Origin of the sequence: Klebsiella sp. JN_Kp126, from assembly GCF_033843325.1 — a bacterium.
Taxonomy (GTDB): domain Bacteria; phylum Pseudomonadota; class Gammaproteobacteria; order Enterobacterales; family Enterobacteriaceae; genus Klebsiella; species Klebsiella michiganensis.
Window position 1 is genome coordinate 230,687 of record NZ_JAWXQV010000056.1, and the last position, 44,274, is coordinate 274,960.

Here is a 44,274-nt window from a genome sequence, read left to right on the forward strand (position 1 = left end):
AACGCGACCACTGACCGTTAAACGTCAGGCGCACCGTCCCGATAGGGCCGTTACGCTGTTTACCAATAATAATTTCAGCGATGCCTTTTAAATCACTGTTTTCGTGATAAACCTCATCACGGTAGATAAACATGATTAAGTCGGCGTCCTGCTCGATGGAGCCGGACTCACGCAGGTCGGAGTTGACCGGGCGCTTATCCGCACGCTGTTCCAGCGAGCGGTTAAGCTGCGACAGCGCCACCACCGGCACCTGTAGCTCCTTCGCCAGCGCCTTGAGCGAGCGGGAAATTTCGGCGATTTCCAGCGTACGGTTATCGGAGAGCGACGGCACGCGCATCAGCTGCAGGTAGTCGATCATAATAAGACCGATGCCGCCGTGCTCGCGGGCGATGCGCCGCGCGCGGGAGCGCACTTCGGTTGGCGTCAGGCCGGAGGAGTCATCAATATAGATGTTACGTTTTTCCAGCAGAATTCCCATGGTGCCGGAAATGCGCGCCCAATCTTCATCATCCAGCTGGCCGGTACGAATGCGGGTCTGGTCAACGCGCGACAGCGATGCCAGAGAACGCATCATAATCTGCTCCGAGGGCATCTCGAGACTGAAGATGAGTACCGGCTTATCCTGCAGCATCGCCGCGTTTTCCACGAGGTTCATCGCAAAAGTCGTCTTACCCATTGACGGACGCGCGGCGACGATAATCAGGTCCGACGGCTGAAGACCGGCGGTTTTTTTATTGAGATCGTCATAGCCGGTATTCACCCCGGTGACGCCGTCATGCGGCTGTTGGAACAGCTGTTCAATACGCGCCACGGTAGCGTCGAGCACGTCGGCGATATTCTTCGGCCCCTCGTCTTTATTCGCGCGGCTTTCGGCAATTTTAAACACCCGGGATTCGGCGAGGTCGAGCAGATCTTCGCTGGTGCGGCCCTGGGGATCGAAACCGGCCTCGGCGATTTCATTCGCCACGGAGATCATTTCGCGTACTACCGCACGTTCGCGGACGATATCGGCATAAGCGCTGATGTTCGCCGCACTTGGCGTATTTTTCGATAATTCCGCCAGGTAGGCGAAGCCGCCGACGCTGTCCAGCTGCCCCTGACGCTCCAGCGATTCGGCGAGCGTAATCAGGTCAATCGGGCTGCCCGATTCCTGCAGGCGCGCCATTTCGGTGAAAATATGGCGATGCGGACGGGTATAAAAATCTTCCGAAACAACCCGCTCGGCAACGTCGTCCCAGCGTTCGTTATCCAGCATTAAACCGCCCAACACCGACTGTTCCGCTTCAATCGAGTGCGGCGGGACCTTCAACCCATCGAGCTGATAATCACGCTCGCGGGGTTCAGTCTGTGGTTTGTTGAAGGGTTTATTTCCTGCCATAGTGAATGGAGTTACCGAGATAGTGAATGGGTCGAAAGATTACCACATTTCTGGAGGAAGCATGGCAACACGAATTGAATTTCACCAGCACGGAGGGCCTGATGTTCTGCAAGCGCTGGAGTTCACGCCGAAAGATCCCGCAGAGCACGAAATTCAGGTAGAGAATAAGGCCATCGGCATCAACTACATTGATACCTATATCCGCAGCGGCCTCTACCCGCCCCCGTCATTGCCGAGCGGTCTGGGTACCGAAGCCGCTGGCGTAGTAAGCAAAGTCGGCAGCGGCGTGAAACATATCAAAGCCGGCGATCGGGTGGTCTACGCGCAATCGGCGCTGGGAGCCTATAGCACCGTCCACAACGTGCCCGCGGATAAGGCCGCCATTTTACCGGACGCGATCTCTTTCGAGCAGGCGGCGGCCTCATTCCTGAAAGGGCTCACGGTCTATTACCTGCTGCGGAAAACCTACGAGATCAAAGCGGGCGAGCCGTTCTTGTTTCATGCGGCGGCCGGCGGCGTCGGGCTCATCGCCTGTCAGTGGGCCAAAGCGCTGGGCGCGAAGCTGATCGGTACCGTCGGCAGCGCGCAAAAAGCTGAACGCGCCAAACAGGCCGGCGCCTGGCAGATCATTAACTATCGCGAAGAGAATATCGTCGAGCGCCTGAAAGAGATCACCGACGGTAAGAAAGTCCACGTGGTTTATGATTCCGTCGGGAAAGATACCTGGGAAGCCTCCCTTGACTGCCTGCAGCGTCGGGGGCTGATGGTGAGCTTCGGCAACTCCTCCGGCCCGGTGACCGGCGTCAATCTCGGGATCCTCAATCAAAAAGGTTCGCTGTACGTCACCCGCCCTTCTCTGCAGGGCTATATCACCACGCGTGAAGAGCTGACGGAAGCCAGCAACGAGCTGTTTTCGCTGATCGCCAGCGGCGTGATAAAAGTGGATGTCGCGGAGAGCCAAAAATATGCGTTAACCGACGCCAGACGCGCACATGAGGTGCTGGAAAGCCGGGCGACGCAGGGTTCAAGTTTGCTCTTGCCGTAATGGCCGGAGCACTAAAGTTTAGGGCTTCCACATGGGAAGCCCTTACTTTTTTTGTTCGGCTGTATGTAGGGTACAGCACGATGAATTCGTTAACCCGCTAATAGTGACAGATTTAATAAGCAAAGCCTACGCTGTTTTATGCAAAAATCTTCAGGTTGTGACATACCGCTCAATACCTTAGTAGCGCCAGCGGTTATTAGCGCGATAACGGTTGTCGGTTGGTGATTTTATCGCCCGAATCACCCAAACCACAACAACGGCCAGCAGCAGCCACGGCAGCAGTTTAATCATTAACGCAAACAGACCGCCGACAAACATCAGCGCGGTCGCGACCACAATCGCGGCAATAATACCCAGCAGTGAAATGCCGGTGACCAATAACATGACAAAAAAGCCAATAACGAATAAGAGTTCCAGCATCGTCTTTCCCCTAAAGAAATGTAATCTACCTTACCGGATATTACAAAAATCGTGCCAAATATAACCCATTGAATAATAACAAAAACGCCCGGCACGATACGTGCAGGGCGTGGTGAATTTGACCAGTTTTTAGTGAAAAACTAACGCTTGTCGGCAACCAGTTTCAGCGCCTGTTCCAGCACGTTGATGTCCGCCCCGGCTTTATGCGCATTTTCGCTCAGATAGCGACGCCACTGGCGCGCCCCGGGGATCCCCTGAAACAGCCCGAGCATATGGCGCGTTACGTGCCCCAGATAAGTACCGTTGCTAAGCTCGCGTTCGATATAGGGATACATCGCCCGGACCACGGAAACCGGGTCAGCATCGACGCCTTCCACGCCGAAAATTTCCCGATCCACCGACGCCAGAATGCCTGGATTCTGATAGGCCTCACGGCCCACCATCACGCCGTCCATATGCGCAAGATGTTGTTTTGCTTCTTCCAGCGACTTAATGCCGCCGTTAATCGCCATCGTCAGATGCGGAAAATCACGCTTCAGCTGGTAAACGCGCGGATAGTCAAGCGGCGGGATCTCGCGGTTTTCTTTGGGGCTCAGCCCCGAAAGCCACGCTTTGCGCGCATGGATGATAAACATCTCGCACTCGCCTTTCCCGGATACCGTTTCGATAAAATCACACAGAAACCCGTAGCTGTCCTGGTCATCAATGCCGATACGGGTTTTCACCGTGACCGGGATCGACACGACGTCGCGCATGGCTTTAATACAGTCTGCCACCAGCTGCGCGTTCCCCATCAGGCAGGCGCCGAACATACCGTTCTGCACGCGATCGGACGGGCAGCCAACGTTCAGGTTAATTTCATCGTAGCCGCGCGCCTGCGCCAGCTTCGCGCAGTGTGCCAGCGCAGCCGGATCGCTGCCGCCGAGCTGCAGGGCGACCGGATGCTCTTCTTCGCTGTAGGCCAGATAGTCGCCCTTGCCGTGAATAATCGCACCGGTGGTCACCATTTCGGTGTACAGCAGCGTGTGGCGCGACAGCTGACGCAGAAAATAACGGCAGTGTCTGTCGGTCCAGTCGAGCATCGGCGCGATGGAAAAACGGTGAGCGGCGAAAGCAGTAGGCGTTGAATCTGACATCATGGCGAATAAATAAGCATCCGGGTAAAAAGGGGCGCTACTATAGCACAAAGATAAACCACTGACGCATAGCGTCAGTGCTCACCTTTTTTATCCCGCAATAAACGCTATATTTTCCGTGGCTTCCCGTCGTGAGGGCCAAAAAACTGCGGCGGATGGTCAACCCAGCGATCCTGTCGCGTGGCGGCATAGCCGGGGTTAAGCGGGTAGTAGATGCGATTAAATTTCTTATTTGCCTCGCCAACGACTAACAGGCGAACCTCCTGCTCGGTGTTATTGAGGAAGGTGTGGCAAATGCCGGTTCCGGCAGGAAAGCCGACGCTATCCCCCGGCTCCAGCTTCCAGAGATAGCCGTTAATCCACACTTCCGGATAGCCTTCCAGCACGTAGATAAACTCTTCTTCGTCGCTCTCCGCATGCGGATAAGAGGTTCGGCGTCCGGGCGGTAGACGCTCATGGTGGATCCCCAGGCGATTCAGCCGCAGGCCCCGCGCCAGCGGCGCGCCGATGGAGAAAAGCTCAGTACTGTCGGGATAGGTGGAATCATCCACGCCTTCCAGTTCACGCCAGTGTCGAATGCAGTCAGGTCGTTTCATCGTTTTCTCCCGAAAATGAGATGCATCAGGTATAGCATAAGGTGGCAAGGTTGAGCGACCCCAGGAGCGCGGCTGGGACGAACTGGCGCAGCCAGCGCGCAGGTAACGTGAAGTGTGACGGGTATAGCCCGCCGGGTCTCGGCGTTTTACCGGTATCGTGATAAAGTAACAGTTTCAGATTCACGCAACCAGAGGACGCTCATGGATAAGACCACTTCGCAACAAATGTTAGCGCATGCTGAAAAGCTGTGCGCGCAGCGTGGCGTGCGCCTGACCCCGCAGCGCCTTGAAGTATTGCGTTTGATGAGCCTGCAGCAAGGGGCAATCAGCGCCTACGACCTGCTCGATCTCCTTCGAGAAAAAGAGCCTCAGGCGAAACCGCCGACGGTGTACCGGGCGCTGGAGTTTTTACTCGAGCAAGGGTTCGTGCATAAGGTGGAATCCACCAATAGCTATGTGCTGTGTCACCTTTTCGATCAGCCGACCCACAGCTCGGCGATGTTTATCTGCGACCGCTGCGGCGGCGTCAAAGAAGAGTGTGCGGAAGGCGTCGAAGATATTATGCATACGCTGGCGGCAAGAATGGGATTCGCCCTGCGCCACAACGTCATTGAGGCTCACGGCCTGTGCGCCGCCTGCGTCGAGGTTGAATCCTGCAGTACGCCGGGCCACTGCCACCACGACCATACCATCCAGATCAAAAAGAAAGCCCGCTGAGGCGTTAGCCGCAGCGGGAATCAAGGGTGTATACCCGTCATACTTCAAGTTGCATGTGCGTTGGCTTTGTTACTCGGCTCATCCATGAGCCTCGCCCTTCGGGCCGCCGGGATACGACGTTCAAATCTGTTCCAGACAGATTTGTCGCTCACCCCAGTCACTTACTGGAGTAAGTTCCTGGGGATTCTCTGCGTTGCCGCGTTACTCGGCCTGCGGCCTCGCCCCTCCGGGGCCAGCGCAAGCGCTGTTCAAAGCACGAGTGCCTTGTCCTGCAACTCGAATTATTTAGGGTATAAATCGTTAGAGCAGGCAATAGTAAGGGGTTAAAACACGGCGTTTTCGCTACCAGCGATAGTCGTTTTTGGTTTCCCAATCGGTCACTTCTTTCTCTGCCTGGTCTTTGGCGTAACCGTAACGTTCCTGAATTCTGCCCACCAGCTGGTCGCGTTTGCCTTCAATGACGGTCATGTCATCGTCGGTCAGCTTGCCCCATTTTTCTTTCGCTTTACCTTTGAACTGTTTCCAGTTACCGCCGATTTCGTCTTTATTCATCATGCATTCCTCATCGTTCGGTTATCGTTCGGTGAATGAACAGCCCGCTGTGTGCCGGACATGACTTAACTATAGATGAGTATTCTGAGTAAGATTTATTATTCGGAATCTTTAACCATCAGATGCACCAAATGCATTACGAAAACCAGGTTCCGCGCTGCCAGTGGCGCCGCCAGATAACCGCCAGAGAAACGCCGCGCAGAGCGAGAAAGACCGTCAGCGCCAGCCACAGTCCGTGGTTGCCGAGCGGCGGTACCGTCAGCAGCGTCAGGGCAAACCCCGCCGCCGCTACCGCCATGCTGTTGCGCATCTCCGCCCCCCGCGTCGCGCCGATAAACATGCCGTCCAGCAGGTAGCACCAGACGCCAATGACCGGCAGGATCATCTGCCAGACCAGATAGCGGTAGGCCAGCTGCTGCAGCGAAGGCAGCGAGGTCAGCAAAGCGATAATCTGCTCACCGGCAAGGCCGTAAATCAGCGCAAACGCCAGCGCTACCATCCCTGACTGGCGGCAGGCCGCGTGCCAGACGGCAAGCAGTTGGCTGTCGTCGCGCGCGCCGTAGGCCTGCCCGGAGTGCGCCTCAACGGCGTAGGCAAAACCGTCCAGCGCATAGGCGGTAAAGGTCAGCATCGTCATGAGGACCGCATTGACCGCGACGATATCAGCGCCAAGGCGGGCGCCAAATACCGTCACCGCCCCGAAGCAGAGCTGTAGAAGCAGCGAGCGCAGCATGATGTCGCGATTCAGCGCCAGCAGGCGGCGTATATCGCCGCGCCAGGCGTTTTTCAGCATCGACAGGGAAACGCCGCGCAGCGCCAGCACGCGTCTCGCCATCAGCAGGCCAATAAAGAAAGTGACGTATTCTGCGGTGACCGTCGCCAGCGCCGCCCCCTGCACGTTCATATGCAGGCCCATCACCAGCCATAAATCGAGCACGATGTTGAGGACGTTGCCGACCACCAGCAGGATCACCGGCGCTCTGGCGTACTGCACGCCCAGCAGCCAGCCCAGCAGGACCAGATTCGCCAGCGATGCCGGCGCGCTTAGCCAGCGGAGCTCCAGGAAGCGTCTGGCCTGTTCGAGCACGGCTTCGCTACCGCCGACGATATGCAGCGCCAGGTCGATTAACGGCATCCGTAAGAGCACAATCGCCGCCCCGGCGGCCAGCGCCAGAACCAGCGGCTGCACCAGCGCACGCGCCAGCCGCTGCGGATCTTTTGCGCCAAACGCCTGCGCCGTCAGTCCGGTGGTACTCATTCGCAGGAACAACAGCAGCATAAAGAGGAAGCTGGTCGCCGTTGCGCCAACTGCTACGCCCCCCAGATAAACCGGGCTGTCGAGGTGGCCAATAACGGCGGTATCCACCAGCCCCAGCAGCGGAACGGTGATATTGGAGAAGATCATGGGCAGCGCTAAGCGCCACAGGGCTTTGTCGGCGGCGTTAAAAAGCATGGAGAAAGAGCCCAAATGAGGAAAAACGGCGCAGCATCATGCATCAGGTGATGATGCCGCGAGGTGAAGAGATTACTGCCAGTTGCCGTTGCGGATAACGCCAACGGCCAGGCCTTCAATAGTGAAGCTTTGCTCGCGAAGGTCCACCACGATCGGCGAGAATTCGCTGTTTTCCGGCAGCAGTTCAACGACGTTACCCTGCTTTTTCAGTCGCTTCACGGTAACTTCTTCGTCGATGCGCGCCACAACCACCTGGCCATTGCGCACATCCTGCGTTTTATGGACGGCCAGCAGGTCGCCATCAAGAATACCGATGTCTTTCATCGACATACCGCTAACGCGCAGTAGAAAATCCGCATTCGGCTTAAACATAGCCGGATCGACCTGATAGTGACCTTCAATGTGCTGCTGGGCCAGCAGCGGCTCACCCGCCGCGACGCGGCCAATAAGCGGCAGACCCGTTTCTTCTTCCGTCAGCAGACGAATACCGCGGGAGGCGCCGGAAACGATCTCGATTGCGCCTTTACGCGCCAGCGCTTTCAGGTGTTCTTCCGCCGCGTTTGGGGAACGGAACCCCAAGCGCTGAGCAATCTCCGCACGCGTCGGCGGCATGCCCGTCTGGCTGATATGATCCCGAATGAGATCAAACACCTCTTGCTGCCTGGTCGTTAACGCTTTCATTCCGCCCCCTGGGTGTATATACAGTTATGCTGTGAGTATATACAGCTAACGGTGATTTTGGAACCACATTTCACACAAAAATCAGGAGTTTCTTTCCGTTTTGCGAGCCGCTACGCCAGGCGTTAGCGGTAGTTTGCCCATAAAAGCGTTCCCCACGCGATCAGCGCGATGATAATCGCCAGCAATACCGCCGCCGATCCCATGTCTTTCGCTCGCCCCGACAGCTCGTGATGTTCAGGGCCAATACGGTCAACAACCGCCTCAATCGCGCTATTGATAATTTCAACTATCATCACTAGCAGGACCGAGCTAATCAACAGCACCCGGGTGATGGCATCGACGTCTAACCAGCAGGCGATCGCCACGGCAACAACGGCCGCGATGCCTTCCTGACGAAAGGCGGCCTCGTTGACCCACGCCGCCCGGAATCCTTTCCAGGAATACCCTGCCGCTTTAATAATTCGGGTTAACCCAGTGGTATTATTGGCCATCAAACAAACCTTTTTATGTAAATGACGTCAATGAGTGTACGCGTTTGCCGCGTTACAACGGAAATTTTGCGCACTTTCTGTTATTCTTGCGGCGCATTTGCATGATTAACCAGAGGCTTCACATCGTCTATGTCTGGCTGGCAACGAATTTACTATAAATTACTGAATTTACCATTAAGGGCGCTGGTAAAAAGCAAGTCGATTCCGGCACAACCTGCTCAGGAATTAGGCCTGGATACCTCGCGTCCCATTATGTATGTCCTGCCCTACAATTCGAAGGCGGACCTGCTGACGCTGCGCGCGCAATGTCTGGAACATGAGTTACCGGACCCGCTGGAGCCGCTCGAGATCGACGGCGGCCTGCTTCCGCGCTACGTATTTATCCACGGCGGACCGCGCGTGTTTACCTATTACACGCCGAAAGAAGAGTCTATCAAGCTCTTTCACGACTATCTGGATTTGCACCGCAACCATCCCGATCTTGACGTGCAGATGGTGCCGGTTTCGGTGATGTTCGGTCGCGCGCCGGGGCGTGAAAAAGGCGAGGTGAACCCGCCGCTGCGCATGCTCAACGGCATTCAGAAATTCTTCGCCGTTCTGTGGCTGGGCCGCGACAGCTTTGTCCGTTTCTCGCCTTCGGTCTCGCTGCGTAAGATGGCGGACGAACACGGTACCGATAAAACCATCGCCCAGAAGCTGGCCCGCGTGGCGCGCATGCACTTCGCCCGTCAGCGTCTGGCGGCGGTCGGCCCGCGCCTGCCCGCGCGCCAGGATCTGTTTAATAAACTGCTGGCGTCGAAAGCCATTGCCCGTGCGGTAGAAGACGAAGCCCGCAGCAAGAAAATTTCTCATGAAAAGGCGCAGCAAAACGCTATCGCCCTGATGGAAGAGATCGCCGCAAACTTCTCCTATGAGATGATTCGCCTGACCGACCGCGTGCTGGGCTTTACCTGGAACCGGCTGTATCAGGGCATTAACGTGCATAACGCCGAGCGCGTGCGCCAGCTGGCGCATGAAGGCCACGAGATCGTTTATGTCCCGTGCCACCGCAGCCATATGGACTATCTGCTGCTCTCTTACGTCATTTATCATCAGGGCCTGGTGCCGCCGCATATCGCCGCCGGTATCAACCTGAACTTCTGGCCCGCCGGTCCGATCTTCCGTCGCGGCGGCGCGTTCTTTATTCGCCGTACGTTCAAGGGCAATAAGCTCTACTCAACCGTATTCCGCGAATATCTCGGCGAGCTGTTCAGCCGCGGCTATTCGGTGGAGTATTTCGTTGAAGGCGGGCGTTCGCGTACCGGACGCCTGCTGGATCCGAAAACCGGCACCCTGTCGATGACCATTCAGGCGATGCTGCGCGGCGGTAATCGCCCCATCACCCTGGTGCCGATTTACATCGGCTACGAGCACGTGATGGAGGTCGGTACCTACGCCAAAGAGCTACGCGGTGCGACGAAAGAGAAAGAGAGCCTGCCGCAGATGCTGCGCGGCTTGAGCAAGCTGCGAAATCTCGGCCAGGGCTACGTTAACTTCGGCGAACCCCTGCCGCTGATGGCCTATCTGAACCAGCATGTGCCGGACTGGCGCGAGTCTATCGACCCTATCGAAGCGGTTCGCCCTTCCTGGCTGACCCCGACGGTGAATAATATCGCCTCGGATCTGATGGTGCGCATCAATAATGCCGGCGCGGCTAACGCCATGAACCTGTGCTGTACCGCGCTTCTGGCATCGCGTCAGCGTTCACTGACCCGCGAGCAGCTCACCGAGCAGCTTGAGTGCTATCTCGCCCTGCTGCGCAACGTGCCATATTCAGCGGATGCGACCACGCCTGCGGCTTCGGCCAGCGAGCTGATTGACCACGCGCTGCAGATGAACAAGTTCGAAGTCGAGAAAGATACCATTGGCGATATCATCATTCTGCCGCGCGAGCAGGCCGTCCTGATGACCTACTACCGCAACAACATCGCCCATATGCTGGTGATGCCGTCGCTGTTAGCCGCCATCGTCACTCAGCATCGTCGTATTACCCGTGCCGAAATCCTGCGTCACGTCGAGATGTTCTATCCGTTCCTGAAGGCCGAGCTGTTCCTGCGCTGGGAAAAAGCGGAGCTGGCGGGCGTCGTCGATGCGCTGATCGCTGAGATGCAGCGTCAGGGCCTCATCGCCCTGAACGACGATGAGGTGAGCGTCAATCCGTCTCATGCCCGTTCTCTGCAGCTGTTGGCCGCAGGCGCGCGCGAAACGCTGCAGCGCTACGCCATTACCTTCTGGCTGCTGAGTGCCAACCCGTCAATCAACCGCAGTTCGCTGGAGAAAGAGAGCCGCACCGTGGCGCAGCGCCTGTCCGTTCTGCACGGCATCAACGCGCCGGAGTTCTTCGATAAGGCGGTGTTCAGCACGCTGGTGTTGACCCTGCGTGACGAAGGCTATATCAGCGATACCGGGGACGCCGAGCCGGAAGAGACGTTGAAGATCTACCGCATGCTGGCGGATCTGATTACTTCGGATGTGCGATTAACGATTGAAAGCGTTACCCAGGATGAAGCGTAACGTTTAAAGAGATGTCCCGGCCTGCGCCGGGCTACCGGACCCTGCAGTTTTGTAGCCCGGCTAAGGCGTTTACGCCGCAAGCCGGGAAACCCACAGCGCTACTGCATATATCCCATCGCCAGGCCGAGAAACAGCACCAGCCCCACGTAGTTATTGTTCATAAACGCCTTAAAGCAGGCATCGCGTTCGCGTTTAAATATCAGCTTCTGCTGCCAGGCAAACAGCGCCGCGGCGATAAACAACGACCAGTAATACTCCCAGCCCAGCCCGCTCAGCCAGCCTACCGCGGCCATCAGGCCCAGTACCGCCACCTGTAAAATACCGATGATTAAGCGATCGTTGTCGCCAAAGAGAATCGCCGTCGATTTGATACCGATTTTGACGTCATCATCACGATCGACCATCGCATACTGGGTATCGTAGGCCACCGCCCACAGGATATTGGCGAGGAACATCAGCCAGCAGCTCAGCGGCAGCGATTCGCTGACCGCCGAAAAGGCCATCGGGATCGACCAGCCGAACGCCGCGCCCAGCACGACCTGAGGCAGGTGGGTATAGCGCTTCATAAACGGATATACCCATGCCAGCGCCAGCGCCGCTACCGACAGCAGAATGGTCATGGTGTTCAGGGTCAACACCAGCAGAAACGAAAGCAGCACCAGCACGACAAACAGCGTCCGCGCCTCCTTTTCGCTAACGTCGCCGCTCGGCAACGGGCGGTGGGCCGTCCGTTTGACGTGGCCGTCAAACTTGCGATCGGCATAGTCGTTGACCACGCAGCCTGCGGCGCGCATCAGCCAGACGCCGGCGACAAAAACGGCGAGGATCCATAGCGGCGGTATCCCCGGCGTCGCCACCCACAGCGCCCATAGCGTCGGCCACAGCAGCAGCAGCGCGCCAATCGGTTTGTCAGTACGCATCAGGCGGTGAAACGCCAGCAGCTTGTTCTGCGTCAGACTCCACTCCATTTCATTTTCCTCTTAATACAACGGCGATGCAGGCAAAAACAGTTCCGTCAGCAGCAGCGGTTTGCCGCTCAACCGGAGGCGGGAACGACGCCCCCACAGCTCTGCATGACGACCAATTTCAATAAAATCACGGGTTAGCGTCGATGACGTGAAGAGATAGCGGCCCAACGGCGTTTGCCCCAGCTGTTGCAGCGCCAGTTCGGGGCCGCTCAGCGTTGATTCGGGCACTATCGTGCGCCCGGCCAGCCAGGGTTCACCGTTGGCGCAAAGAATGATTTCCCGCAGCCAGTAGCGGGGTTCGCTCGGTAACAGGGGCGCCTCACCGGCCAGCGCGTCGCGTCCAACAAAACTTTCGTTAACCATGATGACGCTGACTTTCTTCCCCTGCTGCTCAAAGCGTTTGGTCATTGAGTCTTCCAGCAATAGCCAGTCGCGCAGATGCGCATCCAGCGGGGGCATAGCGGCAAAATAATGCAGCGCACGCAGTTGCGTAAGCGCAGGATGTGGCATGCCTGAATCTCCGGTACATAACGTAAAGGTATTGTATCGCAGAATGGGGCATCGGGGGCGGGCAAACGTCAATATACGATCATCCGCGCAACAGCCGTGCAACAGAGGCTGCGGCGCGCTAAAAAAAAGTGCGCCCTGACGGACGCACCTAAAGGCTGTGCCTAAACATCAGCATTGCGGGGAGACGGTCACCCCTTGCCTTTTACACTGCTGATAAAGGTGGAACGAGCAGATTTCGAGCCAAGACGTTCAGCTTCGTTCATCAATTTCAGGGCTTTATCGATATCGCCTTTCGCAACCGCCTGCTTAATGCCGTTGTTGAAATAGGTTTCGGTGTCATCAAGCATCGGTTCGCTTTTCGCCGCCGGAGCCGGGGCCGGCGCGACAACCGGCGCTGCGGTATTGCCAACGGTCACCGGGCCATTGCCGGAAGAGCCAAACAGCGGACCAACCAGCACGCTGGAGCCGCTATTGGTTTTGACTTTTAGCTTCAGCACGCCATCGGTGGTGTGGCGGGCAATCGGGTCTGGAATATCCGGCACGGCATTGCCCGCGCCTTTAGCGTAAGCTTTCGCCGGATCCAGCAAAGTCGTGGTTTGTTGTAAATCTTTTTCCGTCGTAAAGACCAGCACGTAAAGCTTCTGCTGCCCCAGCGCCGGGGTCAGGCGCATGACGCCTTCAAGCCGATCCGCGGTCATTACGCCGGGCTGCTGATAGGTAAAATAGCTGCTGGGGAAGAACGCGGATGGCGTCATATTCTGATCGAGAATCAGCACGTTCGGCGCAAAAATCTGTTTTTGCTTATTCACTTCGCTCGTGAGCGTCAGGGTCAGTTCGCCAATATTCGCCGGAACGCTCCAGGCCGCAACCGGGCCGGAGATGCCGGCAACATCCAGGCGCTGGCCGCCCGTGAGTAAATCAACGGTCTGCGTTTTAGATTGATCGACTGGCGTCCAGACGAGCTGCTGCAGGGCAGCGCCGGGGATGGCGGGCGCTGCGCTGGTGTTTTGCGGGACAAAGTTGACGTCGGCAAGGCTCATTCCCGGCGCGCATGCCAACATTCCTGCGGATAAACACAGGGCGACGAGAGTTTTCTTCATTTTCATTGTTCTCACCTCGGATAGCGTAGGTTTAGCGGTGGCCAGGCAATAGCGCGCTAATCCTGAAGAATCAGGAGGGGCAGAGCCCCTCCGTGTCACTACATGATTACGGCGGTGTTACCACCAAACTTCCATCTGCGCACCGAAGGTCACTTCGCTATCGTTACCGCGGCTGGAGGTGTAAACCCCGTTACCGCTGCCGTCTTTAGTCTGCAGACCGGAGGTGTTGCTGTAGCCCCAGTTCTCATCCCATTTTGCGTAGGTCGCGAAAATACGGATTGCCGGGCGAGACCAGACGCTGTTACCCGCCTGCCATTGCTGGGCCAGGGTAATTTTGTACTGGTTGTTGTTTTCGCTGGTGCGCTGGGATTTCACGTTGTCGTAACCGACTTCCAGCTGGGTGCTCATGATCGGCGTCCATTTGTACATCGGACGAACACCGACGGTGTACCAGGTAGAACCGTTGTTGCTGTCCAGGTCCACGTCCTGGTACATCGCAACGTACATCAGGCCCCAGTCATCGTTGAAGTCCATCGCGCCGTGATCCAGAACGCGGATCATGCTGCCGTTGTTATCGATGCTGGTTCCCTGGGAGTGACCGCTGTTCCAGGAGGTCATCGAGTCGGTCGCATACTGAACAACAAACTTGTTGAAGCCGCCCCAGATAGACTGAGTATGTTCACCGGTGAACATCCAGCCGTCTTTTGATGCGCCATCAACCAGACGGTAATCGTCCTGCGGGTTAGCGCGTCCATAATCCACGCCTAACTCCAGTACGCCGCCCGGGTTGATTTCCATACCGGCCAGACGCACGTCAAAGACGTCGTTTGCGGTTTTAGCAGCAAATTTCTTGGTGTCATCGCTGGAGAAAGTGTAAGAACCGCCGCTTTCTGAGTTACGCGTGGCCGCCAGAGAGAGTTTACCGAAGCCGAGGTCAACGTTTTCCAGACCCGCACCCGGGCCGGAGATATCCCAGTAGTAGAAGTCGATCATGTGAACGTCATGACGCTGGTAGAAGCGCTTACCGGCCCACAGGGTAGAACCCGGCAACCAGTCAATCAGGTTTTTACCCTGGATGTTAGCTTCACGAAACGCCGGAGAGGTACTTTCCCAGTCATCTTCCTGATTTACGGAATAAGCGACGTTAGTATCGAAATAAAAACTCTTATCACCTTCTTTCCACAACTCCTGGCCCAGCTTCAGTTCCGCATAGGTTTCACATTCGTTGCCAAGACGGTATTTGCTTTGAGCACCCGTGGCTTTGAAGCACTGTTGCTCACCGCCGCTGCCGGTCCAGCCGATACCAGAACGAGCGTAGCCGTGGAAATCAACGGCCAGCGCCTGAGCAGACATAACGCCTGCCGCAACGGCGACCGCCAGTGGAAGTTTGCGCAGAGTAATCATCATTCTATCTCCTGAGATCATTGCTTTTCTTTGAACGCTTCGCCTGTTGTTGCGCCTGTTTATCGACGCTGCAGGGTGCACGTTTTTTTAATGGGAAGCCTTACACGCCCGGCTCTTTATGCAGCCGACGACAAGCGGTGCCATCCTCACGGAATAAATGGCAGCGCTCCGGCGGCAAACCGATGGCGAATGTGGCTCCCTCTTCTACCAGCACCACGTCGTTCTGGCGGTAAACCAGGTTTTGACGGATGGATGGGATCTGGATATGAATTTGCGTTTCGTGGCCGAGCTGTTCGACCACCTGAACTTCACCTTCAAGGGTGACGTCGGCGATATCGCTGGGCAGCAGATGTTCCGGGCGAATCCCTAAGGACATGTTGGCGCCGACCTGAACGCGGGCGCTGTCCACCGGCAGCCAGACCTGCTGACGGTTCGGCAGCTCCACCTGCACCTGCTCAATGGCGGTAGCGGTGACTTTCACCGGCAGGAAGTTCATCTTCGGCGAGCCAATAAAGCCCGCGACGAAACGATCCGCCGGGTAGTGATAGAGTTCGAGAGGCTTCCCGACCTGCGCGACGCGACCGGCGTCCAGCACCACAATCTTGTCGGCCAGGGTCATCGCTTCGACCTGGTCGTGGGTCACGTAAATCATCGTGCGGCCAAGACGCTTATGCAGACGGGAAATCTCAATGCGCATCTGCACGCGCAGCGCGGCATCGAGGTTAGAGAGTGGTTCATCCAGCAGGAACACGCGCGGTTCAGCCACCAGAGTACGGCCAATCGCCACGCGCTGACGCTGACCGCCGGAAAGCGCTTTCGGTTTGCGCTCCAGCAGATGGGCCAGCTGAAGAACCTCCGCCACCTGAGTCACGCGCTGGTTAATCAGCTCTTTTTTGGCGCCGGCCAGCTTCAGGCCAAAAGACATGTTTTCCGCGACGGAAAGGTGGGGGTAAAGCGCATAAGACTGAAACACCATCCCGATACCGCGCTCGGCGGGCGGGACATCATTCATTCGGGTATCGCCAATCAGCAGATCGCCGCTGGTCACCGTTTCCAGCCCGGCAATCATACGCAGCAGGGTGGATTTGCCGCAGCCTGATGGCCCAACAAACACGACGAACTCCCCATCCTGGATCTCGAGATTGATATCTTTCGATACCACTACGTCACCCCAGGCTTTCGTTACATTTCGCAGCTGTACGCTCGCCATGCCCTTCTCCCTTCGTTACAACCTGTCACTTAACGACACATTCAAGATGGGCTGACTATGCGGCATTCATAAATAGGGTAAATCCTCCACCCCCCGGCTTTTTTATGGGGGAGGAGGCGGGAGGATGAGAGATTGCGTCTCGCCGCCGGGGGGGACGGACGGACGTCGATTTCGTGATGTAGCCTGCAAAATTGGCCGCCTTTTTATGTGCTCCAGGACTCATAACCGGCATTTCTGCAATGGAGATCACACTATCGGGGGATGGGGCGTAGACATGGGGAGGATGGAAAGAGGTTGTTAAAAAAGGAAACTCATCACCGTTAAGCCACTCAAGTGTATCCACGAGCACATCACCAAATAGGACGGGTATATGAAAATCAAAACTGGCGCTCGCATCCTCGCGCTGTCTGCATTGACCACGATGATGTTTTCCGCCTCTGCCCTCGCAAAAATCGAAGAAGGTAAGCTGGTTATCTGGATTAACGGCGACAAAGGCTACAACGGCCTCGCTGAAGTGGGTAAAAAGTTTGAAAAAGACACCGGCATTAAAGTATCCGTAGAGCATCCGGATAAGCTGGAAGAGAAATTCCCGCAGGTTGCCGCGACCGGCGACGGCCCTGACATCATCTTCTGGGCTCACGACCGTTTTGGCGGCTACGCGCAGTCCGGCCTGCTGGCGGAAATCACCCCGGATAAAGCGTTCCAGGACAAACTCTATCCGTTCACCTGGGATGCGGTTCGCTATAACGGCAAGCTGATTGCCTACCCGGTTGCCGTTGAAGCGCTGTCGCTGATCTATAACAAAGACCTGGTGCCAAACCCGCCGAAAACCTGGGAAGAGATCCCGGCGCTGGATAAAGAACTGAAAGCGAAAGGTAAGAGCGCGCTGATGTTCAACCTGCAAGAACCGTACTTCACCTGGCCGCTGATCGCCGCCGACGGCGGTTATGCGTTCAAGTTTGAAAACGGCAAGTACGACGTGAAAGACGTAGGCGTGGATAGCGCTGGCGCGAAAGCGGGCCTGACCTTCCTGGTCGACCTTATCAAGAACAAGCATATGAACGCCGACACCGACTACTCCATCGCGGAAGCGGCATTCAACAAAGGCGAAACCGCGATGACCATCAACGGTCCGTGGGCGTGGTCTAACATCGATAAGAGCAAGGTTAACTACGGCGTTACCCTGCTGCCGACCTTCAAAGGCAACCCTTCTAAACCGTTCGTTGGCGTACTGAGCGCCGGTATTAACGCCGCCAGCCCGAACAAAGAACTGGCGAAAGAGTTCCTCGAAAACTACCTGATGACCGATCAGGGTCTGGATGAAGTGAACAAGGACAAACCGCTGGGCGCGGTCGCGCTGAAATCCTTCCAGGAAAAACTGGAAAAAGATCCGCGTATCGCCGCCACCATGGCTAACGCCCAGAAAGGTGAAATCATGCCGAATATTCCGCAGATGTCCGCCTTCTGGTATGCCGTTCGTACCGCAGTGATCAACGCCGCTAGCGGTCGCCAGACCGTCGATGCGGCGCTGAAAGACGCACAGGCTCGTATCACCAAGTAATACGGTTTCCCTTATTTCTTAGGGAATAAGGTTTGTTGAATACGTTGTTACGCGAAATCATTCGCGCTACATCGAGGCGGCAAGGATGCAAATCCCCAGGAGCTTACATCAGTAAGTGACTGGGGTACGCATCCGCAGCCAACAAAGAGGTAGCGCGAAGGATAAAGTGTAAAGAGGATGATCCCCATGGATGTCGTGAAAAAGAAGCACTGGTGGCAAAGCCCGCAGCTCACATGGTCTGTGATCGGCTTGCTGTGCCTGCTGGTGGGTTACCTTGTTGTTTTGATGTACGCCCAGGGGGAGTACCTGTTTGCCATCATGACGCTGATTTTGAGCTCGGTTGGCCTGTATATTTTTTCCAATCGCAAGGCCTACGCCTGGCGCTATGTTTATCCGGGTCTCGCCGGGATGGGGCTGTTCGTCCTGTTCCCGCTGATCTGCACTATCGCTATCGCTTTCACCAACTACAGCAGCACTAACCAGCTGACCTTCGAACGCGCCCAACAGGTGCTGATGGACCGCTCCTTCCAGGCAGGGAAATCCTACACCTTCGCGCTTTATCCGGCGGGAGATGAGTGGAAGCTGGCGCTGACCGACGGCGAAAGCGGCAAAAACTATCTTTCCGACGCCTTTAAATTCGGCGGCGAACAGAAGCTGGCCTTAAAAGAGGCAGACGCCCTGCCGGAAGGCGAGCGCGCCACGCTGCGCGTGATTACGCAAAACCGTACCGCCCTGAACCAGCTGACCGCCGTGTTGCCGGATGAAAGCAAAGTCATTATGAGCTCCCTGCGTCAGTTCTCCGGTACTCAGCCGCTGTACGCGCTGGCCAGTGACGGCACGCTGACCAACAACCAGAGCGGCGTGAAATACCGTCCGAACGCCGAGGTCGGTTTCTATCAGGCGATCAACGCCGACGGTAGCTGGGGCAGCGAAAAGCTCAGCCCGGGCTACACCGTGACCATCGGCTGGGATAACTTCACTCGCGTGTTCCAGGATGAAGGCATTCAGAAACCGTTCTTCGCGATTTTCGTCTGGACGGTGGTGTTCTCCGTTCTGACCGTGATTCTCACCGTTGCGGTCGGCATGGTGCTCGCCTGTCTCGTCCAGTGGGAAGCCCTGAAAGGTAAAGCGATTTACCGCGTACTGCTGATTCTGCCTTACGCCGTACCGTCGTTTATCTCGATTCTGATTTTCAAAGGGTTGTTCAACCAGAGCTTTGGTGAGATCAACATGATGCTCAGCGCGCTGTTCGGCATCAAGCCGGCCTGGTTTAGCGACCCGACCACCGCGCGTACCATGATTATCATCGTCAACACCTGGCTGGGCTATCCGTACATGATGATCCTGTGCATGGGCCTGCTGAAAGCGATTCCTGACGATTTATATGAAGCCTCGGCAATGGATGGCGCTACGCCGTTCCAGAACTTCTTCAAAATTACGCTGCCGCTGCTGATCAAGCCGCTGACGCCGCTGATGATCGCCAGCTTCGCCTTTAACTTTAACAACTTCGTGCTGATTCAGCTGTTGACCAACGGCGGGCCGGACCGGCTCGGCACCACCACGCCGGCGGGCTACACCGACCTGCTGGTGAGCTATACCTACCGTATCGCCTTTGAAGGCGGCGGCGGTCAGGACTTCGGCCTTGCGGCGGCTATCGCCACGCTGATCTTCCTGCTGGTAGGCGCCCTGGCGATTGTTAACCTGAAAGCCACACGTATGAAGTTTGATTAAGGGAGATAACGATTATGGCTATGGTTCAACCCAAATCTCAGAAGCTGCGCCTGTTCACGACGCACCTCCTGCTGCTGATTTTTATCGCGGCGATTATGTTCCCGCTGCTGATGGTCATCGCTATCTCTCTGCGCGAAGGGAACTTCGCCACCGGTAGCCTGATCCCCGAAAGTATCTCCTGGGAGCACTGGCGGCTGGCGCTCGGCTTCAGCGTCGAACACGCTGATGGTCGCGTCACGCCGCCCCCCTTCCCGGTGCTGCTGTGGCTGTGGAACTCCATCAAGGTGGCAGGCATTACCGCCATTGGCATCGTCGCGCTTTCTACCACCTGCGCTTACGCTTTTGCCCGCATGCGCTTCCCGGGTAAAGCAACGCTGCTGAAAGGGATGCTGATTTTCCAGATGTTCCCCGCGGTGCTGTCGCTGGTCGCGCTGTACGCCCTGTTTGACCGTCTCGGCCAGTACGTGCCGTTCGTCGGCCTGAATACCCACGGCGGCGTCATCTTCGCCTACATGGGCGGTATCGCGCTGCACGTCTGGACAATCAAAGGTTACTTCGAAACCATCGACGGCTCGCTGGAAGAAGCGGCGGCGCTGGACGGTGCGACCCCATGGCAGGCTTTCCGCCTCGTGCTGCTCCCGCTGTCGGTACCGATTCTGGCGGTGGTGTTTATTCTGTCGTTCATCGCGGCGATTACCGAAGTGCCGGTGGCCTCCCTGCTGCTGCGCGATGTGAACAGCTATACCCTTGCGGTCGGAATGCAACAGTATCTCAACCCGCAGAACTATCTGTGGGGCGACTTTGCCGCCGCGGCGGTGCTTTCCGCCATTCCGATTACCGTGGTGTTCCTGCTGGCCCAGCGCTGGTTGGTTAACGGCCTGACGGCTGGCGGAGTGAAAGGTTAATTTTTTTGTAACACCCGCCCCAAATTTCAGATGAGGGCCGACGGTTTAGCGGTAATGCGCGACCCCAACCGGGTATTACCGCCGTCGCCCTCAGCTGAAAAAGTAAGGCAAATGCCACTGCTATCCTCAACTGGACCCTACATAAATTCTATTTGTGACTGTTGGTCAGCGGCCCTGGAGGCCGCTTTTTTTATTCGCGCTTCAGTCGGTTGGAGTTACACAGCCAGAGCGTTATCACCAGAATCAGGATCGCCGCGGAGTAAATCAGCACCGCCATAGGCGACTCATGATCGATAATGATCAGGCGGACGATTGCGGTGATGCCGATATAGACAAAGTAGCGCAGCGGGAAGTGAAATCCCGACTCAAAGTACTTCACTATCAGCGCGATAAACTCGAAATAGAGGAAGTAGACCACCAGCCCTTCCACCAGCTTGTACTTGCTGACAGGCTCCGGGGTGAACAGGACGTGCGCCAGATGCAGCGTCTCCTTTCCCAGAAATACGATCAGAATGACCCCCAGGCACAGCAGGCCAAGATTCAAAACGGTTTGCATTGCGGTTGCAATAAAACTCACCAACGGACGATAAACCGGCGGCATAGGTACACCTCATCATCATGATTTCCTGTGACCTGTATAACGCAAAAATGTGATCCAGATCTACATTTGTGAGTCCCTTCTTTCCACTGCTTGCCTTTCTCATCTCCGACGAAATACGTAAAAAGAGAAATTTTTACTTTCGGCAACGCTGTGAGGTAGTTAACTAAATCCCTTTTTATGTTCAAAAAACAGAATATAAATACCCGTCAAATCAGTTAATTAACCATAATAAGATCACAATTTTACAATATTGTAATAAGCGAATATTTTTCTCTTTCAGGCATAAATTACGCCCGCATTAGAGTAAGTTTTTCCTTAGAAATTGACTTAGCATACTCGCAGATTAATAAACCCTCGTTAGCGGAACGATATAAAATATGACTACTGAACACTCATCCCTGTTTATAAACTGGCTAAAAAAAGAAGTGGCTCCGGCATTAGGCTGTACGGAACCCGTTGCTATTTCTTTTACCGCCGCTTACGCTGCGAAACATTTAGATACGGCTTGTCAAAATATTAGCGGTTTTATTTCTGCGAACCTGTACAAGAATGCGATGGGCGTAACTATTCCGGGCACTTCCGTCAGCGGGGTGGCGCTCGCAGCCGCCATCGGCGCATTTGGCGGCGATGCGGATAAAGGTTTAAAAACGCTGGAGGGAATTACCGAACGGCATGTTGAATTAGCCCAGATGTTAATTGCCGATGGCCAGGTCAATATTAGCGTGAAAGATACTCCTGACTTTATTCATCTGGATCTGACGCTAACGGGTGGCGAAAAGAGCTGCCGCGTGGTGGTCAAGGGCACGCATACCAATATCGTTGAGCTGTATATTAATGGCGAAGCGCAGGTGCTGGCGGACAAACAGAGTACGGTAACGCAGCAGGAAACATTAGCAACCTTCTCGCTTGCGGAAGCCTTTAATTTTATTAACGAGGTCGAATTCGCCGACATCGCATTTATTCTCGAAGCCGCCCGGCTCAATTCGGCGCTGGCGGAGGAAGGTAAAAGCAAAAAATACGGCTTGAACATCAACGGCACCTTCTCTGATGCGGTAAAAAATGGCCTGCTCAGCAACGATCTGCTGAGTAAAGTCATCATCAATACCGTCGCCGCATCCGACGCGCGAATGGGCGGAGCCCCCGTCGTCGCGATGTCTAACTTTGGTTCCGGTAACCAGGGTATCGCCGCCACCATGCCGGTAGTGACGGTCGCGGAGCATCTTAACGCCGATGAAGAGACCCTCGCGCGGGCGCTGGCGCTCTCCCACCTGACCGCCATATCGATCCACTCCCGCTATACGCGTCTGTCCGCGCTATGCGCGGCGTCCACGGCAGCGATGGGCGCCGCGGCAGGCATGGCGTGGTTATTTACCCGTGACCTGAAAACAATTAATACCGCTATTATTAATATGATCAGCGATATTACCGGCATGATTTGTGATGGCGCCTCTAATAGCTGCGCAATGAAAGTGTCATCCGTGGTTTCCAGCGCCTTTAAGGCCGTACTGATGGCCATGCAAAATAGCTGCGCTGGCTCTAATGACGGCATTGTTTGCGCTGACGTTGAGCAGACTATTAATAATCTCTGCCGTCTGGTAATTAAGCCTATGGCCTATACCGATAAAGAAATCATCAACATTATGGTAGCAAAGTAATCATTAATTAGCGTTTTAATGTACCTTACACAAATAATTAATCTCCTGAATACAACAGGTATTGCTTATGAACAAAAAAGTTATTCTACGGGGTATGAGCGCCATACTTCCCCTGTGCATCGGCGACTTTCCGTTTTCATTTATTGTCGGCGCGCTAAGCGTTAGCGCCGGGATGAGTATCTGGCAAAGTACGGCATGGTCGACGATTGTCATTGCCGGTTCGGCACAAATGCTGGCGTTAAATATGCTAAAAACCGGAGCGAGCCTTGGGGTGATTATATTCACCACGCTGATAATTAATCTTCGCCATGTGCTTTATAGCGCCTCTATTTCCAGTACGGTACGCGAAGCCTCCTTCTTTAAAAAATGCTTTATGGCGTATGCCCTGACCGATGAAGTGTACGCCACGACGGTGAAAGAGATGGAGGAGAATAAAAAAGATAAATATCTTTTCTATTTTTCAGCAATGCTGACGTTTTGGTTCGCCTGGGTGCTGGCCGATTTCCTTGGCGCTCTGGTTGGCGCCTCTTTTCCGCACATTGAAAAATATGGTCTGGACTTCGCGATGGTCGCCGCATTTATCGCCATCGTGGTCCCACAAATCAAAAGCCAGGCCTGCACCGTCGCCGCCGTTGTTGCTGCCGTATCCGGGGTACTTTTGGTCGTACTGCCCTACTCGTTAGGTATCGTCGTCGCGTCCGTACTGGGCGTAATGGCGGGCCTGAGCGTCGATCTCGCCGAAGAGCGTAAACAGGCGCAGGCCGCTGACAAACTCTCTCTCGAAGGAGCGCTGGAAAATGAGTAATAGCTTTTTTATCGCCCTGACGCTGGGCATGGCCGCCGTGACCTTTCTTATTCGCTTCTCGTTCATTGGCCTCGCCGGGAAGATTCAGATGTCGAGCCGGGTCAGCAAAACGCTGCGTTTTGTGCCGGTGACCGTGCTGCCGGCCATCATCACGATTCAGATCCTGAGCGTGAACTCCAGCATGGAGTTCGATTTGAAAAACCCGAAGGTGATCGCCGCGATTATCTGCACGCTCGCCAGCTTCCGCCTGGGCCTGGTCTGGGTCGTCGTCAGCGGCGTCGGTTCACTGGTTTTGCTCAACTATTTCATGTAATCACCTATCAGAAGGAATCAACAGAATGATAATTACCACCGCCGCTGCGCCTGCCGCCATTGGCCCGTATGTTCAGGGAGTAAATCTGGGTACCATGACGATGACCTCAGGGCAGCTCCCGGTCAATCCGCAGGACGGCACCATGTCTGACGACATCGCTCAGCAGACGCGACAGTCGCTGGACAACGTTAAGGCTATCGTTGAAGCGGCGGGTTTGCAGGTGAAAAACATCGTTAAGACGATGGTCTTCGTCAAGGATCTGAATGACTTCGCCACCATCAACGCGGTGTATGAAGCGTTCTTCACCGAACACAACGCGGCCTTTCCGGCCCGTTCCTGCGTCGAAGTCGCCAGACTGCCTAAAGATGCGGGCATTGAGATCGAAGCCATCGCCGTCGCCTGATCCCCGGCCGGAGGCCATCCTCCGGCCACTTCTTATCCCCCCCACTTTTGAGGTTTACCCGCAGCGAACTTTACGGGCAAAATATCGCCACTTCTTTGCGAGGAACGCAGAATGCTAAAGATTCGTCTTGCACGTCCGGAAGATGCGGCTTTACTCAACGAAATGGCCAATGCCAGCTATCGCCACCACTTTGCCCACCTCTGGCACAACGCCGATGAAATGGAGCACTACCTGCAGCAAGAGTATTCCATGGCCGCGCTGGCGCACAGCCTGGCCGATCCGCAGTGCTGCTGGTTGATTGCTGAGGCAGAGGAGCCAATTGGCTTTGCTAAATATGCCTGCCGCCAGGACATCAACCCCGAAGGCCCTACGGGTACGCTATTGCATAAACTCTATCTATTACCTGACGCTACCGGGCATCGCTACGGCGAGCAGATATTTCGCGCCGTCGAGAAGCGAGCGAAAGAGACCGGTGAAAGCTGGCTATGGCTGGAAGTGCTCGCCGCGAATACCGGTGCCCGCCGTTTTTATGAACGTCAGGGGATGCAGCACGTGAAGGATGTGGCATTTCATTCTGCAACCCAGGAAAGCACACTCCATATTCTGGCTAAACCAATCTGAGAGGCAGCATGCATACCCTTCGTGAAACCGCCATTCGCAACGTCGCCAGCGGCGAAAACGTGGTGATTTACCAGCCCGCCAACCTTTACGACTGCACGCTTGGCGATAACGTCTTCGTCGGGCCGTTTGTAGAGATTCAGGGCCATACCCGTATCGGCAACGACAGCAAAATTCAGTCCCACACCTTTATCTGCGAGTACGTGACCATCGGCGAGCGCTGTTTTATCGGCCACGGCGTGATGTTCGCCAACGATATGTTCCGCGAGGGAAAGCCCAACGCCGACCGCGCAAGCTGGGGAAGAATTGTGATTGGCAACGATGTGTCTATCGGCAGCGGCGCAACCATTCTGGCGGTCAGCATCTGCGATGGGGTCGTGATTGGCGCGGGCAGCGTGGTGACCAAATCCATTACGGAGAAAGGCGTGTGGGCCGGGAACCCGGCAAAGCTGCTGCGGCGGCTATAACAAAAATGCCGGCCACATGGGCCGGCATTGCGAACGTTTTAGCGATTATGCGCGCCAGGATTTATAGCGGTTAATCAGGCCGTTAGTGGAGCTGTCGTGGCTGCTCACTTCGGAACCATCTTTCAGCTCCGGCAGGATGCGGTTAGCCAGCTGTTTGCCCAGCTCAACGCCCCACTGGTCGAAGGTGAAGATGTTCATAATCACGCCCTGGGTGAAGATTTTGTGCTCATACAGGGCAATCAGCGCGCCCAGGCTGAACGGCGTAATTTCACGCAGCAGGATGGAGTTGGTGGGGCGGTTGCCTTCAAACACTTTGAACGGCACCACGTGTTCCAGGGTCGCCGGATCTTTACCCTGATCGCGATATTCCTGCTCAACCACTTCGCGGGATTTACCAAACGCCAGCGCTTCGGTCTGCGCAAAGAAGTTGGACAGCAGCTTCGGATGGTGATCGGACAGCGGGTTATGCGTAATCGCCGGCGCGATAAAGTCGCAAGGCACCATTTTGGTCCCCTGGTGAATCAGCTGGTAGAACGCGTGCTGACCGTTGGTACCCGGCTCGCCCCAGATGATTGGGCCAGTCTGGTAATCCACGGCGTTGCCGTTACGGTCAACGTATTTACCGTTGGATTCCATGTTGCCCTGCTGGAAGTAGGCGGCAAAACGGTGCATATACTGGTCGTACGGCAGAATCGCTTCGGTTTCAGCGCCGAAGAAGTTGTTGTACCAGATGCCGATCAGCGCCAGCAGCACCGGCAGGTTTTTCTCAGCCGGCGTGGTGGAGAAGTGTTTGTCCATCGCGTGCGCGCCGGAGAGCAGCTCAACAAAGTTGTCGAAGCCCACGGACAGGATGATGGACAAGCCGATGGCTGACCACAGAGAGTAACGGCCGCCAACCCAGTCCCAGAACTCAAACATATTGGCGGTATCAATACCGAACTCGCCAACCGCTTTACCGTTGGTCGAAAGCGCGGCGAAGTGTTTCGCGACGTGCTTCTCATCGCCGGCGGTCGCCAGGAACCAGTCGCGCGCGCTGTGGGCGTTGGTCATGGTTTCCTGAGTAGTAAAGGTTTTCGACGCGACCAGGAACAGGGTGGTTTCGGGGTTCACCGTTTTCAGCACTTCGGCGATGTGGGTACCATCGACGTTAGAAACAAAATGCATATTCAGGTGATTTTTGTACGGGCGCAGCGCTTCGGTCACCATGAACGGGCCGAGGTCGGAGCCGCCGATACCGATGTTGACGACGTCGGTAATCGCTTTACCGGTGTAGCCTTTCCAGCTGCCGGAGATAATGGCTTCGGAGAAGGTTTTCATCTTCTCAAGCACGGCGTTCACTTCCGGCATCACGTCTTTGCCATCAACCAGAATCGGAGTATTGCTGCGGTTACGCAGCGCAACGTGCAGCACCGCGCGGTCTTCCGTGCGGTTAATCTTCTCGCCGGAGAACATGGATTTAATGGCGTCTGCCAGGAAGGTCTCTTTGGCCAGGTCCTGCAGTTTTGCCAGCGTCTCTTCGGTGATGCGGTTTTTGGAAAAATCCACCAGCATCAGATCGTCGAACGTGGCGGAGAATTTAGAGAAACGATCGCTATCCTTCGCGAACAGATCCGCGATGGTAACGTCTTTCATTTCATCAAAGTGTTTCTGTAATGCCTGCCAGGCAGAGGTCTGCGTTGGGTTGATGTTTTTCATTAGCAATACTCTTCTGATTTGAGAATTGTGACTGCGGTCGATTGTAGCGCCGGTGACGAAAAATTGTGATGATTTTTGTGTTATGCCGATGATACGCGTCAGGATTAGAGCCAATTTGGCGCAAATCGCCCCTCATAGTATAGACATCATAAGGTTTTTTTCTGTCAGCGACTCGCGCATGAAAAATCCGCATAACCCTGACGTTGACATACTTCGCCTGAAGCCTTTATATAACGGCAGTACCTACATATACGTAGGTAGGTATGGATCGCGCATTTCACGCTACAGCGAAAGGGTATTGCAGGGGGGTATAATGTCCCGCGTCCCCCTGGCAAAGTGAAAGACGTCGGTAATTGCCAGAAGAGGTGCGTTGCCCAGGTAACCGTATTGGAGGAGCCAGTCCGGGGAAAATACGTGAGGGGGAGCAACGCCGAGGTGAATAAGCGTCTGGTTACGCTCATCACCGGCCACAGGGGCTGAATCCCCTGGGTTGTCACCAGAAACGTTCGCAGTCGGGCGTTTCATACTCGCCGTCTGATGCACAGCATCGGCAAGCGGGTCTACAAGGTGGAGCACTTCTGGGTGACATCGTAGTTTGTTTATCGCTCTGCGCCCACCCTGTTTTTCGCTCTTCCCTTGTGCCATGGCTGAATAATTTGGCCTGGCTTATTAAGACATTTTATTGCAATCCGGTTGCGTCCAGCCCCGCCAGGATTGGTTTTCTGGAATCGTTTTAATAAGTCAGGCCCCCTGACACGAGGTTGTTATGACAGACTTAGTTGTAGCCAAGTTCGGCGGCACCAGCGTTGCCGATTTTGATGCCATGAACCGCAGCGTGGACGTCGCGCTGCTGGACGCCAATACCCGCGTGGTGGTGCTTTCCGCCTCAGCGGGGGTGACCAACCTGCTGGTCGCCTTAGCAGAAGGGCTGGAACCCGGCGAACGTTTCGCGAAGCTCGATGCCATGCGTCAAATCCAGTTCAATATTCTGGAGCGTTTGCGCTATCCCAACGTTATTCGCGATGAAATTGAGCGCCTGCTGGAAAACATCACCACCCTGGCGGAAGCCGCCTCCCTGGCCAGTTCAACCGCGTTAACCGACGAACTGGTCAGCCACGGCGAACTGATGTCTACTCTGCTGTTTGTCGAGATCCTGCGCGAGCGCGGTATCGCCGCCCAGTGGTTCGACGTGCGCAAAATTATGCGCACCAACGACCGCTTTGGCCGCGCGGAACCGGATATTGCCGCCTTATCCGAATTAACCCAGCAGCTGCTGGCCCCGCGTCTTGCGGAAGGCGTGGTGATCACCCAGGGCTTTATTGGCAGCGAAGCCAAAGGCCGCACCACCACGCTTGGCCGCGGCGGCAGCGACTATACCGCCGCGCTACTCGGCGAAGCGCTAAACGCCACCCGCGTCGACATCTGGACCGATGTTCCGGGTATCTATACCACCGACCCGCGCGTCGCCCCGGCGGCCAAACGCATTGACGTTATCGCTTTTGAAGAAGCGGCGGAAATGGCGACCTTTGGCGCGAAGGTCCTGCATCCGGCTACCCTGCTCCCCGCCGTGCGCAGCGATATTCCGGTATTCGTCGGCTCCAGCAAAGAGCCGAAAGCCGGCGGCACGCTGGTGTGCAAAAACACCGAAAACCCGCCGCTGTTCCGCGCGCTGGCGCTGCGCCGCAAGCAGACGCTGCTAACCCTGCACAGCCTGAATATGCTGCACTCACGCGGTTTTCTGGCCGAGGTATTCAGTATTCTGGCCCGCCACAGTATCTCCGTCGATCTGATCACCACGTCGGAAGTGAGCGTGGCGCTGACCATGGATACCACCGGTTCGACGTCGGCTGGCGATACCCTGCTCACCCAGGGACTGTTGACCGAACTTTCCTCTCTGTGCCGCGTTGAGGTCGAGCAGGATCTGGCGCTGGTCGCCATCATTGGTAATGAACTGTCGAAGGCGTGCGGCGTCGGTAAAGAGGTGTTTGGCGTACTGGACCCGTTTAATATTCGTATGATTTGCTACGGCGCATCCAGCCATAACCTGTGCTTCCTGGTCCCGGGTGCGGATGCCGAAAAAGTGGTGCAGAAGCTGCATCATAATCTGTTCGAGTAATAGCGAATAAAATGGCCCGCCATTTCTGCCGGGCCATTTTTAGTTTCCCATCACCGTGGTCATCAGCAATCTGTCCAACTCCCTGACATCACCGCTCCGGCTCTCAGGCAGCGCTGGCGGGATTGCGCCTCTGAGCAGCTCGGACTGAATAAACGCATGCAGCAGCGGTCGACGCGGGCCGTTTTCCGCCTCTCCTGCGCGCTGTTTACGTTCCAGCAGCTCGTCTATTTCCGCACGTAGACCCGCTGCCAGCTCGCTTCCTGCCAGCAGTTCATCAAAGCGCATCGGCGGCACGCCTTTTCCCGCTTCAACCCAGCGGACGGCCAGCAGCGGGCGCAGTACGTAAAAGTACTTTTTCAGCCGCACCCGTTCGCCTTGCAGATAGCCGCGAAAATTTTTACGGGCCATCGAATAGTAATGCCAGCGGGCGCGAACCGGAGAAAACCAATGCGGTATCACTTTCTTCAGCGCCTGAACCGTCGCGTCATCCTGCTGATACACCACCGGTGAATCCAGCCATTCGATCAGCGTCGGGTTCGCCCCTTTCAGCAGACCCAGCGCCTTGCGCCACTCCCAGCCGCAGACGTCCAGCTCATCGTCGATGGGCAGCTCAATAACATCGCGCGGGGGATCCACCCGCAGGTACCACTCCAGCGGGTGAACGTAGAGAAACCGCACATCATAATCGCTGTCCGGCGAGGCAAAGCCCCAGCCCCGGCTGCCGGATTCGCAGGCGTAGAGCACTCTGACGCCGTAGCGCTGCTCCACGTCTTTTAACTGCCGCCGCACCTTATGGCGCATGGCGGCGCTTACAGCGTGATACGTCATTTTCATTATCCTTTTAGATTCACCAGGCCATGCAGCACCTGGTCCAGGCCGCCAAAGACCGAGATTTTATCGATGCGCTCCGCCACTCTTTCCAGCGTTTCCAGCTCTTTTAAGCGCAGCGCGACCGGGTTATTCTCCATCACCTTCGCGGTGTTGAGCAGCGAGCGCGTCGCCGCGGTCTCTTCACGCCGGCGGATCACGTTCGCCTGCGCCGATTTCTCCGCCTCCACCAGCTGCGACAAAATGGCTTTCATGTCGCCGGGCAGCACAATATCCTTCACGCCCAGCGACGCGACGTCGATACCAAATGCCGCCATGCGCTCGGTGACCTGCGCGCTCACGACCTCATCAATGATTTTCTTATCTTCCAGCAGCTCATCCAGCGTTCGCGTTCCGACGGCTTCACGCAGCGCAAACTGCAGCTCGCGATACAGATGGTCCAGCGGCTTCGTCAGCTGTCCAAACGCCTGCAGTACATCGCTGTAGCGCCAGTTCGCCGCCAGATTTAAACGCAGGTTCACTTTATCTTTGGTCAGAATCTCCTGGCCGCCAACCTCCAGCACCTGCAGGCGGGTATCGACCACTTCCGCTTCCACCAGATGATTGACCTTCCAGTACGCGCTCAGGCCAGGCTGCAGCAGCGATTGTGTCTCGCCGTCGATTTTCAGCACCCCGACGTGCCACGCCGGCACCGATACGGTGAGGATCGCTTCGCGACCTTTTACCGCCCCGTGACGTCGCGGCTGCAGCACCGCATTCATAATGTCAGCCGGAACCGCAACCTGCCGGGTATCGATACGTAGCAGCTGAATTTCATCACCGGCGGACCAGTACAGTCGGCGCGTCGAAGGCGGTAAAATTTCCTGCAGCACACCGTTGGCATACAGCGCCCCGGCCTCGACATCCGTCAAATCCGCCGCCAGGCAGTAGCGTTCAATCCATTCCGGCTGAAAGCGTCGTAAATACTCCGCCAGCGCCTCCGGCACTTCGCTGCCGTCCCGGTTAACGATCAGCACTTCGGGGACGTTGAACCACGGCAGGCGATGCTCGCCCGCTTCCAGAACCTGATAGTAGTCACCCTGACGGGATAAAAGGCCAAGCTGACCTTTACGTATCGTGATTTTCTTCGTCATTTTTTGTTCCTTAGCAAAATCAGGCGCGGGTGCAGGGGCGAAGCCGCAGGGGAACTCCCTTTTGCCTGCGGCACGGCGCCTTTACCGGCGGCCTGCTGTGGGGCGTGCTGACTGCGCATCACCCCGCGTTATTTCTATGATTAACGACCAGTTTTCATTGGAGATGAAATCGGGAATCGAACCCATTGGTGGTCATCGGCTGACGGAACGCGCCCGAAAAACGGCCTGTACCGTTCCTAGCGTGCCGGCGGGGTTTAACCCCCTGCGTTTTCAGCGTCGTGACGGAAGGGATATTGCCAGTTGCGTGCCAACAATAAAAAATGCGAAAGTTATTTTTCAATAAATTGATTAATAACGTTTTTATTTTTAATTGAAACGGTAACGCTTGCCGCCGGCAGCAGGTTTTTTTATCTTTAAATATCGAAACTTATCTTTTGGGATAAAAATGAAAAAGCGGCGAGTGGTCATTGGCGTCCTCGGAACGGTGCTGGACAAACGCGGCAAGCGGGCGAATCGCTTTAAAAAATGGCGGCCTACCGTTGGGCTATGCCAGCAGGCCGATTTTCCTGTCGACAGGCTGGAGCTTCTCCACCAGCCGCGTGATGAAAATATGGCGCAAAAGCTGATTGACGATGTCGCCCAGCTTTCACCGCATACCGAAGTGCGCCCGCATACGATTGAGATAAACGATCCGTGGGATTTTGAAGAGGTCTACGCGGCGTTTCTCGACTTCGCCAACCGCTATCGCTTTGATACCGAAAACGAAGAGTATCTGGTGCATATCACCACCGGGACCCACGTGGCGCAGATCTGCTGGTTCCTGCTGACCGAAGCGCGCTATCTCCCCGCCAGCCTGCTGCAGACCAGCCCTGCGCCGAAAGGCGCAGCGGATGACGCCGTCGCCGCCGGTATTTACTCGGTGATCGATCTGGACTTAAGCCGCTACGCCGCGCTCACCAGCCGCTTTCAGCGCGAGCAGCAGCAGTCCGTCTCCTTCCTGAAGGCGGGTATCGAGACGCGTAATGCGACGTTCAACGCGCTTATCGATCGTATTGAGCGCGTGGCGATCCGAACGACCGATCCGATCCTGCTGACCGGCCCAACGGGCGCCGGGAAGTCCGTCCTCGCCAAACGTATTTTTCAGCTTCGTCAGTCGCGCCATCGGGTGGCGGGAAAATTCATGGCGGTAAACTGCGCCACGCTGCGCGGTGATAACGCCATGTCCACGCTGTTTGGACATGTCAAAGGTGCGTTTACCGGCGCGGTTACGCCTCGCGCCGGGCTATTACGCGAAGCCGACGGCGGCGTGCTGTTTCTCGATGAAATCGCCGAGCTGGGGCTGGATGAGCAGGCTATGCTGCTGAAGGCCATCGAAGAAAAAACCTTTTTCCCGTTTGGCTCGGATAAAGAGGTGCACAGCGACTTCCAGCTAATCGCCGGCACGCATCGCGATATGCAGCAGTGGGTGGCGGAGGGGCGCTTTCGCGAAGATCTTTATGCGCGCATCAATATGTGGCGCTTTGCCCTCCCCGGCCTGGCGCAGCGGCGGGAAGATATTGCGCCGAACGTGGAGTATGAATTACGGCGACTGGCCAACGAGCGGCAGACGCAGATCCGCTTCGATAAAGACGCCCGCGAACGCTATCTGGCCTTTGCCTGCTCGCCGCAGGCGCAATGGCGCGGCAATTTCCGCGAGCTAGGCTCCTCCGTGGCGCGTATGGCGACCCTGGCCGAGCAGGGGCGCATTACGCTGGCCGTTGCGGAAGAGGAGATAATGCTGCTGAAAGAGAGCTGGCAGCTCACGACATCTTCTCCTGATATTGCAATGGAAATCGATCTGTTCGTTCGCCGCCAGCTGGAAACGGTGCTGGAGGTCTGCCAGCGCAGCGCTTCGCTCTCCGAAGCCGGACGCGAGCTGTTCGCCGTCTCCCGGCAGAAAAAGGCCAATCCTAACGATGCTGACCGCCTGCGCAAATATTTAGCGCGCTTCGGACTCAGCTGGGAGCTTATCCGCAGCGGAACATGAACATAATTTGTTTGAATAATATGTCTTAGCACGATAAACAATAGCGATGGCCGGGCTCGATCCCGGCCGGACAATAACAAGCAAACACAACTTACGTGCAAGGAAAACAACATGCTCGCCACGCTTACGCGGCTGTTCCCATTATGGGCGCTGCTGCTCTCGGTTATCGCCTATTACACGCCATCCACTTTTACCCCCGTTGGCCCGTGGGTCCCGACGCTGCTGATGCTGATTATGTTCGGCATGGGCGTGCATCTGAAAGTCGACGATTTTAAGCGCGTGCTTTCCCGCCCCGCGCCGGTCGCCGCAGGCATTTTTCTCCATTACCTGGTGATGCCGCTCGCCGCCTGGCTGCTGGCGCTGATTTTTCACATGCCGCCCGAGCTCTCCGCCGGGATGGTGCTGGTCGGCAGCGTCGCCAGCGGTACGGCATCCAACGTGATGATCTTTCTGGCAAAAGGCGACGTCGCGCTCTCAGTCACCATCTCATCGGTTTCCACGCTGGTCGGCGTGGTCGCCACCCCGCTGCTGACGCGTCTGTACGTGGATGCGCATATTCAGGTGGACGTGATGGGGATGCTGCTCAGCATTCTGCAAATCGTGGTGATCCCGATTGCGCTGGGGCTGGTGGTGCATCATCTGCTGCCAAAAGTGGTCAAGGCGGTGGAACCGTTCCTGCCGGCCTTTTCGATGGTCTGCATTCTGGCGATTATCTGCGCCGTGGTGGCCGGTTCCGCATCGCATATTGCTTCCGTAGGCTTTGTGGTGATTATCGCCGTCATCCTGCATAACACCATCGGCCTGCTCGGCGGCTACTGGGGCGGACGGCTGTTTGGCTTTGACGAATCCACCTGCCGTACGCTGGCGATCGAGGTGGGAATGCAGAACTCCGGCCTTGCCGCCGCGCTGGGGAAAATCTACTTTGGCCCGCTGGCCGCGCTGCCCGGCGCGCTGTTCTCGGTCTGGCACAACCTGTCCGGCTCGCTGCTGGCCGGCTACTGGTCAGGGAAGCCGATTGCGGATGAATCGCGTAAAACGGAAAAAGAGAGCTAACAATCCGTAATTTTCCCGGCTTGCGCTGCGCTTAGCCGGGCTACGGTCCGTGCAGCTTGCGGGTTTTGTAGCCGGACTGGTGCGCAGCGCCGCCTCCGGGATTTTCTGCGAGGCACAACAATTTACCGTGAGACGTCAGCCCCAATACCGTACACTGAAACCACAGGCTAATTGAGGGCACCACTATGGCACTCCCCCGCATCACGCAAAAAGAGATGACCGAGCGCGAACAGCGCGAACTGAAAACCCTGCTCGACCGCGCGCGCATCGCCCATGGCCGTCCGCTGACCAACGCGGAAACCAATAGCGTGAAAAAAGAGTACATCGATAAACTGATGGCCCTGCGCGAGGCCGAGGCTAAGAAAGCCCGCCAGCTGAAGAAAAAGCAGGCTTATAAACCGGACGCAGAGGCCTCGTTTTCCTGGTCGGCAAATACCCCGACGCGCGGCAGACGTTAACGCCCTTTCTTCTTGCGCCCCGGCGCGGTAAAGCGTTTGCCGTTCGACGCCGGGCGGGAGGACTTGTCGCTGGTTTTTTCAATCGCCACGACGGGACGCTTGATGCCGGCCGTTTTCGGCTTCGCTTTTGCCTTCGGTTTCGCTTCTGAAGACGAGTTTTCAATCAGTTTGAAAAGATCGATCAGCTCATCGTCGGTCAGATCGCGCCACTCTCCCAGCGGGATCCCCGTCAGGCTGACGTTCATGATCCGCGTCCGCTCAAGCTTCGTCACTTCATAGCCAAAGTGTTCGCACATCCGGCGGATCTGGCGATTCAGCCCCTGCACCAGGGTAATGCGGAACACAAACGGCGCTTCTTTTTTCACTTTGCACTTCTTCGTCACCGTGCCGAGAATCGGTACGCCCGCCCCCATGCCGCGGATAAACTCATCGGTCACCGGCTTATCAACGGTGACCAGATACTCTTTTTCGTGATCGTTACCGGCGCGCAGGATTTTATTCACCAGATCGCCATGGTTGGTCAGAAAGATCAGCCCCTGGGAGTCTTTATCCAGGCGACCGATGGGGAAAACGCGTTTACTGTGGTTAACGAAATCCACAATATTGTCGCGCTCGCCGTCTTCGGTGGTGCTGACGATGCCAACCGGTTTATTCAGCGCAATCAGGACCAGATCGTCCGCTTCGCGCGGCTCAATCAACCGGCCATTGACCTTTACCACGTCGCCCGCTTTAACCTGGTCGCCGATGGTAGCGCGCTTGCCGTTGATAAAAACGTTGCCTTGTTCGATAAAGCGATCGGCTTCACGACGCGAGCAAATTCCGCTTTCGCTGATGTATTTATTGAGTCGGGTTGATGAGTCGGGCAGCATAAAATCTCCTGTAAAAGCGAAATATACCCTACCTTGCGGGCGATAAAAAAGAATCGCGCTCTCGTCGCCTGCCGCTAAATGTGATCTGCCACGCCTTTCAACACAAAAGTGTGCCCATGAAAGCCCGGCAACTTTGTCCGGCGAAACAAAGCAGAATCAGGCTCTTATCACGTCCGGCACAAAGGTGCCATAAACCACCGGTAAGCAACGCAAATGTGCAACAGAAACGGTCGGAACATCATCATGAAATAGAGGAAAATTTCTTTGAAGCGGGTCGCTGATGGGGTTATATCAGATCATGACAGCAACTCTCCCATTTGCACAAATGTGCAGGAGCCGACAGTGACGATGGAAAACAGCGACGATATTCGTCTGATCGTGAAAATCGCCCAGCTCTACTATGAGCAGGATATGACCCAGGCGCAGATTGCCCGCGAGCTGGGGATATACCGCACCACTATCAGCCGTCTGCTGAAGCGCGGCCGCGAGCAGGGCATCGTCACTATCGCCATCAACTACGACTACAACGAAAATCTGTGGCTTGAGCAGCAGCTAAAACAAAAATTCGGTCTCAAAGAGGCGGTGGTGGCGGCCTGCGACTCACTGCTGGAGGAGGATCAGCTCAATCTTATCGGCCTGCATGGCGCGCAATTGGTCGACAGGCTGCTGGAGCCGGGCGATATCGTCGGCTTCTCCTGGGGTCGGGCGGTGCGCGCGCTGGTGGAGAATCTGCCGCAGGCCAGCCAGTCCCGTCAGGTTATCTGCGTGCCGATTATCGGCGGCCCCTCCGGAAAACTGGAAAGTCGCTACCACGTGAATACGCTGACCTACGGCGCAGCGGCGAAGCTGAAAGCGGAATCTCATCTCGCTGATTTCCCGGCACTGCTGGATAACACATTAATTCGCAACGGTATTATGCAGTCCCGGCATTTTAAAACGATTGCCTCCTACTGGGATAACCTGGACGTCGCGCTGGTGGGCATTGGTTCTCCGGCGATCCGCGACGGCGCCAACTGGCATGCATTTTACGGCAGTGAAGAGAGCGACGATCTCAACGCTCGCCAGGTCGCCGGCGATATCTGTTCGCGTTTTTACAACATTGATGGCGCGCTGGTCGAAACCGCCATGAGCGAAAAAACGCTCTCTATCGAGATGGCGAAACTCAAGCAGGCGCGCTACTCGGTGGGTATCGCCATGGGCGAGGAGAAATACGCCGGGATTCTTGGTGCCTTAAACGGTCATTACATTAATTGTCTGGTGACGAATCGAGAAACCGCTGAGTCATTACTGAAGTAAATGTCAAGAATATGATTTCACGCAGCGCTGCTGCGGGGGATCCCTTTATCTAAAGAAACAGGAGTCGATAATGAATACATGGTTAAATTTAAAAGACAAAATAATTATCGTGACCGGCGGCGCATCAGGAATCGGCCTGGCGATTGTCGATGAATTATTATCCCAGGGCGCAAAGGTTCAGATGAGCGATATTCACGGCGGCGACAAACATCAGGATCGCGATAATTATAATTTCTGGCCAACCGATATTTCCAGCGCCAGCGAAGTGAATAAAACCGTCGACAGTATTATTCAGCGATTTGGCCGCATTGATGGTTTAGTCAATAACGCCGGCGTCAACTTCCCGCGTTTATTAGTCGATGAGAAAGCGCCGTCCGGTCGCTATGAATTAAATGAAGCGGCATTCGAAAAAATGGTCAATATCAACCAGAAAGGCGTGTTCCTGATGTCGCAGGCGGTGGCGCGCCAGATGGTTAAACAGCGCAGCGGCGTGATTGTTAACGTCTCGTCAGAAAGCGGTCTCGAAGGCTCTGAAGGCCAGAGCTGCTACGCCGCGACCAAAGCCGCGCTGAACAGCTTTACCCGCTCCTGGTCGAAAGAGCTGGGCAAGCACGGTATTCGCGTCGTAGGCGTTGCGCCGGGCATTCTGGAAAAAACCGGGCTGCGTACGCCGGAATATGAAGAAGCGCTGGCCTGGACCCGCAATATCACCGTCGAACAGCTGCGCGAAGGCTATAGCAAAAATGCGATTCCTGTTGGTCGCTCCGGCCGTCTCAGCGAAGTTGCTGATTTTGTTTGCTATCTGCTCTCAGAGCGCGCCAGCTACATTACCGGAGTAACCACTAACATTGCGGGCGGCAAAACGCGCGGCTAAGGGGGAAACATGGTTAACGTCATCTTCTGCGCTCACGGTCAGCTGGCCTGCGCCATGCTCGACTCGGTGCGCATGGTTTACGGCGATGTCCACGTCAGCGCCGTGGCGTTTGTACCGGGGGAAAACGCGGGCGATATCGCCGATAAGCTTGAAAAGTTGGTAAGTACTCACAAAGAGGAGGAGTGGCTCATCGCCGTCGATCTACAGTGCGGCAGCCCGTGGAACGCCGCCGCCGGCCTGGCGATGCGCAACCCGCAGCTTCGGGTCATCAGCGGCCTGTCGCTACCGCTGGCTCTGGAGCTGGTCGATAACCAGCAAACGATGAATGCAGAAGCACTGTGCCAACATCTTGAGACCATCGCCAGCCAGTGCTGCGTCACCTGGCGGCAGCCGGAAACCGTTGAGGAGGATTTCTGATGAACATTACGCTCGCACGCATTGATGACCGCCTGATTCACGGCCAGGTCACCACCGTTTGGTCAAAAGTGGCCAACGCCCAGCGCATCATTATCTGTAATGACGACGTGTATAACGACGACGTTCGCCGCACGCTGCTTCGCCAGGCCGCGCCGCCGGGCATGAAGGTCAATGTGGTGAATATTGAGAAAGCCGTCGCCGTTTATCACAACCCGCAATATCAGGACGAAACGGTTTTTTATTTATTCACTAATCCGCAGGACGTATTAACCATGGTGCAGCAGGGCGTCAAAATAGCCACGCTGAATATTGGCGGCATGGCCTGGCGACCGGGTAAAAAACAGTTAACCAAAGCGGTGTCATTAGACGCAGCGGATATTAATGCCTTTCAGCAGTTAGATAAGCTGGGCGTTAAGCTTGATTTACGCGTCGTGGCTTCGGATCCGTCGGTTAATATTCTCGATAAAATAGCAGAGCAGTCCGTTACAGAATAATAAAACGCGCCTTTTATTACACACTGTCATTCTGGATGCATCGCGGCGGCAAATGAGCGAGTCACCAGCAGCATAGCTAACTATGCGACTGGGGCGAGAGAATGCAGTCAACAAAGAGGCAGCCTGAAGAACATCGTGTAAATGCCGTAAAAGGCAGGGATTTCTATACCCTCAAGGTGAAAAATTATGGAAATAAGTACCCTACAAATAATCGCCATATTTATTTTTTCCTGTATTGCCGGGATGGGCAGCGTGCTGGATGAATTCCAGACGCACCGCCCATTAATCGCCTGTACCGTGATTGGCTTAATTCTCGGCGATCTAAAAACCGGGATTATGCTCGGCGGGACGCTGGAGCTGATCGCGCTCGGCTGGATGAACGTCGGCGCGGCGCAGTCTCCGGATTCGGCGTTAGCCAGCATTATCTCCGCCATCCTGGTGATCGTGGGCCAGCAAAGCATCGCTACCGGAATAGCGATTGCGCTGCCGGTCGCTGCCGCAGGTCAGGTGCTCACCGTGTTCGCCCGCACCATTACCGTGGTGTTCCAGCACGCGGCGGATAAGGCCGCGGAAGAGGCGCGCTTCAGAACAATCGATCTGCTGCACGTGTCTGCGCTGGGCGTTCAGGCGCTGCGCGTCGCCATTCCCGCACTCATCGTTTCACTGTTTGTCAGCGCGGATATGGTCAGCAATATGCTCAACGCCATTCCGGAATTCGTCACCCGCGGTCTGCAAATCGCCGGCGGTTTTATCGTGGTGGTCGGCTACGCCATGGTGCTGCGCATGATGGGCGTGAAGTATCTGATGCCCTTCTTCTTCCTCGGCTTCCTCGCGGGCGGCTATCTCGACTTTAGCCTGCTGGCCTTCGGCGGCGTCGGGGTCATCATCGCGCTGATTTATATCCAGCTTAATCCGCAGTGGCGTAAACCCGAACCGCAGGCCGCCGCCACCTCTTCCACTGCCCTTGACCAGCTTGACGACTGATGGAGCCCAACATGGAACAGAGAAAAATTACCCAAGGCGACCTGGTGAGCATGTTTCTGCGCTCCAACCTGCAGCAGGCGTCATTCAACTTCGAACGTATTCACGGGCTTGGCTTCTGCTACGACATGATCCCGGCCATCAAGCGCCTCTACCCGCTGAAAGAGGATCAGGTCGCCGCGCTGAAGCGCCATCTGGTGTTCTTCAACACCACTCCGGCAGTCTGCGGGCCGGTGATTGGCGTCACCGCCGCGATGGAGGAAGCGCGGGCCAACGGCGCCGCTATCGACGATGGCGCCATCAACGGGATCAAAGTTGGCCTGATGGGGCCGCTGGCAGGCGTGGGCGACCCGCTGGTATGGGGCACGCTGCGGCCGATTACCGCCGCCCTCGGCGCCTCGCTGGCGCTCTCCGGCAATATTCTTGGACCGCTGCTGTTCTTCTTTATTTTCAACGCGGTACGTCTGGCGATGAAGTGGTACGGGCTGCAGCTTGGCTTCCGTAAAGGGGTCAATATCGTCAGCGATATGGGCGGCAACCTGCTGCAAAAACTGACCGAAGGCGCCTCCATTCTTGGCCTGTTTGTGATGGGCGTGCTGGTGACCAAGTGGACCACCATCAACGTCCCGCTGGTGGTCTCGCAAACCCCGGGCGCCGACGGCTCGACCGTCACCATGACCGTACAGGACATCCTCGATCAGCTCTGCCCCGGCCTGCTGGCTCTGGGCCTGACGCTGCTGATGGTGCGCCTGCTCAATAAGAAAGTGAACCCGGTATGGCTGATTTTCGCCCTCTTCGGTTTGGGGATTATCGGTAACGCGCTGGGCTTCCTGTCCTGATTCTGTCCTGATTATTCCGCCCCGGCGATGCCGGGGCTACTTCAACAAGTTAGACCCAAAAGCTTTCGCAGCCGTCATGCGAAAGATGAAGGGGATGAGGTGGTAAACATGCAAACAACAACAGCCCTGCGGCTCTACGGCAAACGCGATCTGCGCCTGGAAACCTTTGAACTTCCGGCGATGCAGGATGATGAAATTCTCGCCCGGGTGGTCACCGACAGCCTGTGCCTCTCCTCGTGGAAAGAGGCGAACCAGGGCGAGGACCACAAAAAGGTGCCGGACGATGTGGCGACCAACCCAATCATTATCGGCCATGAGTTCTGCGGGGAGATTATCGCCGTCGGCAAAAAGTGGCAGCACAAGTTTCACGCCGGCCAGCGCTATGTGATTCAGGCCAACCTGCAGCTGCCGGATCGCCCGGACTGCCCCGGTTATTCTTTTCCATGGATCGGCGGCGAGGCCACCCACGTGGTGATCCCCAACGAGGTGATGGAACAGGATTGTTTGCTTTCCTGGGAAGGCGATACCTGGTTTGAAGGCTCGCTGGTGGAGCCGCTTTCCTGCGTGATTGGCGCCTTCAACGCCAACTATCATCTGCAGGAAGGCAGCTATAACCATGTGATGGGCATTCGCCCGCAGGGCCGCACGCTGATCCTCGGCGGCACCGGCCCGATGGGTCTGCTGGCCATCGACTACGCGCTGCATGGCCCGATCAACCCGGCGCTGCTGGTGGTCACCGATACCAATAAGCCAAAGCTCAGCTATGCGCGCCAGCACTATCCCTCCGAGCCGCAAACGCTGATCCACTATCTGGATGGGCGCGACGCCAGCCGCGAAACGCTGATGGCGCTCTCCGGCGGCCACGGCTTTGACGATATCTTCGTCTTCGTCCCTAACGAACAGCTCATCACCCTGGCATCCTCGCTGCTGGCCCCGGACGGCTGCCTGAACTTTTTTGCCGGCCCGCAGGATAAGCAGTTCAGCGCACCGATCAATTTTTACGATGTGCATTACGCCTTCACCCACTACGTGGGCACCTCCGGCGGCAATACCGACGATATGCGCGCCGCCGTAGCGCTGATGCAGGAGAAAAAGGTGCAGACCGCGAAGGTGGTGACTCATATTCTGGGGCTGAACGCGGCGGGCGCGACCACCCTGGATTTACCGGCGGTAGGCGGCGGTAAGAAGCTGGTTTATACCGGAAAAAACATTCCGCTTACGCCGCTGGGAAACATTAGCGACCCGCAGCTGGCGGCGATTATGGAACGTCACCACGGTATCTGGTCAAAAGAGGCGGAAGAGTACCTGCTGGCCCACGCGGAGGATATTACTCATGATTGATCGCGATACGCTGCTGTGCATGTCGCTGGCCGGTCGCCCGGGTAACTTCGGCACCCGCTTTCATAACTACCTGTATGAAAAGCTGGGGCTGAACTATATCTATAAAGCGTTTACGACCCAGGATATAGCCGCGGCGGTAAACGGCGTGCGCGCATTAGGCATTCGCGGCTGCGCGGTCTCTATGCCGTTTAAAGAGAGCTGCATAGCGTATCTTGACGCGCTTGACCCTTCGGCGAAGGCGATTGATTCGGTCAACACCATCGTCAACGACGACGGCAGGCTGACCGGGCTGAATACCGACTATATCGCGGTGAAAAGCCTGATTGACAGCTATCAGCTCGATTCCTCAGCCAAAGTGATGATCCAGGGCAGCGGCGGAATGGGCAAAGCGGTCATCGCCGCCTTCCGCGATGCCGGTTTCCGCGATGTGATTATCGCCGCCCGCCATCGCGAGCGCGGCCTGGCGCTGGCAAAGCAGTACGGTTTTCAGTGGCAGCCCAGGCCGGAGGGAATCGCGGCGGATATTCTGGTTAACGTCACGCCGCTCGGCATGGCGGGCGGCGCGGAAAGCGAAACTCTGGCCTTTAGCCCGACGATGGTGGAACGGGCCGACGTGATATTTGACGTGGTCGCTCTGCCGCCGGAAACCCCGCTCATCAAGCTGGCGCAGAGGCTGGACAAGCGCGTTATCAGCGGCGCGGAGGTGATTGCCCTGCAGGCGGTGGAGCAGTTTGCGCTCTACACCGGCGTGCGTCCGGGCGCTGCGCTGGTCGCTGAAGCCGCGGCCTTTGCCAGAGGATAAAGGCAAAACGGAGAGCGCCAGGGAGGGCGCTCTAATAACCGTTGATCAGAAAGTCGATTGCATCGCGCAGCGCAGCCCTGTCCGCCGTCAAATCAGCAACCCGCTTGCCCAGTTCTTTCTGCGGTAAACCCGCCATCATATGCGTCATCACAATATAAGTTTGACCGGCAATCGTAATCACGGGACAAATTTTGGTCGGAGGCTGGGTATCAGGTAGTTGGTTTTGTTCTATCACAGGGGCAACCAGGATATGCTTCAGGACATTCGCGACCGGATGCTGCAGGTTGATTAAATAAGGGAAAACCTTTTTACCGCTTCCCGTATTCTCATAAGCGCAATATTGTTCCATCAGAACGGCCTTTGAAAATCACTAAACGAACCGTTTTCTTCTACCCATTGGTTAATCGTATCGATCGATTTCTTATTGTCTCGTAACCACTCTTCACGTTTGTGCTCACGAAATTTCTCAAGTAAAGCTTCCGTTAAAACCGCCGAAATGTTGATTTTAAGCTTACGCGCCTCTTCCAGGATTTCAGGCGAAAGCGAGACATTGACTGATTTTTTAACGTTCGACGTAGTGCGCATGATAGCCCCCATGGTAATGCGCATGACATGCCTCAGATTAGCGTAATAAACGAGCATTTTCTATTCCTTTGCCTGTGAATCATCAACGTAAAACTAAGCAGTTCCCGCTAACCTGTCACGCCCGGTAGAGTCAGTCTGCGAGGCGCTTTCCAGATTAATTCAGAGAGTCGCTGCGCCAATAATCACCGTTCCGCTTTGCTCAGCGCGTCCCAGCGTGAGCCACGTCAGCAAGCGGTAAGATATCCTGTGATAACATCTCTGCCCGAATAATCATCTGGTCAAATGGAGAAATAATGGAACTGCTGCTATTGAGTAACTCAACGCTGCCGGGCAAAGCCTGGCTGGAACATGCGCTGCCGACCATTGCCGGGCAGCTAAATGGCCGCCGTTCTGCGGTATTCATCCCTTTTGCCGGGGTGACGCAAACCTGGGATGATTACACCGCGAAAACCGCCGCCGTCTTCAGCCCAATGGGCGTTACGGTTACCGGTATTCACAGCGTCGCGGACCCGGTGTCGGCGATTGAGAATGCGGAGATAGTTATCGTCGGCGGCGGCAATACCTTTCAGCTGCTGAAAGAGTGCCGCGAACGCGGCCTGCTGGCGCCGATGGTGGATGTGGTGAAGCGCGGGGCGCTGTATATCGGCTGGAGCGCGGGCGCTAACCTGGCCTGCCCGACGATTCGCACCACTAACGATATGCCGATTGTCGACCCTAACGGTTTTACTGCGCTGGGGTTGTTCCCGCTGCAAATTAACCCGCACTTCACCAACGCACTGCCGGAAGGCCATAAAGGCGAGACCCGCGAACAGCGGATCCGCGAGCTGCTGGTGGTTGCGCCAGAGCTGACGATTATCGGCCTGCCGGAAGGCAACTGGATTCAGGTGACGCAGGGCCACGCTACCCTTGGCGGCCCGAATCCAACGCTGGTATTCAGAGCCGGAGAAGACGCGGTGACCCTCAACGCCGGTCATCGTTTCTAAACCCCGTGCGCACGTTTCCCGGAGGCGGCGCTGCGCGCCTGTCCGGGCTACCATCCCGCAGACGGTGGAGAACTCGTAGCCCGGGCAAGGCGCTTTGCGCCGCCCCCGGGAGCAAAGCGCAGAGTGGCATAATTCCCCGGAGGCGATGCTGCGCATCTGTCCGGGCTACCATCCCGCAGACGGTGGAGAACTCGTAGCCCGGGCAAGGCGC

The 44,274-nt window shown here is 56.2% G+C and carries 46 protein-coding genes and 1 riboswitch (1 of these 47 running past the window's edge); of the genes, 26 read left to right on the forward strand and 20 right to left on the reverse strand.

The annotated features are described in order from the left end of the window. Positions 1–1,378, reverse strand: partial view of a replicative DNA helicase gene (dnaB, locus tag SIK97_RS12915; protein ID WP_004097788.1) — the 5' portion only. 38 nt of this gene lie to the left of the window's left edge; only the first 1,378 of its 1,416 coding nucleotides appear in the window; the start codon lies at positions 1,376–1,378; its stop codon lies off the left edge, out of view. A 61-nt stretch (positions 1,379–1,439) separates the two neighbouring features. Here dnaB and SIK97_RS12920 point away from each other — a divergent pair, with 61 nt between their 5' ends. Then, entirely contained in the window at positions 1,440–2,423 is a 984-nt protein-coding gene (locus SIK97_RS12920) for a quinone oxidoreductase (RefSeq protein ID WP_014227544.1), read from the forward strand. 177 nt (positions 2,424–2,600) lie between these two features. Here the strand turns inward: SIK97_RS12920 and pspG are convergent, their stop codons facing one another. The 3 genes from pspG to SIK97_RS12935 all read right to left on the reverse strand — a co-directional run bounded on the left by pspG (position 2,601) and on the right by SIK97_RS12935 (position 4,575). Next, positions 2,601–2,843, reverse strand: coding sequence for an envelope stress response protein PspG (gene pspG / locus SIK97_RS12925; protein ID WP_014227543.1), 243 nt, complete (start codon positions 2,841–2,843; stop codon positions 2,601–2,603). 140 nt (positions 2,844–2,983) lie between these two features. Next, on the reverse strand, positions 2,984–3,979 hold the full coding sequence (gene dusA, locus SIK97_RS12930; RefSeq protein WP_032750020.1) for a tRNA dihydrouridine(20/20a) synthase DusA: 996 nt from the start codon (positions 3,977–3,979) through the stop codon (positions 2,984–2,986). Between the two features lie 107 nt (positions 3,980–4,086). Continuing rightward, the gene (locus tag SIK97_RS12935) at positions 4,087–4,575 is read right to left on the reverse strand and encodes a cupin domain-containing protein (protein WP_014227541.1); all 489 of its coding nucleotides are present in this window, start codon (positions 4,573–4,575) and stop codon (positions 4,087–4,089) included. 201 nt (positions 4,576–4,776) lie between these two features. Here SIK97_RS12935 and zur point away from each other — a divergent pair, with 201 nt between their 5' ends. Then, positions 4,777–5,292: a zinc uptake transcriptional repressor Zur gene (gene zur / locus SIK97_RS12940; RefSeq protein ID WP_004097781.1), complete on the forward strand. Its 516-nt coding sequence runs from the start codon at positions 4,777–4,779 to the stop codon at positions 5,290–5,292. A gap of 342 nt (positions 5,293–5,634) precedes the next feature. Here zur and SIK97_RS12945 read toward each other — a convergent pair whose 3' ends face one another. From SIK97_RS12945 to SIK97_RS12960, 4 genes are all read right to left on the reverse strand, one after another. Beyond that, entirely contained in the window at positions 5,635–5,844 is a 210-nt protein-coding gene (locus SIK97_RS12945; protein ID WP_004137568.1) for a CsbD family protein, read from the reverse strand. 136 nt (positions 5,845–5,980) lie between these two features. Beyond that, positions 5,981–7,297 (reverse strand): MATE family efflux transporter DinF, encoded by a 1,317-nt coding sequence (gene dinF / locus SIK97_RS12950; RefSeq protein ID WP_032750018.1) that lies wholly within the window; start codon positions 7,295–7,297, stop codon positions 5,981–5,983. A 72-nt stretch (positions 7,298–7,369) separates the two neighbouring features. Next, positions 7,370–7,978 (reverse strand): transcriptional repressor LexA, encoded by a 609-nt coding sequence (gene lexA, locus SIK97_RS12955; protein WP_004097774.1) that lies wholly within the window; start codon positions 7,976–7,978, stop codon positions 7,370–7,372. 122 nt (positions 7,979–8,100) lie between these two features. After that, positions 8,101–8,469 carry a diacylglycerol kinase gene (locus SIK97_RS12960; RefSeq protein WP_014227539.1) on the reverse strand — a complete coding sequence of 123 codons (369 nt, stop codon included), beginning with the start codon at positions 8,467–8,469 and terminating at the stop codon, positions 8,101–8,103. A 129-nt stretch (positions 8,470–8,598) separates the two neighbouring features. On the opposite strand from SIK97_RS12960, the gene plsB reads away from it, so the two are divergent. Next, on the forward strand, positions 8,599–11,022 hold the full coding sequence (gene plsB / locus SIK97_RS12965; protein WP_004097770.1) for a glycerol-3-phosphate 1-O-acyltransferase PlsB: 2,424 nt from the start codon (positions 8,599–8,601) through the stop codon (positions 11,020–11,022). Positions 11,023–11,120: 98 nt separating this feature from the next. Here the strand turns inward: plsB and ubiA are convergent, their stop codons facing one another. From ubiA to malK, 5 genes are all read right to left on the reverse strand, one after another. Then, complete coding sequence (gene ubiA / locus SIK97_RS12970; RefSeq protein WP_014227538.1) at positions 11,121–11,990, reverse strand: 4-hydroxybenzoate octaprenyltransferase; 870 nt, start codon at positions 11,988–11,990, stop codon at positions 11,121–11,123. Positions 11,991–12,002: 12 nt separating this feature from the next. Further along, the gene (gene ubiC, locus SIK97_RS12975) at positions 12,003–12,500 is read right to left on the reverse strand and encodes a chorismate lyase (protein WP_032747490.1); all 498 of its coding nucleotides are present in this window, start codon (positions 12,498–12,500) and stop codon (positions 12,003–12,005) included. 188 nt (positions 12,501–12,688) lie between these two features. Then, a complete protein-coding gene (malM, locus tag SIK97_RS12980) occupies positions 12,689–13,606 on the reverse strand; it encodes a maltose operon protein MalM (RefSeq protein WP_014837132.1) in 918 nt (305 codons plus the stop codon). Between the two features lie 111 nt (positions 13,607–13,717). Next, complete coding sequence (locus tag SIK97_RS12985) at positions 13,718–15,007, reverse strand: maltoporin (protein WP_014227535.1); 1,290 nt, start codon at positions 15,005–15,007, stop codon at positions 13,718–13,720. 97 nt (positions 15,008–15,104) lie between these two features. Then, complete coding sequence (gene malK, locus SIK97_RS12990; protein WP_004097762.1) at positions 15,105–16,214, reverse strand: maltose/maltodextrin ABC transporter ATP-binding protein MalK; 1,110 nt, start codon at positions 16,212–16,214, stop codon at positions 15,105–15,107. A gap of 370 nt (positions 16,215–16,584) precedes the next feature. Here malK and malE point away from each other — a divergent pair, with 370 nt between their 5' ends. From malE to malG, 3 genes are all read left to right on the forward strand, one after another. After that, positions 16,585–17,775, forward strand: a complete 1,191-nt coding sequence (malE, locus tag SIK97_RS12995) for a maltose/maltodextrin ABC transporter substrate-binding protein MalE (RefSeq protein WP_014227534.1) — start codon at positions 16,585–16,587, stop codon at positions 17,773–17,775. Between the two features lie 186 nt (positions 17,776–17,961). Next, complete coding sequence (malF, locus tag SIK97_RS13000) at positions 17,962–19,506, forward strand: maltose ABC transporter permease MalF (protein WP_032747489.1); 1,545 nt, start codon at positions 17,962–17,964, stop codon at positions 19,504–19,506. Positions 19,507–19,520: 14 nt separating this feature from the next. Next, positions 19,521–20,411 (forward strand): maltose ABC transporter permease MalG, encoded by an 891-nt coding sequence (malG, locus tag SIK97_RS13005; RefSeq protein ID WP_004097756.1) that lies wholly within the window; start codon positions 19,521–19,523, stop codon positions 20,409–20,411. A gap of 190 nt (positions 20,412–20,601) precedes the next feature. Here malG and psiE read toward each other — a convergent pair whose 3' ends face one another. Further along, positions 20,602–21,012, reverse strand: a complete 411-nt coding sequence (gene psiE, locus SIK97_RS13010; RefSeq protein WP_004097754.1) for a phosphate-starvation-inducible protein PsiE — start codon at positions 21,010–21,012, stop codon at positions 20,602–20,604. Between the two features lie 377 nt (positions 21,013–21,389). Here psiE and SIK97_RS13015 point away from each other — a divergent pair, with 377 nt between their 5' ends. The 6 genes from SIK97_RS13015 to SIK97_RS13040 all read left to right on the forward strand — a co-directional run bounded on the left by SIK97_RS13015 (position 21,390) and on the right by SIK97_RS13040 (position 25,273). Beyond that, a complete protein-coding gene (locus SIK97_RS13015) occupies positions 21,390–22,667 on the forward strand; it encodes a serine dehydratase subunit alpha family protein (RefSeq protein ID WP_057172979.1) in 1,278 nt (425 codons plus the stop codon). A gap of 67 nt (positions 22,668–22,734) precedes the next feature. After that, positions 22,735–23,472, forward strand: coding sequence for an AzlC family ABC transporter permease (locus SIK97_RS13020; RefSeq protein ID WP_004097750.1), 738 nt, complete (start codon positions 22,735–22,737; stop codon positions 23,470–23,472). Then, positions 23,465–23,785: an AzlD domain-containing protein gene (locus SIK97_RS13025; RefSeq protein ID WP_004097748.1), complete on the forward strand. Its 321-nt coding sequence runs from the start codon at positions 23,465–23,467 to the stop codon at positions 23,783–23,785. The genes SIK97_RS13020 and SIK97_RS13025 overlap by 8 nt, the downstream gene beginning before the upstream one ends. Before the next feature lie 25 nt (positions 23,786–23,810). Beyond that, entirely contained in the window at positions 23,811–24,188 is a 378-nt protein-coding gene (locus tag SIK97_RS13030; RefSeq protein WP_004097745.1) for a Rid family detoxifying hydrolase, read from the forward strand. Between the two features lie 111 nt (positions 24,189–24,299). Then, the gene (locus SIK97_RS13035) at positions 24,300–24,809 is read left to right on the forward strand and encodes a GNAT family N-acetyltransferase (RefSeq protein WP_057172978.1); all 510 of its coding nucleotides are present in this window, start codon (positions 24,300–24,302) and stop codon (positions 24,807–24,809) included. An 8-nt stretch (positions 24,810–24,817) separates the two neighbouring features. After that, positions 24,818–25,273: an acyltransferase gene (locus SIK97_RS13040; protein WP_057172977.1), complete on the forward strand. Its 456-nt coding sequence runs from the start codon at positions 24,818–24,820 to the stop codon at positions 25,271–25,273. A gap of 45 nt (positions 25,274–25,318) precedes the next feature. Here SIK97_RS13040 and pgi read toward each other — a convergent pair whose 3' ends face one another. Further along, positions 25,319–26,968 (reverse strand): glucose-6-phosphate isomerase, encoded by a 1,650-nt coding sequence (gene pgi / locus SIK97_RS13045; RefSeq protein WP_004097737.1) that lies wholly within the window; start codon positions 26,966–26,968, stop codon positions 25,319–25,321. Positions 26,969–27,320: 352 nt separating this feature from the next. Further along, positions 27,321–27,554: riboswitch (Lysine riboswitch) on the forward strand. Positions 27,555–27,734: 180 nt separating this feature from the next. Between pgi and lysC the strand changes: the two genes are divergently transcribed. Beyond that, on the forward strand, positions 27,735–29,084 hold the full coding sequence (gene lysC, locus SIK97_RS13050; protein WP_004097732.1) for a lysine-sensitive aspartokinase 3: 1,350 nt from the start codon (positions 27,735–27,737) through the stop codon (positions 29,082–29,084). A 39-nt stretch (positions 29,085–29,123) separates the two neighbouring features. Here lysC and SIK97_RS13055 read toward each other — a convergent pair whose 3' ends face one another. Then, a complete protein-coding gene (locus SIK97_RS13055) occupies positions 29,124–29,912 on the reverse strand; it encodes a DNA polymerase beta superfamily protein (protein ID WP_025107707.1) in 789 nt (262 codons plus the stop codon). 5 nt (positions 29,913–29,917) lie between these two features. Then, positions 29,918–31,045, reverse strand: coding sequence for a slipin family protein (locus SIK97_RS13060; RefSeq protein ID WP_014227527.1), 1,128 nt, complete (start codon positions 31,043–31,045; stop codon positions 29,918–29,920). A 136-nt stretch (positions 31,046–31,181) separates the two neighbouring features. Here SIK97_RS13060 and SIK97_RS13065 point away from each other — a divergent pair, with 136 nt between their 5' ends. The 4 genes from SIK97_RS13065 to SIK97_RS13080 all read left to right on the forward strand — a co-directional run bounded on the left by SIK97_RS13065 (position 31,182) and on the right by SIK97_RS13080 (position 34,582). Beyond that, positions 31,182–31,388 carry a hypothetical protein gene (locus tag SIK97_RS13065; RefSeq protein WP_319610936.1) on the forward strand — a complete coding sequence of 69 codons (207 nt, stop codon included), beginning with the start codon at positions 31,182–31,184 and terminating at the stop codon, positions 31,386–31,388. 102 nt (positions 31,389–31,490) lie between these two features. After that, positions 31,491–33,071: an RNA repair transcriptional activator RtcR gene (rtcR, locus tag SIK97_RS13070; RefSeq protein WP_057172995.1), complete on the forward strand. Its 1,581-nt coding sequence runs from the start codon at positions 31,491–31,493 to the stop codon at positions 33,069–33,071. Positions 33,072–33,182: 111 nt separating this feature from the next. Then, positions 33,183–34,124: a ketopantoate/pantoate/pantothenate transporter PanS gene (gene panS, locus SIK97_RS13075; protein ID WP_032747482.1), complete on the forward strand. Its 942-nt coding sequence runs from the start codon at positions 33,183–33,185 to the stop codon at positions 34,122–34,124. A 185-nt stretch (positions 34,125–34,309) separates the two neighbouring features. Continuing rightward, positions 34,310–34,582, forward strand: a complete 273-nt coding sequence (locus SIK97_RS13080) for a DUF3811 domain-containing protein (RefSeq protein WP_009653910.1) — start codon at positions 34,310–34,312, stop codon at positions 34,580–34,582. On the opposite strand, the gene rluF is transcribed toward SIK97_RS13080, so the two are convergent. After that, a complete protein-coding gene (gene rluF, locus SIK97_RS13085) occupies positions 34,579–35,451 on the reverse strand; it encodes a 23S rRNA pseudouridine(2604) synthase RluF (protein ID WP_014227524.1) in 873 nt (290 codons plus the stop codon). The genes SIK97_RS13080 and rluF overlap by 4 nt on opposite strands. Before the next feature lie 348 nt (positions 35,452–35,799). On the opposite strand from rluF, the gene SIK97_RS13090 reads away from it, so the two are divergent. The 8 genes from SIK97_RS13090 to SIK97_RS13125 all read left to right on the forward strand — a co-directional run bounded on the left by SIK97_RS13090 (position 35,800) and on the right by SIK97_RS13125 (position 42,495). Continuing rightward, on the forward strand, positions 35,800–36,747 hold the full coding sequence (locus tag SIK97_RS13090) for a sugar-binding transcriptional regulator (RefSeq protein ID WP_014227523.1): 948 nt from the start codon (positions 35,800–35,802) through the stop codon (positions 36,745–36,747). 70 nt (positions 36,748–36,817) lie between these two features. Then, positions 36,818–37,621, forward strand: a complete 804-nt coding sequence (locus SIK97_RS13095) for an SDR family oxidoreductase (RefSeq protein ID WP_032747480.1) — start codon at positions 36,818–36,820, stop codon at positions 37,619–37,621. 9 nt (positions 37,622–37,630) lie between these two features. Further along, positions 37,631–38,038, forward strand: a complete 408-nt coding sequence (locus tag SIK97_RS13100; RefSeq protein WP_014227521.1) for a mannose/fructose/sorbose PTS transporter subunit IIA — start codon at positions 37,631–37,633, stop codon at positions 38,036–38,038. Further along, positions 38,038–38,532, forward strand: coding sequence for a mannose/fructose/sorbose PTS transporter subunit IIB (locus SIK97_RS13105; protein WP_032747479.1), 495 nt, complete (start codon positions 38,038–38,040; stop codon positions 38,530–38,532). Before SIK97_RS13100 ends, SIK97_RS13105 begins: the two co-directional genes overlap by 1 nt. Before the next feature lie 186 nt (positions 38,533–38,718). Then, entirely contained in the window at positions 38,719–39,516 is a 798-nt protein-coding gene (locus SIK97_RS13110; RefSeq protein WP_025107713.1) for a PTS mannose/fructose/sorbose transporter subunit IIC, read from the forward strand. A gap of 11 nt (positions 39,517–39,527) precedes the next feature. After that, a complete protein-coding gene (locus SIK97_RS13115; protein WP_004097717.1) occupies positions 39,528–40,352 on the forward strand; it encodes a PTS system mannose/fructose/sorbose family transporter subunit IID in 825 nt (274 codons plus the stop codon). Between the two features lie 108 nt (positions 40,353–40,460). Further along, the gene (gene sorE / locus SIK97_RS13120) at positions 40,461–41,693 is read left to right on the forward strand and encodes an L-sorbose 1-phosphate reductase (RefSeq protein ID WP_032747477.1); all 1,233 of its coding nucleotides are present in this window, start codon (positions 40,461–40,463) and stop codon (positions 41,691–41,693) included. After that, the gene (locus SIK97_RS13125) at positions 41,686–42,495 is read left to right on the forward strand and encodes a shikimate 5-dehydrogenase (protein WP_032747476.1); all 810 of its coding nucleotides are present in this window, start codon (positions 41,686–41,688) and stop codon (positions 42,493–42,495) included. The genes sorE and SIK97_RS13125 overlap by 8 nt, the downstream gene beginning before the upstream one ends. A 31-nt stretch (positions 42,496–42,526) precedes the next feature. On the opposite strand, the gene SIK97_RS13130 is transcribed toward SIK97_RS13125, so the two are convergent. Both SIK97_RS13130 and SIK97_RS13135 read right to left on the reverse strand, forming a co-directional pair. Further along, a complete protein-coding gene (locus tag SIK97_RS13130) occupies positions 42,527–42,844 on the reverse strand; it encodes a CcdB family protein (RefSeq protein WP_014837118.1) in 318 nt (105 codons plus the stop codon). Further along, positions 42,844–43,137 carry a type II toxin-antitoxin system CcdA family antitoxin gene (locus SIK97_RS13135; RefSeq protein WP_004138471.1) on the reverse strand — a complete coding sequence of 98 codons (294 nt, stop codon included), beginning with the start codon at positions 43,135–43,137 and terminating at the stop codon, positions 42,844–42,846. Before SIK97_RS13135 ends, SIK97_RS13130 begins: the two co-directional genes overlap by 1 nt. Positions 43,138–43,373: 236 nt before the next feature. On the opposite strand from SIK97_RS13135, the gene pepE reads away from it, so the two are divergent. After that, a complete protein-coding gene (gene pepE / locus SIK97_RS13140) occupies positions 43,374–44,063 on the forward strand; it encodes a dipeptidase PepE (protein WP_032747474.1) in 690 nt (229 codons plus the stop codon). Positions 44,064–44,274: the final 211 nt, after the last annotated feature.

Coding starts and splice junctions, on each gene's coding strand:
- SIK97_RS13090 (WP_014227523.1), top strand. CDS start 35,800: ATGGAAAACAGCGACGATATTCGTCTGATCGTGAAAATCGCCCAGCTC.
- malF (WP_032747489.1), top strand. CDS start 17,962: ATGGATGTCGTGAAAAAGAAGCACTGGTGGCAAAGCCCGCAGCTCACA.
- rtcR (WP_057172995.1), top strand. CDS start 31,491: ATGAAAAAGCGGCGAGTGGTCATTGGCGTCCTCGGAACGGTGCTGGAC.
- SIK97_RS13020 (WP_004097750.1), top strand. CDS start 22,735: ATGAACAAAAAAGTTATTCTACGGGGTATGAGCGCCATACTTCCCCTG.
- malK (WP_004097762.1), bottom strand. CDS start 16,214: ATGGCGAGCGTACAGCTGCGAAATGTAACGAAAGCCTGGGGTGACGTA.
- SIK97_RS13025 (WP_004097748.1), top strand. CDS start 23,465: ATGAGTAATAGCTTTTTTATCGCCCTGACGCTGGGCATGGCCGCCGTG.
- rluF (WP_014227524.1), bottom strand. CDS start 35,451: ATGCTGCCCGACTCATCAACCCGACTCAATAAATACATCAGCGAAAGC.
- malM (WP_014837132.1), bottom strand. CDS start 13,606: ATGAAAATGAAGAAAACTCTCGTCGCCCTGTGTTTATCCGCAGGAATG.
- SIK97_RS13095 (WP_032747480.1), top strand. CDS start 36,818: ATGAATACATGGTTAAATTTAAAAGACAAAATAATTATCGTGACCGGC.
- lysC (WP_004097732.1), top strand. CDS start 27,735: ATGACAGACTTAGTTGTAGCCAAGTTCGGCGGCACCAGCGTTGCCGAT.
- SIK97_RS13030 (WP_004097745.1), top strand. CDS start 23,811: ATGATAATTACCACCGCCGCTGCGCCTGCCGCCATTGGCCCGTATGTT.
- SIK97_RS12935 (WP_014227541.1), bottom strand. CDS start 4,575: ATGAAACGACCTGACTGCATTCGACACTGGCGTGAACTGGAAGGCGTG.
- SIK97_RS13040 (WP_057172977.1), top strand. CDS start 24,818: ATGCATACCCTTCGTGAAACCGCCATTCGCAACGTCGCCAGCGGCGAA.
- ubiA (WP_014227538.1), bottom strand. CDS start 11,990: ATGGAGTGGAGTCTGACGCAGAACAAGCTGCTGGCGTTTCACCGCCTG.
- ubiC (WP_032747490.1), bottom strand. CDS start 12,500: ATGCCACATCCTGCGCTTACGCAACTGCGTGCGCTGCATTATTTTGCC.
- plsB (WP_004097770.1), top strand. CDS start 8,599: ATGTCTGGCTGGCAACGAATTTACTATAAATTACTGAATTTACCATTA.
- zur (WP_004097781.1), top strand. CDS start 4,777: ATGGATAAGACCACTTCGCAACAAATGTTAGCGCATGCTGAAAAGCTG.
- pspG (WP_014227543.1), bottom strand. CDS start 2,843: ATGCTGGAACTCTTATTCGTTATTGGCTTTTTTGTCATGTTATTGGTC.
- SIK97_RS13125 (WP_032747476.1), top strand. CDS start 41,686: ATGATTGATCGCGATACGCTGCTGTGCATGTCGCTGGCCGGTCGCCCG.
- pepE (WP_032747474.1), top strand. CDS start 43,374: ATGGAACTGCTGCTATTGAGTAACTCAACGCTGCCGGGCAAAGCCTGG.
- SIK97_RS13100 (WP_014227521.1), top strand. CDS start 37,631: ATGGTTAACGTCATCTTCTGCGCTCACGGTCAGCTGGCCTGCGCCATG.
- SIK97_RS12960 (WP_014227539.1), bottom strand. CDS start 8,469: ATGGCCAATAATACCACTGGGTTAACCCGAATTATTAAAGCGGCAGGG.
- SIK97_RS13015 (WP_057172979.1), top strand. CDS start 21,390: ATGACTACTGAACACTCATCCCTGTTTATAAACTGGCTAAAAAAAGAA.
- SIK97_RS13065 (WP_319610936.1), top strand. CDS start 31,182: ATGATTAACGACCAGTTTTCATTGGAGATGAAATCGGGAATCGAACCC.
- pgi (WP_004097737.1), bottom strand. CDS start 26,968: ATGAAAAACATCAACCCAACGCAGACCTCTGCCTGGCAGGCATTACAG.
- SIK97_RS13130 (WP_014837118.1), bottom strand. CDS start 42,844: ATGGAACAATATTGCGCTTATGAGAATACGGGAAGCGGTAAAAAGGTT.
- SIK97_RS13115 (WP_004097717.1), top strand. CDS start 39,528: ATGGAACAGAGAAAAATTACCCAAGGCGACCTGGTGAGCATGTTTCTG.
- SIK97_RS12985 (WP_014227535.1), bottom strand. CDS start 15,007: ATGATGATTACTCTGCGCAAACTTCCACTGGCGGTCGCCGTTGCGGCA.
- panS (WP_032747482.1), top strand. CDS start 33,183: ATGCTCGCCACGCTTACGCGGCTGTTCCCATTATGGGCGCTGCTGCTC.
- malG (WP_004097756.1), top strand. CDS start 19,521: ATGGCTATGGTTCAACCCAAATCTCAGAAGCTGCGCCTGTTCACGACG.
- lexA (WP_004097774.1), bottom strand. CDS start 7,978: ATGAAAGCGTTAACGACCAGGCAGCAAGAGGTGTTTGATCTCATTCGG.
- SIK97_RS13035 (WP_057172978.1), top strand. CDS start 24,300: ATGCTAAAGATTCGTCTTGCACGTCCGGAAGATGCGGCTTTACTCAAC.
- SIK97_RS13110 (WP_025107713.1), top strand. CDS start 38,719: ATGGAAATAAGTACCCTACAAATAATCGCCATATTTATTTTTTCCTGT.
- SIK97_RS13105 (WP_032747479.1), top strand. CDS start 38,038: ATGAACATTACGCTCGCACGCATTGATGACCGCCTGATTCACGGCCAG.
- SIK97_RS13135 (WP_004138471.1), bottom strand. CDS start 43,137: ATGCTCGTTTATTACGCTAATCTGAGGCATGTCATGCGCATTACCATG.
- SIK97_RS12945 (WP_004137568.1), bottom strand. CDS start 5,844: ATGAATAAAGACGAAATCGGCGGTAACTGGAAACAGTTCAAAGGTAAA.
- SIK97_RS13080 (WP_009653910.1), top strand. CDS start 34,310: ATGGCACTCCCCCGCATCACGCAAAAAGAGATGACCGAGCGCGAACAG.
- dusA (WP_032750020.1), bottom strand. CDS start 3,979: ATGTCAGATTCAACGCCTACTGCTTTCGCCGCTCACCGTTTTTCCATC.
- SIK97_RS13055 (WP_025107707.1), bottom strand. CDS start 29,912: ATGACGTATCACGCTGTAAGCGCCGCCATGCGCCATAAGGTGCGGCGG.
- SIK97_RS12920 (WP_014227544.1), top strand. CDS start 1,440: ATGGCAACACGAATTGAATTTCACCAGCACGGAGGGCCTGATGTTCTG.
- SIK97_RS13060 (WP_014227527.1), bottom strand. CDS start 31,045: ATGACGAAGAAAATCACGATACGTAAAGGTCAGCTTGGCCTTTTATCC.
- malE (WP_014227534.1), top strand. CDS start 16,585: ATGAAAATCAAAACTGGCGCTCGCATCCTCGCGCTGTCTGCATTGACC.
- dinF (WP_032750018.1), bottom strand. CDS start 7,297: ATGCTTTTTAACGCCGCCGACAAAGCCCTGTGGCGCTTAGCGCTGCCC.
- sorE (WP_032747477.1), top strand. CDS start 40,461: ATGCAAACAACAACAGCCCTGCGGCTCTACGGCAAACGCGATCTGCGC.
- psiE (WP_004097754.1), bottom strand. CDS start 21,012: ATGCCGCCGGTTTATCGTCCGTTGGTGAGTTTTATTGCAACCGCAATG.